The organism is Shewanella sp. KX20019, assembly GCF_016757755.1.
Taxonomy (GTDB): Bacteria; Pseudomonadota; Gammaproteobacteria; order Enterobacterales; family Shewanellaceae; genus Shewanella.
Genome location: NZ_CP068437.1, coordinates 1499458 through 1557128 on the forward strand (window position 1 = coordinate 1499458; position 57671 = coordinate 1557128).

A 57671-nucleotide genomic window follows, 5' to 3' on the forward strand; every position below is an offset into this window, starting at 1 on the left:
TGGGGAGTTAGCTGGCTGTGTACTCGATATGGCCGGAGCAGTTAAAAATACCGTTTCTATGCTTGGATTATCTGCAGAGGAGGCGATACGAATGGCTTCTATGTATCCAGCTGCATTTTTAGGAATAGACAAGAATTTTGGCTCCCTAGACGTTGGCAAGCGAGCCGACATGGTGTTGATGACTGATGAGTATAAAGTGCAGCAAACCTATATCGCTGGGCAATTAATCTACTCAGCGTTGTAATAAGGTTATGTTAATTTTCTATCTAAACCTCTGTAGCTTTGGCTATCGAGGTTTTTTGTTATCTATTGGTTAGCTGTTGAAGTTGAAATACTGCAGCTATTTGCTTAAAGAGTGTTACTCATGACAACAATAATAAATACTAAGACCCAGGGGGATTCAAATCCAAAGCAGCCTAGAATAAGACTTAAATCACTAGATGCTCTTCGTGGGTTCGATATGTTTTGGATCTTAGGAGGCGAAGCAATATTTGCGGCGCTGCTTGTATTAACAAGTTGGGGCGGCTTTCATTGGTTCAATAAGCAGATGCATCATAGCCCTTGGCATGGCTTCACATTTTACGATCTAATCTTTCCGTTGTTTATCTTCTTATCCGGTGTAGCACTTGGGTTATCACCAAAACGGTTAGATAAACTGCCAATGAATGAGCGTATGGCCCGTTATCAGCACGCAGTAAAACGGCTGCTGTTATTGCTGTTGCTAGGCGTCATCTATAACCACGGATGGGGGGGCGGCGCTCCTATGGCGACGGGTGATATTCGCTATGCCAGTGTCTTAGGGCGCATTGCCTTTGCCTGGTTCTTCTGTGCACTTTTGGTATGGCATACCAGCCTGAGAACCCAAATTATTAGCGCTGCTGCTATTTTGATAGCTTATGGATTACTACAACTTTTTCCATTGATTACCTTAGATAAATCGGGGGCTTTTAGTGCTACAGGATCGATAAATGCTGCTGTAGACAGCTTATTTTTGCCTGGAGTCACTTATCAGAACGCCGCGGTAGATCCTGAAGGTATTTTGTCGACCATTCCCGCCGTCGTTAACGGATTAATCGGTGTGTTCGTTGGTCACTTTATTGTTAAGCCCCACGTGAAAGGGGAGTGGTACAAAGTTGCTATTATGAGCTTGCTTGGGCTAGTGCTGCTAATCGTTGGTTGGTTACTATCACCTATCATTCCCGTTAATAAAACATTGTGGACCAGCAGTTTTGTACTAGTCACCTCTGGTTGGAGTTTGTTATTACTGGCACTATTTTATGCAGTTATCGATGCGATGAAGTTTAGCCGCTGGGCATTTCCGTTTATTGTGATCGGCTGTAATGCGATTGTTATCTACCTAGCAACGAGTATTGTGAATTGGAAGTATACCGCTGAGAGCTTATTTGGCGGGGTTATCAAATGGTTCCCACTTTCGGCTCAAAGCTTTATTGCTGTGATAACGTTATTGCTAGTGCAGTGGCTGGTGCTTTATTGGATGTATCAACGCTCCATTTTCATCAAGGTTTAAGTCTCTGTAGTTTCTCTGACCAATGCAGGTGAGCTGCTCTTAGATAGTGCGATAAAGCTCGACGAATTAAAATCGCTAAATGATACAAATGACAGCGTTGTCTTTTTGGTCGCAATGTTTTAACATCAATGAAACAAAAGCTTTGGGTATAGCTGATAAAAACAGATTTAAATCTGTTGTTAGCAAGTCAATATAATGAAGGATGGGGTAGCAGGTCAGTCTGTTATCATAAAATTAATTACTATAAGAAGCAGGTTTAAATACATGACAGCAACGACTCAGGCTCAGGTTAGCCCTAAGAGCAGTTTTCTGCCTATGACCATTATAGGTGTGCTCTTTTTTATCTTTGGATTTGTGACATGGCTTAACGGCTCTTTGATCCCCTTCCTTAAAATCATCTGTGAACTCAATGAATTCCAAGCGTTATTTGTCACGTTTGCTTTTTATATTGCTTATACCGTGATGGCATTACCTATGTCATCGATACTGAAAAAAACGGGTTATAAAAACGGCATGGCAATCGGCCTTGCTATCATGGTTGTGGGTTCCTTGTTGTTTATACCTGCAGCCCAGAGTGCCAACTTTATTCTATTTTTAGGTGCGCTGTTTGTATTAGGTACCGGATTAACTATCTTACAAACCGCTTCTAACCCTTATGTTGTGCATATTGGTCCTAAAGAAAGTGCTGCGATGCGTATTAGCATCATGGGCTTGATTAACAAGGGCGCCGGCGTCATCGTGCCGATTTTGTTCACTGCATTAGTTTTATCTGGTTTTGAGAACTTTACCGCTGAGCATTTAGCAGCGTTAACTGAAGTTGAGCGAACAGCTCAAATCAATGAACTGTCATCAAGACTGGTCACTCCCTATATTTATATGGCGGTAGCGCTGACATTTTTGATCGGATTAGTTAAGTTTTCATCACTGCCTGAATTAGAGTTTGAAGCGGCAGATGATCATCAAACCAAAGGCAGCATTACTCATTTCCCACAAGTTATCCTAGGTGCAGTTGCGCTGTTTGCTTATGTCGGTGTTGAGGTGATTGCGGGTGATACTATTGGATTGTATGGCGCCAGTCTTGGAGTGAATAACTTCGCTTCATTAACGTCATACACTATGGTGTTCATGGTGCTGGGTTACATTATTGGCGTAACATGTATTCCGCGATTCATCAGTCAGGAAAAGGCTTTGTTAGGTTCAGCAATAGCGGGCATTTTGTGTGTTATTGGCGCTACAACTAGCTCTGCAGAGAGCACGCTTATTGCCGACATTCTATGGGGCTGGAGTGGCATACCTGTTATCCCTAATACCGTGACTTTCGTTGCTATGATGGGACTTGCTCATGCATTAGTGTGGCCATCGATTTGGCCGTTAGCGCTCGAAGGTTTAGGAAAGTATACCGCGCAAGGTTCAGCGCTGTTAATTATGGGGATCTCGGGTGGCGCGATCCTGCCATTGATATTCGGTAAGGTGGCTCACTTTGCTGAGAATACTCAGTTAGCTTACTGGGTATGTCTGCCTTGTTACCTGTTCATCTTATTCTACGCCCTCAAAGGCCATAAGATGCGCAGCTGGTAGCCGGTAATTAGTAGTTCATCGCTGCGATATCAATTTAAGGGGCCATATAGGCTCCTTTTTTGTGGGTTGCGTATTAGGTTAAGCAATGGTTAGCACAAGAGCAGGGCGAGGGAGTCGTGATGTTAGCTGCTCATTTTTGTATACTGAAAGGACTGTTTTTACTCATTCATGTGGGGGATAAGTGGGCGGGTGTAAAGAACCTTAAGCTGCTTTCGATGCTACTCACCTTGATTGAGCCTTAGCAAGTCGCCGTGAATATATCCCTATAGGCTCTGCTAAATCATCCATGATTTAGAAGCTTGCACAGCCCAACTCAGGTGAGTAGCCAGTAGACCCTTTGTAGTCGCTAACTCATTACTGGACAGAAACGTGCTAGTTAACGTCTAACATCTGAGCCAGATTCGTCATTCCGCGACTGAATGGCCGTTGATAGTTCCAACAACAATGGCATTTCCTACGTCCGTGTAGATCAGGTTCAGGAGGTGGAGCAATGCAGGGAGCAATTGCCGAGTGAAGCTTCTGGGCTGGATCCCAGTGCCTTTAAGTCTGAAATTATCAGGCCATATTGAAATTGCAGACCATGCGCCCTGTGTCCTAGCAAGCCGCCACAAGTACGTCCAAGTAGGCTCTGCTAAATCATCCATGATTTAGAAGCTTGCACGCCCCACAGCACACGCTCTGCCAGCAAGTTCAATGTAGCGCCTGACACGATTCTGGACATAAACGAGTTACCTTCTAGCAAAGGTGGTTCCAATTGTCTGCGGCAGGCGTATGTGCAGACGCTGCTGAGGCACGCAGCAAGTTCGTCCCTGAAGGCTCTACGGTTTCATCCCTGAAACCGAAGGCCTCTGCCTCATCTACACTGGTTTCGAAAAGCGCGATCATCTAGCATTCGCGTATTAAATTCTGCAGTTAGAAATCGTAACTTTCAGTAAACGCCTTTGCTTAAAGGCATATAACCTAAATTGCAGAATATAATCTCCCCCGTTGGAAGTTTCGTTTCTCAGAAATTTCGCCGGGGCGCTGAGGGATTGTCAAGGGGCGCAAGCGCTTTGCCCCTTGGCTCGGGTGTGGGCGAAGCGCCACGACCTTTCTTTTTATGAAAATGAAAGCGAAGCTTGATAAACCTAACCAACTTTGGGGCAAAAGGGAGTTACCTTTAAGCCAAAATGGTTCCAATTGCCTGCGGCAGGCGTATGTGCAGACGCAGCTGAGACTCGCCGGGAACTCTTTATAAAAGAAAGGGTCCCTGAGTGCTCTACGATGGCGTCCATGCCATCGACGGCCTCAGCCTCATCTACACTGGTTTCGAAAAGCGCAAACTCTCAGCATCTGCGTTTTAAATTTAAAACCATATAAGTCACTAACCCGCATAGCCAGCAGAACACGCCAATCTCCCCCGTTAGAATTTTGTTTTTTAAATTTCGCCGGGGCGCTGTGGGATTGACTCTTATTGAGTTAAGAGCGGGCGCAAACGCTTTACTCCTTGGCTCTACTCTTGATTACAAGAATGGGACAAGCGCCACGACCTATCTTTTTATGAAAATGAAAGCGTAGCTTGATAAAACTAATAGCTTACTAAAGCGTTTTGGGGAAAAAGTAAGTTAGCATCAACCAAAGAGGGGGGCAAAGCTGGTTCGATTTGAAACCGATAGATACAAAAAAGCCACTCTAATGAGTGGCTTTTTTGTTTTTATGGTGCCGGCACCAAGAGTCGAACTCGGGACCTACTGATTACAAGTCAGTTGCTCTACCAACTGAGCTATGCCGGCTTATCTTGCTAACAAGTTAACTGTCTACACAGAAAAACTCATTATAAAATGTTGGTGCCCGAACCCGGAATCGAACCAGGGACACGAGGATTTTCAATCCTCTGCTCTACCGACTGAGCTATTCGGGCAACTAAGCTATATAAATATAAGCGTTAGATTTGCTACTTCAAACTAAGCTTTGAAAGCCCGTGTCGTTTGGAGTGCGCGTATATTATAGCGATGCTCTACATCACGCAAGTGCTTTTTTCGATAACAGGCTAACAAATAGCCGTATAAACAAATTAATCGTGATAAAGCATTATCTAGCTGTTTTATACGTATAGAAAAAAACCATGTTGGGGCTGGTGGTGATTTAACAACGCTAGATATTTTGATTGAGGGGATTTGGATAGAGCGGAAGTAGATAAATTCAGATACAAAAAAGCCACTCTAATGAGTGGCTTTTTTGTTTTTATGGTGCCGGCACCAAGAGTCGAACTCGGGACCTACTGATTACAAGTCAGTTGCTCTACCAACTGAGCTATGCCGGCTTATCTTGCTAACAAGTTAACTGCCTACACAGAAAAACTCATTATAAAATGTTGGTGCCCGAACCCGGAATCGAACCAGGGACACGAGGATTTTCAATCCTCTGCTCTACCGACTGAGCTATTCGGGCAACTAAGCTATATAAATATAAGCGTTAGATTTGCTACTTCAAACTAAGCTTTGAAAGCCTGTGTCGTTTGGAGTGCGCGTATAATATAGCGCTGATATTTATCCTGCAAGTGCTTTTTGTTTTTAGCGTGACTGTTCGCTTAGTTTGTGTGCAGTTGCAAAAAAATGAACAATCATTGCCATTACAAACGCTATCTTAAAGGCTGTTTAAACCTCGCTAATGATGACAGGTTTGCTAGGTTTCATTGAACTGCAATGCTAAATGATGCAACTAAAGCTAGTTTCGTTCTAAAAAATAGAATGTAAAGAGCAATATTTGCTGATTTTATATCCGAAAATAGAATGTATGATGATCCCATCTTATGAATTCAGGGGGCGTGATGCTCTTAAATACCAAAAAGTCTTACGGCCTAGTGGCCATCTTTTTTCATTGGCTCTCCGCATTAGCTGTTATTGGTCTGTTTGCCGTTGGGTTTTGGATGGTGGATTTAACTTATTACAGTGAATGGTACAAAACAGCGCCGTATCTACATAAAAGTGTCGGGTTAATACTGTTACTGCTAACGCTTAGCAGAATATTGTGGCGATTTTTTACCCCCAAACCAACAAGTCTGGCAAGCCATAAAGGCTGGGAGAAAACTGCAGGTCATATGACTCACAATATTCTGTACCTGCTGTTACTGGTCATTATGCTCAGCGGTTTCTTAATCTCTACGGCTGATGGCCGAGGAATATGGGTATTTGATTGGTTTGAAATACCCAGCTTTGGCGCATTTATTGACGACCAAGCGGATATTGCCGGTGTGATCCACCAATACGTGGCTTACAGTTTAATCGGTTTAGTGCTAATTCATGCATTAGGTGCATTGAAGCATCACTTTATCGACAAAGATTCAACACTACTCAGAATTATCAAAATTCAAAACGACTAATATGAAAATGGAGAACTTAACGATGAAAAAGGGTTTATTAGCTACAGCATTGGCTACGACTTTGATGATGGCAAGCTCAGCGCAGGCGGCAGATTATGTCATCGACACCGAAGGTGCTCATGCCTCTATAGAGTTTAGAGTAAGCCATTTAGGTTATAGCTTTGTTGCCGGTCGTTTTAATACGTTTGAAGGTGACTTTTCATTTGATAAAAAGGATGTTGCTGATGCAAAAGTCAACGTGACCATTAATACCAGCAGTATTGATTCAAATCACGCAGAGCGAGATAAGCATTTGCGTAGTCCTGACTTTTTAAATACAGCTAAATTCCCAACTGCGAATTTTGAGTCAACATCGGTTGATGATAAAGGCGATGGTAATTTTGTGTTGAACGGCAATTTCACTTTAAACGGGGTGACCAAGCCTTTAGCAATAGATGCGAAAGTGATAGGAGAGGGAAGTGATCCTTGGGGTGGTTATCGCGCAGGATTTACCGGAAGTACTGAATTTGCGCTAAAAGATTACAATATCAAAATGGATCTGGGCCCTGCTTCTTCTCACGTTAGCTTAAACCTCGTGGTGGAAGGTGTGCGTAAGTAGTGATCTAGCTAGCTCAACAGCAATAAAAAAGCGCCTCTCGGCGCTTTTTTATTGTCAGCTATTCGTCGTCTTTTTCAGGGACATAACCTTCGATTTCGACATCTTTTCCTTCAAAGAGAAAGTTTACCATCTGCTCCTCTAGAAATTTCCGGTCGTCGACATTCATCATGTTGAGTTTTTTTTCATTGATAAGCATTGTTTGCTTTGATTGCCAAAGCGTCCAAGCTTCTTTACTCACATTGTCGAAAATACGCTTGCCTAAATCACCTGGGTAGAGCTGAAATCCCAAACCTTCAGCCTCTTTTTTCAAATATACGCAATTTACTGTGCGAGCCATGATTACTCCTTATTTAATACAGAACCTAAACTCGCTAGAATCCGCTCAGTCGCTGAGGCTAAACCAACTTTAGGTGGATGAGGTAAGTTATACCAGACCGTGGAGTCTTGTTCCATGATCTGGTTATCGCTAATTTTGTTTATTGATACTAAAACAGGCTGAATATCGAGGTGGAAATGGCTAAAGGTGTGTCTAAACCCTATCAACTCTTGTTGATGACTAATATCGTAAGCTTGATTGCTTAAGTGCTCGTCTAATTCAGCTTTAGTTGAAAACTGAGCAAAGCACCAAAGCCCGCCCCAAATGCCACTCGGCGGGCGTTTGTGTAGATGAACACTATTGTCTAGCTCTAATACCAGTAGCCATGCTGACTTTTCTGGAATTACCTTTTTTGGTTTTTTGCCCGGATAATCCAGTTGACGGCCTGTTAGCTGACCCCGGCAGTCAATTGCGACTGGGCAAACGGGGCAATTTGGTTTCGAACGGGTGCATACCGTTGCGCCGATATCCATCATCGCTTGATTATACTTTTGAATATCTACGCTGGGAGTTAGTTGCTGCGTTAACTGCCAAAGTTTATCTTCAACTGGCTTTTTCCCAGGCCAGCCTTCGATAGCGCCGTGCCTTGCAAGCACTCTTTTTACATTGCCATCAAGAATGGAGTGATTTAACCCCAACGATAAAGACAAAATGGCTCCGGCTGTTGAGCGACCAATACCGGGCAGTGCCAATACATCGTCAAAGTCGACCGGGAAAATACCATTATGCTGTTCAACTATTTGCTGAGATGCCTTGTGTAGGTTACGTGCTCTGGCGTAATACCCTAAGCCTGTCCAGTGATGCAGTACTTCATCTTGTTCGGCTGACGCCAAAGCATCGATATCTGGAAAGCGAGACATAAATTTTTCAAAGTAGGGAATAACCGTAGCAACTTGAGTTTGTTGCAACATGATCTCTGATATCCATACTTTATATGGGGTTTTATTGTGTTGCCAAGGGAGCTGTTTACGGCCATGGAGATCGTACCAACTAATAATTCGGTCTGAAAAGAGTGTGGGAGATTTCATCGGCGCAGTGTAACCACCTGTCGATATTTAAACAAGTTGCAGCTGTTCATAGATGATGAATTTAGTTTTGTTTCGATAGGCACGCTTTCAATCCAAATAGTGCTAAATAGGTCCTCCAATTGAGTATTTTTCGTAAAAGAGGCACTGTAACTCGCACAAACTGAGATTATTGGTATAATTTTGCCTCAATAGGGCTTGCGCTAAAGGTCTAACTTTGGATAATGCCTTTCTTTTTAATTAATAGCTGTCTTAAGCGAGGGCGAAAATGAGCGACGTAACAACCGCTGAATTCAATGAAGAGGGTAAATACCTTCGCAAAGTAAGAAGCTTTGTATTAAGAGAAGGCCGCCTAACGAAAGGCCAGGCAACTGCGTTGGAACAGCAGTGGCCAGCAATGGGTTTAGATTATACGCCCGAGCCTATCGATTTAGTCGAGGTTTTTGGTCGTGAAGCTGACACTGTGCTTGAGATTGGTTTTGGGATGGGCGCTTCATTAGTTGAAATGGCTAAAGCGGCTCCAGAATTGAACTTTATCGGCATTGAAGTACATAAGCCTGGTGTGGGGTCTTGTTTATCTGTTGCGGCAGAAGCTGGGGTCACTAACCTTCGCGTGTATCATCATGATGCACTTGAAGTGCTGGGAAACAGCATTGCCGAAGCCAGTTTGGCAAGGGTGCAATTATTCTTCCCAGATCCATGGCATAAGAAGCGTCATCACAAGCGTAGAATCGTGCAGGCTCCTTTCGCTGAACTTATCCGTAGCAAACTTAAAGTGGGCGGGGTGTTCCATCTGGCAACAGATTGGGAAAATTACAGCGAGCACATGTTAGAAGTCATGAAGAGTGCGCCAGGGTATAAAAACCAATCAGCGACAGGTGATGTTGTTGAGCGCCCTGAACATCGTCCACTAACAAAATTTGAAGCACGTGGTCACCGTTTAGGTCATGGCGTTTGGGATCTAATGTTTGAACGTGTTTAAGCGTTATCGATCTAGTGAGTTTCCGTTAGTTTAAATTAGTTTTGTTTATCACAATTGAGGAGTTCCACCATGGCAGCTAATCGTAGTCGTCGTTTACGTAAAAAGTTACGCGTTGATGAGTTTCAAGAGTTTGGATTCGATACCAATTGGACGTTCGATGAGTCTGTAACGGAAGAGCAGATTGATGCCATTGTTGATCAGTTTATCGATGAGATAATCGAACCTAGAGACCTTGGTTTCCATGGTGGCGGACACAAAGAGTGGGAAGGTATCATTGCTACTCAAGATATCGGTAAATGTACAGATGAAGATAGAGCTGCAGTTAAAACCTTCTTCGAAGGCCAACCTGTTGCTAATGTTGAAATCGGCGAGCTATACGATATCTGGTGGAGCTAATGCCTGAATTGGCATTACTTGAGGAGGTCGTAGAGAAAGTACGGCCTCTTTTAGGTAAAGGTAAAGTAGCAGACTACATTCCTGCACTTGCTGAGGTAAATACTCATAAATTGGGTATCGCCGTGACAACCAGAGATGGTGTCACTATTGGGGCTGGAGATTATCTCGAGCCCTTTTCAATTCAAAGTATTTCAAAAGTATTTAGCCTAACATTAGCGTTAATGCACTATGAAGAGCTTGAGATTTGGTCTCGTGTCGGCAAAGAGCCATCAGGACAATCTTTCAACTCACTAGTACAAGTTGAGTTGGAAAAAGGGCTACCACGAAACCCATTTATTAATGCGGGTGCCTTGGTTATCGCAGACCTTTTGCAAGGTAGGTTAGGCGCGCCAAAACAGCGAATGTTAGAGATAGTTCGTGAAATCAGTGATAACAACAGAGTGGGTTACGACAAAGTCGTTGCTAATTCAGAGTATCAACATAGCGCGCGCAATGCCGCAATTGCTTATTTGATGAAGTCGTTCGGTAACTTCAATAATGATGTTAATACTGTTCTTAAAAGTTATTTTCATTATTGCTCTTTGAGAATGAGTTGTGCTGATCTGTCTAAGGCAATGTTATACCTTGCTAACCGTGGAAAGACCCTCGCAGGTAAGCAACTTATTACGCCGGTGCAAACGCGGCAACTAAATGCTTTGTTAGCCACTTCGGGTTTATACGACGGGGCAGGCGAGTTTGCTTATCGGGTTGGTATGCCTGGAAAAAGTGGCGTAGGTGGTGGCATTATAGCCGTCATTCCAGGTGACATGTCAGTGTGCGTATGGTCACCGGAACTTGACGCTAATGGTAACTCACTTGCTGGAACCGCTGCGCTAGAAGCGCTTTGTCAATCGCTTGGGCGTTCAATCTTTTAATCCCCCGCCTCGCTCATGTGATATTTAGCCAATAGTTGGTAATATTGGCTAACTACCTCTGATGTTAACTATCTTCACATCGTTATTTTTAGCCTAGTAATCCCTATATAACAATCTCTTACCTTACTTGGCACGCTACGTGCTTTATCCTAGCTATAACATGATATTAAAATAGCGATAAAGGATTAAAGCAATGAAAAGACTTCTTACCTCAGTTGGTGTTTCCGCTGTACTACTGTCAGCGTCTAGCTTGCAAATAGTGAATGCTCATGAAGACTCAGATAAGCATTTTAACAACGAATGTGAAGTATCGTTAAATTACGATGTTACCGTTGAACCGAAAAAGTTAACTGTTAGTGACGTCGGTAAAGAGCAATACCGAATTGAAATGAATGAGCTTTTTGTCAATGGCGAACAAGTATCGCTAAACAAACAACAGCAAGCACTAGTTAACCAATACGCCGATGAGGTTTCAGCTCAAGTACCAGAAGTTATTGAGCTTGTGAATGACGCGGTTGCAATGGCATCGACGGCAGTGAGTATGGCATTGACCCCTCTATTAGGTGATGCTACTGGCGCTAAGATTGATGAGATGATGGATGGTTTACAAGAACGAATTGAAGATGTGGCTTACCAGAATGGTGACACCTTTTATCTTGGCGCGACAGAATCTTCTCTTGAAAATGCATTTGGCGAAGAGTTTGAAAAAGAGATGGAGCAGTTAGTACAAAACTCTATTGGCACCATGATGATGACGCTGGGTAGTCAAATGATGTCTGGTGAAGGTGATTCGTTTGAACAAAAAATGGAGTCATTTTCAACAAAGATGGACTCAATCGGCGACGATATAGAGTTGCAAATGGAAGAGCAAGCACAGGATCTGGAGGTTCGTGGGGAAAAGCTCTGTGAAAACTTTAAATCTTTAGTGAAATTGGAGAAAGAGTTACACACTCAAATTCCAGAGTTAGCAAAATACTCTTTAATAGCGACAGCAGACCAAACACTGCGTGAGTAAGCATTTATACCCATCTTCAATTAAGTAGGATGGGTATATGGTCATTTAGATGTGAACATACCTTGTATAGATATCCTTGTGTTGCCGCGTAAAATTGCAACAACCCCTGCATCCCACCTTTATGCAGGGGTTTTCGTTCGATTTCTTCCCATTAAAGAGTAATGATTCTAATGCAGGGCTTGAGTGATGACGTTTAGCTGACTAAGCGAAGCTCACAACGTCTCCTTGTTGTAAAATTGCCTAATAAGCGGCGGCAAAAACAACCGTGATAGAAAACAGCCTTAGTACAAAAGTACCTATATCCATCCCATTGAATCCTGCACTTTCAGGTAAGTTGGGTATATATGATCAGTTCTAAACATTTTTTTGGTATACTCCTCAAAATAAAAGCAAAATTCATTATTTTGTTAAATAACAAAACTCTACTCTAGCGTACATATATTCACTTAAGATATTGTTGTATAACAAATTGTTATTATGACGGTTATCTTAGCGATGGAAGTACTATTACTCTCGTAAACACCTTAAGGCGATTTACATGTTAGAACTTTTAGAACCAATCGCGATTTTTACTCATGTAGCTCGAGCGGGCAGTTTTAGCTCTGCGGCACGAAAGTTAGGCATATCTAAGTCAAAAGTGAGTACTCAGGTCGCAGATCTTGAGCACAAGCTTGGTGTCCAACTTATTCAGCGTACCACTCGTAGTTTAAGCCTAACAGAGGCTGGTCACCTGCTCTATGCGCAAGGCGAAGAGCTGCTAAGAGATGCAGACCAAGCTGTTGCCAGCGTACATAACCTAAATGATGCAACTCGTGGTGTATTGAAAGTGGGTATTTCACAATCTTTTGGTACGATGCACATCATTCCAGCCTTACCAGCTTTTATGGCAAAACACCCGGAGCTAGAGCTGCAAGTGAGTTTGCTTGATCACAAGGTTGATGTTGTAAGCGAAGGGTTAGATCTGTTGCTGACAATGTCAGAGCAGTTGCCTCTTGGCATGGTTGCTAGGCCGCTTATGAAATGTCAGTTCTTGCTGGCAGCGTCGCCATCTTATATTGAACAACATGGTATGCCAAATAGTCCTGAACAGCTGGTTGATCACAACTGCCTTGTTTATCAAGGTGAATGGCATGAGCATAGTGTTTGGCAGTTTAGGCAAGGCGATGATTATTGTGAGATAGGCGTATCGGGCAACTTTAGAGTCGATAATGCACCTGCGCTAAAAACAGCTGCAGTGAGTGGTTTAGGTGTGGTTTATCTTGCCAGTTATTTATTGGAAGATGAAATTGCTCAAGGCACGCTAGTACCTATTCTTGATGAGTGGCAATTGACCAATCATCTGCCTTTACAAGCTGTATATCCAAGACGTAAACACCTAGCACCAAAGGTCAGCGCATTCATCGATTTCATTAAAGATCATATCGGTAGCCCACCTTATTGGGACGATCCATATAAAGAATTGTATGCAAAACGTAAGTAAAAATGGGAAACATTGTTTCTTATTTAGAACAATATTTTTTCTTGTCGTTAACGTGCCTATTAAAGTTTATTGAAATCAGCAGTTTAGATTGGTATGCGTGTTGTTTAGTTTATGCGAATTTAGCCGTGGCTAATGCTGGTTTTTGACGTTTAGGTTGCAGTTTGTTCTCAATTTAATACAATTGCAGCCAGTTGATTCAAAATGATTTGAGTCCTATAGCAGAGTTGAGAATGACCCCTCTTTATTGCGCTATACAGATCAGCTTAACGCAGTTTTGATTCAACGCTAGCAGAAGTTTACGAACTAAAATAATGCTAGCCTTCAAACCATCATCCTAGTTTTGGTTTACCCCGGCTTTTACCGGGGTATTTTTCTGTTAACGGCTTCAAATCTATCAGTGCCCTACAATTCAAGTTATTTGCTAATATAAGCAGAAGTTTGAAAGCAGATAGATGATGCTTATCAGGCTAGATGAGATAAAAAAGCCACTATAATTAGTGGCTTTTTTTGCGTCAGTTGATTAGTCATACCAATTGCATTACGGATCAACTAGGCCAAGTAGGTTTAGCTACTTTTCTCTATCCACAGCACTATTTCAGACTCAAGCACATCAAGTGGAACCGGACCGTTTTGCAATACGACGGTATGGAAATCTCTTATATCGAACTTATCACCCAGCGCTGTTTGTGCTTTTGCTCTTAGTTCGAGCAGCTTTAACATGCCGACTTTATAGGCTGTTGCTTGTGATGGCATCACGATATGCCTTTCTACCATTTTAATGGCGTCAGACTCTGCGTTGGGTGTATTGGAAACATAGTAGTTTATCGAGTCTTCACGCGACCACTTTTTAGCATGAATACCAGTATCAACTACCAGGCGACATGCGCGCCACAATTCCATGGCTAAGCGGCCAAAATCAGAATAGGGATCAGCATACATGCCCATCTCTTTAGGGAAGTACTCGCTATACAAACCCCACCCTTCAATGTAAGCGGTATAACCGCCATATTTACGGAACTTCGGCACCCCCTCAAGCTCTTGAGCGATAGCTATCTGCATATGATGACCAGGTGTTCCCTCATGATAAGCGAGAGCCTCCATTTGGTATTTTGGCATCGCTTTCATGTCATAAAGGTTTGCGTAGTAGGTGCCAGGGCGGCTGCCATCTGGTGACGGATTGTTATAAAAGGCTTTACCGGCTGACTTTTCTCTAAATGCTTCGACCTGTTTAACGATCATTGGTGCTTTTGGCTTTACTTTAAACACTTCATCAAGCCGGCTACTCATGGTATCAATGAGTGAAATAGCTTCTTGTAAGTACGCCTCACGGCCTTGGTCTGTATCAGTATAATAGAACTGCTGGTCATCACGCATGAAGGCAAAGAACTCTTGAAAGCTACCTTCAAAATTGACCTTTTTCATAATGCTACGCATTTCGGTGTGAATACGAGCAACTTCAGAAAGGCCCAGTTTATGAATGTCATTGGCGCTCATATCTGTGGTGGTGGTCCGTGCTAAAGCATTGTTATAGTAGCTTTCACCGTCGGGGAACTTCCACGCACCATCGCGAGTATCCGCTTTGGTTTCAAGCTTAGTCATGTAGCTGATAAGTTTGTCGTACGCCGGCTTAACCTCATCGACCAATGCTGTTTTTGCAGCAAAGAGCAGTTGCTGCTGCTCATCGGAGCTTATCGACAGAGTATCTACTTTACGTTTAAAGTCGGCCCATAGAGCACTGTCTTCGCCTTCATCAAAAGGTGCACCTTTGACGATGTTTTTACTATCGGAGATGACATACGGAAATACAAATTTAGGGGCGATAATACCTTTCTCTGCACGCACCTCTAATGCTATTTGTAGTTGTTCAAGACGCTTTGATACGCCATTTAAACGGCTAATGTAAGCTTTAGCATCTTTTACATCGCTGATCTGATGTTGGTTTATTAACAAGGAAGCAACCTGTGAGTGGCCACCATACATCTGATTTACAGGATAGCTATGGTAACGCCATTGATCGTCTTTTATCTCTTGTTCAAGCTTTTGTGTTAGTAGCTGATAGCTTAGCGTTGTCTGCCTATCAAGCTTATCAACTTTGAGTTTTTTTAGCTGGGACAAATGTTTCTTGGTGCGCAGCAACTGAGCATCTGTTGCTGCGTCGCTCATCTCGTCCCATTTATCGTAATCTGTTTTGATCCCTAAATGGGTTTGCGATATAGGGCTAGCTAATACGTTTTCCATAAAAATGCTTTCGAACAGTACGTTAGCTTTTTCAGATTCGCTATTGGCTTTTTGAGCGACGCTTTCACTTGGACTCAAGTAATTAGCAGCGGTTGGCGCTGCATAAACCGAGGAGTTAAAGCAGAAAGAAAGGGACAGGGCGATGAAACTGATTTTTGTTTTTATTGGCATTTTTAGACTTCCTTAGAATTATGATTGTTATCCTAAAGAAGGCTAAAGTTAATGTTTTGATATATATGTTAGTAAATGTTTCTGTGAAACCAATTTGTTTAGTTATAGCTAATTTATTCAAAGGTTTATAGGAATTGTGACAATAAGTCATTCACAAACATATGGCCTTTGGGCGTCAACTGCCAATGTTCGCTACTTTGGGTCATTAATCCTTTGCCACAAGCCAGCTCTACTCCTGCAGTTAATACTGTTCGATCTAAGCCTGTGCGTTGTTCAAATTCAAGTTTAGGGATGGGCGTCATCAGTCTTAAGCGATTCATCAAGTACTCGAGCGGCCTATCTTCCTCTGCCACGATAGTCACATCAGAGGTGTAATCATTTGCAGCAAGATAGCCTTTAGGGTGTTTAATCTTAACCGTACGCAGAATTTGATTCTCAGCTAACTGAGTAACTTTTCCGTGGGCGCCACAGCCAATGCCTAAATAGTCGCCAAACTGCCAGTAGTTAAGGTTATGCTGGCATTGGAAGCCCTCTTTCGAATAAGCTGATATTTCGTATTGTATGTACCCAAGCTCTGCCAGCCTTTTTTGCCCTTGCTGGTAAATTTCCCATAGCTTTTCATCATCAGGCAGCTGAGGTGGCTTGGAATGAAACAGGGTATTCGGCTCGATAGTTAGTTGATACCAAGACAGATGCGGCGGCGCCAATTCCGCAGCGGTTTCTATATCGGCTAATGCCTCATCAAAGCTTTGATTAGGTAGGCCGTGCATTAGATCTAAATTGAAACTCTGATAGCCTGATGCTTTTGCTTTTTGTGCAGCGACTTGTGCTTCTGTCTTATCATGGATGCGACCGAGTAAATTTAGCTTGTCACTGGAAAAGCTCTGCACTCCAATAGATAAACGAGTGACCCCGGCTTGGCGGTAGGCAATAAAATCATCATGCTCTAAGGTACCTGGGTTTGCTTCCATGGTGATCTCGATATTGTCTTTAAACTTAATAAGCTTATCAACTTCAACGAGAAGACGTTGTATTTGCGCCGCATCAAACAAAGAGGGTGTGCCGCCACCAATAAAAATAGTGTGTAGCTGCCGACCTTGGACATAATGAAGATCTTGTTTCAAGTCGGCGATAAGCGCGTCTACATATTCAGTTTGTGGTAACGCGCCATGTTGACCGTGAGAGTTAAAATCACAGTAGGGACATTTCTGTACACACCAAGGAATATGAATGTATAGGCTTAATGGTGGCAGGATTAACATTAGCTAAAAATACCTTGTTGTTTCATCGCATCAATGAGTAAAACCAGTGCTTTGCCGCGATGGCTTAACTGGTTCTTTTCATCACTGCTCAGTTCGGCTGCACTACATTGATGCTCTGCAGGGATAAAAATAGGGTCATAACCATGGCCGTTGTCACCTAGTGGTTCAAAGCCGATAGTGCCCTCCCAAGATGCTTGGCAAATAATGGGGGTTGGGTCCTTTGCATGACGCATGTAGACCAATACACACTGAAAACGAGCACTGCGTTGTGACTGGTTATCTAGTGCGTTAAGTAGTTTGGTGTAATTTTGCTGATCTTGGGCACCTTCGCCAGCATAACGCGCCGAATAGATCCCTGGAGCTCCTTGCAGAAAATCAACTTCTAAACCTGAGTCGTCGGCGATAGCGGCATGGCCAGTAATCTCTGCCGCATGGCGCGCTTTAATAATCGCATTTTCAACAAAAGTGGTACCAGTTTCAGCGACTTCAGAGACGTTGAAATTACTTTGGGCGAGGATCTCTACACCGTAATCAGCCATTAGTTCGGAAAATTCTTTGAGCTTACCTTTATTACCGCTAGCAAGGACGATTTGATTCATGGGAGACCTTTAAGGTGTCTGAAAATATGGCCGCAATAATAGCGAACCGAACGGTTAATTGCCATAAGGCTAGCGCCATTTTCAATCTTCACTTAGCCAAACCTTAAATGTGAGGCGAATGGCTTAATCTTTTGAGTTGTTATGGAGGCTAATTAGGGATATCGCGACGACATTGCAGTGCTATTTCAAGGATGGGGGATCTCTCCCCCGGACAAACTACTACTCTACATAGAACTTTTGCTTAAATTTAAGCTGTGTATTGAGTTTTGAGCCATGTTTTAAGGCTATGTTAAAGTTAATCTCTTGATCATCGCGATAGGGTACTTCTGCAATATAGTAGATAGAGTCGCCTTCACGTATTTCTCTAAATTTTAACTCAACGCGCGCATCAAGTAGGTTGTTGGCTATTCCGGTAATTTCAATTGCAACCGCAGGATTACCCTCTACGCTAGTATCTAACACCGAAATATTTAAGATCCCCGTATAACTACTGCGTTTAATACCGTAAGACTTGGCAATGCTGGGCGTTAAAAAGGTACTGCTAAGGGCTACATAATGAATATCGTAGTTACCGACTTTTTGTTTTTGCTCAGCAAATGCGCTACTGATGAGACATAAACTGAGCAATAAAATGGCTGTTAGAGAGCGGAACATATTGGCTTTCCTTAGGTGATAGCTTTGATATGAGTATAGAGCTTAAGTGCGATAAACGCCTCAAACTTCTTATAACTATACGGTTACAAAAGGTTTTGTATTGTTGCGGGTATGAGCTTAGGATCGCGGATTAACACTTGTTTGTGTCGTCCCATTTGGCCTTTAACAATGGTTATATCCCCCTTAGGGACTTTGAATGCTTTAGCGAGGTATTTGGTCAGGTGTGCGTTGGCCTTTCCGTCAACAGGGGGAGCGGTAATCGCTATTTTTAGCTCTTCACCATGAAGTCCAATAATTTGGTCACGACTTGCTTTGGGTTGAATATAAAGTTGAAGCAGCAGGTTTCCCTGCTGCATGCTTACTGCAACCACTATACGCTTGCCCAGTACGGCACATATTGCGCCAGCAAAATATTAAGGAAGTTCAGAATAATCATCACCACTAGCAAAGATAGGTCTAACCCACCCATTTGCGGTAGCATGCGACGAATGGGTGACAAAAGAGGTTCAGTCAGTTGGGTCATCACCATCTCTATTGGGTTTTGACCTTGGCTTACCCAACTCAATATCGCGCGTAGGATTAACATCCAAAATAGTAAAACACCCGCTTCCTTAAATACCGATACTAAAGAGACAAGTAAAATACTCGGGGCATCTATCGCAGCGCCAGCCATTAAGCTTAGCAGGACAAATTTCACGATCACGACTGTAATTGCCAGCACAAATGACGCACTGTCAAAATTGCCGAACGACGGGATCACGCGTCTTAATGGGCCAACGATGGGGTGAGTCGCTTTAACAATAAACTGGCTAAAGGGGTTATAAAAGTCGGCGCGGGCAAGTTGTAGCCACAGCCGTAAAATGACCACCATTAAGTATAAATCGAATACTGTACTTACTAGAAAACTAAATGCATTCATCTGTTTACTCTACTTATCACGTTAAATAAAAGGAATTAATACTGTTTTGCCATCTCTTGAGCCCGTGTAACACAATTGGTCATTGCACTGTCAACGAGCCCTCTTAAATTACCCTCTTCAAAAGTGGCCACAGCTTGCGCTGTCGTGCCCCCCTTTGAAGTTACATTCTGTCGCAGTTGCGCCAAACTTAAGTCGGGGTTTTGTTTGGCCATTAATGCCGCGCCTAATGCTGCTTGTTGCGCCATATCTCTTGCTCTAGCCTCAGATATGCCACCTTTTACTGCACTTTCAACCATAGATTCTAAAAATAGAAAGAAGTATGCCGGTGAACTTCCTGCAAGCGCTATCACTTGATTTAAGTCATCTTCTTTGTCTACCCAAACAACCTCTCCACCGGTAGCCATGAGCGTTTCGCACAAGGTTTTATATTCAGTCGATATATTATCGCCAGCAAACAACCCCGTTAAGCCTACACCGATCTGAGTGGGGGTATTAGGCATAGTGCGTATTAATTTGATCTCTTGCTTAAAAAAGTCACTATAACGTTTAGCAGTTACCCCAGCAGCAATAGTAATAATCAATTTAGTGGAAAGATCTAGACCACTGAGTTGCTCGCCAACGTGCTGCATTAAATGTGGCTTTACACCCAAAATAATGACGTCGGCAGTTGCTGCTGCGTCAATATTATCGTTAGTAACTCTAATACCTAAATCGTTGCTAAGTGCATCTAGCTTTGCTTGGCTTGGGTTTGAAGCGGTAATGTTCTGAGGAGGATAACCACTTTTAACTAAACCACTGACGATACTGCGAGTCATGTTACCAGCACCAATAAAGCACACTTTTTCTTGTGACATTGAGTTCTCTTTTTATTCTTGTTAGTACGACACATTAAACAAACGCTATGGTAAACAATTTCCAAAGGTTAGTAGCTTTAATATTTGGGTTAGATAACTCAAATCCAAGCTGCGTTTACATTAAAGAAAATTTATTTATCTTAGCCTGTTTGATTTTAACCTTTTAGGGATAATCACGGGCACCAAAAATAGCACTGCCAATCCTAACCATCGTAGAGCCATGGGCTACAGCGAGCTCCAGATCGTTACTCATACCGACTGACAACGTATCTACGCTAGGGTATTGCTGTTGCAATAACAAATACAGTTTCTGCAATGCCACTAGTTCAGATGTCGCAGTGATATTGTCGACATTGGCAGACGGTATCGCCATTAATCCACGTAGGTTCAAATTAGGTAAGGCGTTGATCAGCTTTGCAAGGGCAAATACATCTGCTCCTCTAACACCCGACTTACTTAGCTCTTGACTGATATTGACCTGAATACAGACATTTAACGCTGGCATATTCTCAGGTCGTTGTTCATTTAACCTAATCGCTATTTTTTCTCGCGCAACGGTATGCATCCAGTCAAATAAGCTGGCGACCACTTTTGTTTTATTAGATTGCAACGGGCCGATGAAGTGCCACTCGATATCGGGATAATCGCCGCTTAGGCTATTGACCTTCGCTTCCCCTTCCTGAACGTAGTTTTCGCCAAAACGTCTTTGCCCTGCAGCATAGGCCGCTACTATTTGGCTATTGGGTTTGGTTTTGCTCACGGCCAACAGTTGCACATCTGTTGGATTTCGTGATGAATTTTGAGCCGCTTGGCTGATCCTGTGCTGGGCGAGTGCTAGTCTGTCTGTTATTGTTGTCATGTTAACTATTTTTGGTTGAATGGATATCCCAAACTATGGAAATCACAGAATTACTTGCCTTTAGTGTAAAGCACAATGCATCAGATCTACACCTTTCTGCGGGGGTTTCTCCTATGATCCGTGTTGATGGTGAAGTTAGGAAGATCAACCTTCCAGCTTTAGACCATCAAGGTGTACATAGTCTTGTGTACGATATAATGAATGATAAGCAGCGAAAAGATTATGAAGAGCATCTTGAGATCGATTTCTCGTTTGAAGTGCCGGGTCTTGCCCGCTTTCGTGTTAATGCGTTTAACCAATCCCGTGGTTCAGCAGCGGTATTTCGTACCATCCCCAGTGATATCTTGAGCCTTGAGCAACTTGGCGCGCCAGAAATCTTTAAAAAAATAGCTAGTTTCCCGCGAGGACTGGTATTGGTCACTGGCCCGACTGGCTCAGGTAAGAGTACGACGCTAGCTGCGATGGTTGATTATGTGAATGAAAATCGCCATGACCACATATTGACGATTGAAGACCCAATAGAATTTGTACATCAAAACAAGCAATGCCTGATTAACCAACGTGAAGTTCATCGCCATACTCATAGTTTTAATGCCGCACTACGCAGTGCGCTACGTGAAGACCCCGATGTTATTCTTGTCGGTGAGATGCGCGATCTTGAAACGATCAGATTGGCGATGACGGCTGCTGAAACGGGTCATCTTGTGTTTGGTACCTTGCATACAACTTCTGCGGCTAAAACGATTGACCGTGTGGTTGATGTGTTCCCCGAGGGGGAAAAAGGCATGGTGCGGACAATGTTATCTGAATCACTGCAAGCCGTTATTTCTCAGACCTTGATTAAAAAGGTCGGTGGTGGTCGTGTGGCTGCTCATGAGATTATGATGGGGACGCCAGCGATCCGTAACTTGATCCGCGAAGATAAAGTCGCGCAAATGTACTCCGCAATTCAAACGGGTATGGCGCACGGCATGCAAACACTGGATCAATGTCTGCAGAACTTGGTTAATCGCGGTCAAATTACCCGTGAAGACGCCATGCTTAAAAGCTCAAATAAGCAAACCAATTTTTAAACGGATAAATACTTATGGATGTTCGTCCCTTTTTAAAGGCTATGACAGATCGTAAAGCCTCAGACCTCTTCATTACTGCAGGCTTTCCACCTAGTGCAAAAATTGATGGTGAGTTACGGCCGTTGAGTGAGAGCACATTTAGTCCCGCGCAGGCATTAGATTTTGTTGAATCATTAATGACAGATGTACAAAAAGAGGAGTTTCACCAATCTCGCGAATGTAACTTCGCTTTTGCCGCTAAAGATCTTGGCCGATTTCGTGTTAGTGCTTTTTGGCAAAGAGAAGCTCCAGGCTGCGTAATGCGTCGTATTGAGACGAAAATCCCAGATGTCGATGAGTTAATGTTGCCGCCTATTCTAAAAGACTTAGTGATGAGTAAGCGTGGCTTAGTGATCATGGTTGGCGGTACGGGTACCGGTAAATCTACCTCATTAGCGGCACTCGTTGGTTATCGAAACGCACATGCACGCGGGCATATCTTAACCATTGAAGATCCGGTTGAATTTGTTCACGATCACCGCAAAAGTATTATCACTCAGCGTGAAGTGGGCGTCGATACTGAATCTTTTGATGCGGCGCTTAAAAGCTCACTGCGCCAGGCACCAGATGTTATTTTGATTGGTGAGATCCGTAGCCAAGAGACCATGGAGTTCGCATTGTCTTTTGCCGAAACCGGTCATCTTTGTATGGCAACATTGCATGCTAACAATGCTAACCAAGCACTTGATCGTATTATGCATTTGGTACCAGAAAGTAAACATCATCAATTGTTATTTGATCTGTCGCTAAATTTACGAGGCATTGTAGCCCAGCAGCTGGTGCCTAAAAGCGACGGTTCTGGCCGAAGAGCCGCAATTGAAGTGTTGATTAATACGCCTCGAGTGGCCAGTTTGATCGCTAAAAATGAATTGCACTCGTTAAAGGAGACCATGTCCAAGTCTAATGAGCAGGGCATGCAGACGTTCGATCAGGCATTGTTAAGGCTCTATGCTGATGGTGAAATTAGCTACGCAGATGCACTGCACCATGCCGATTCACCGAATGACTTACGATTAATGATTAAGTTGCAAAGTTCAGATACAACGAGTTCAAGTTCTATGGATGGGGTAACACTCAACTTGGATTAGTTGCAATAATTTAGAATTGAGGTTTTTGGGCATAGTGAGTCGTTGCCTAAAATTAAGCTGGCAATATTCTTGTATTGTCAGCTTTTTTTACAAAATCTTTAAGTTGGCTAGCACCTAGTCGTCATTCAGTATGGTAATGCTTTTTTTATTAAGGGTTTTCTCTGTCGCTGATGAACATAGTCATAATGCAAGTTTAAGGAGTTCTCTTGGGAAGATTTTCAGGGTTAACCAAGGATGTAGGTCATAAAAAACGCGGTAAAACAGGTGTATTGTTAGTTAACCTTGGCACACCTGATGAGCCCACTGCTTCAGCTGTAAGACGTTATTTAGCAGAGTTTTTAGCGGACCCTCGAGTTGTAGAGATCCCTCGATTAGTTTGGATGATTATTCTGCATGGGATTATTTTACGAGTAAGACCTGCTAAATCAGCCGCTTTATACCAACAAGTTTGGAGTGAAAATGGCTCACCCTTAATGGATATCACTCAACGCCAAAGCAAAAAATTATCTCAATATTTAGCACAAGCGGGTGAAGATGTCTCGGTGCAGTTTTGCATGCGCTATGGTCAACCTTCAGTCGCGACGACGTTACAAAAAATGCATGAGGATGGCGTCGATAAGCTGGTAGTGCTGCCGCTATATCCGCAATATGCGGCACCAACAACCGCATCTGCTTTTGATGCTATCGCTAAAGAGCTGACAACTTGGCGCTATTTGCCAGCATTGCACTTCATCAATACTTATCATGATAATCCCGATTTCATTGATGCTCTGGCTGCTTCTATCTGCAAAGATTTTGAGCTCAATGGTCAGCCGCAAAAGCTAGTCTTGTCATACCATGGAATGCCAGAGCGCAATCTTCACCTTGGTGATCCCTATTACTGTTTTTGTATGGTCACCACCAAGTTGTTAGTCGATAAGCTCGGCTTGACTGAAGAGCAGTATATTACGACATTCCAGTCGCGTTTTGGCAAGGCTAAATGGCTCACGCCATATACTGACGCCACTATGGGATCTTTACCTGCTAAAGGCGTTACCGATATCGCTGTAGTGTGTCCAGCTTTTAGTGCTGATTGCCTTGAAACATTAGAGGAGATCGCTGGTGAGAATAAACTGATATTTAAGGACGCGGGTGGGGAGCAGTTTAGATATATTGCAGCGCTAAATGATAATGACGACCATATTAAAATGATGGCTAATATCGTTAAACCCTACCTTTAGCGTGCAACAGGTTAACGGCGGCAAGCTCGATTGAGTACTTGCCGATGCTGTTCTTTGTGGCGTGATGGGTTAGGTTCAGGCTGGCTTATAAGCTATCTATTTGGCTGGCCAGATATTGTTGATAGGTATCTTCCCCCCAAGCAACAAGCTTGCCCTGCTTAAACAAAAGAGGAGTACACTCCTCTTTTGTTGTTTCACCATCAGACTCTTTGTGTTGAGTGCGGTAAAACAAAATCTGCAGATCCTGCTCATTAGAGATTTTAGCTTCACTAAAGTCAGCTTTACCAAACATCATTTTAACTTCACCGATACTCTGTCCGATGCTAATCTCTGTCATCTTAGCTCTATTGTAAGCCTGTCTATCTTCCCAATCCATCTCATCTGGGGTTGGCTCATAAGACACCATAATGATTGCAACAAAAGCAATGTAGGCAACAAAAATAGATCCAACGATTACGGGGACTCTGGATTTCATCTGAACTCGGTTTCCTTGAGAAGCAATTCCAATAACTTGATACGATACTATGCAAATTAATTGGGGTAAATGCTAGTGAGGTAACTTTTTGCTTACAGTTGTAAGGTTTTGTTAACTTATTTTTGGCAGCCTAAACTGCTTTAAGTTTGCATTGAGTGGCATATCCAATTGAAGCTGCACCAGTTTATAGCTTAATCTGGCCATTTTTTTTCCATCTTCAAGTTTTTTGGCTTGTTTAGAGCCAACTTGTTCAATTGAACTATAAATATTGGCCAGTGAACGAAATATTTTTAGTAACTCAACGGCAGATTTGGGGCCTATTCCCGGTACACCAGGAATTTTATTACCACTGTCACCAGCAAGCGCCAGATAATCAATGAATTGTTTGTGTTCGACACCGAGCTTTTTTTCCATCGCTTCAATTGTCATGTATGTTTGATTGAAGTGATCCCATTGCTTGATATGGGGGTGGTTTAATTGGCAAAAGCCTTTATCTGTCGACACAATAATCGCTTCGCCGCCAATATTAACGAGCTTGGTTGCTAGGGTCGCAATAACATCATCAGCCTCAGACTCGGCATTAAGCGAGGCAATGTTATGCTCAGCAAGATAAGCTTTTATATCGGCCAGACCATTCGCTAATGCTTCAGGCATAGGCTTGCGGCCCTTTTTGTAATCTTGATATAGCGCTTTGCGCCATGATAGCGCACTGCCATCCCATACAATCGCTACATGAGAAGGCTGGTGATACTTCACTAGCTTTTGACAGGCACCATTCACTCGCTCTTTTAAGCCGTTTATATCTGACTCATTGGGTTGAGCGGCGTGGATCCGCCGCACTAAGTTCATACCATCTAAAATTAAAAATTTATTCATTTCATTATTTTATAACAGGGAATATAAGCACTTCCCGGTAACTTCATTCGTTGTTGTAAGACAAAAGCGTTAAGAAGATCATCCATTAACGCCATGAGTTTTGGATCCCCTTTAAGCTGAAAAGGACCGTTTTCGTCAATTCTCTTAATTGTTTCCATTTTTACATTGCCAGCCACAATACCTGAAAAGGCCTTTCGTAAATTAGCGGCCAGTTCTGCTTTGTTTAATTGATCGTGTAGATCTAGATTACTCATCATCTCATGAGTTGGTTCAAAAGGTAGCTGAAACTCGGGCTCGATTTTCAATGACCATTGATATTGATAGGAGTCGCCATTATCCTTGCGGAAGGTCTTGATCTTTAGCATGGCTTCTTTCTGAATACGAGCCACCTTTGATGGATCGTCAATGACGATTTGATACTTGCTCTGTGCTTCAGGGCCCAGCGTTGCGGCAATAAATTCATCAATACGTAAGAAATACTCCTCACTCTCCTTGGGTCCAGTTAGCACCAAAGGGAAGGGAATATCTCGATTATGTTTATTCAGCAATATGCCCAGTAAATAGAGCAGCTCCTCTGCCGTACCCGCTCCGCCAGGGAAGATGATTATTCCGTGTCCTAGCCTGACAAAGGCTTCTAGTCGTTTCTCTATATCCGGCAGGATAACGAGTTCATTAACTATCTGATTTGGCGGTTCAGCGGCAATAATACTGGGCTCAGTAAGGCCTATATATCGCGCATGGTTTACTCTTTGCTTAGCATGACCAATGGCAGCACCTTTCATTGGCCCTTCCATAGCGCCTGGGCCACAACCAGTACAAATATCTAACTTACGCAGGCCGAGTTCATAGCCCACCTCTCGAGTATATTGATACTCAATGGGGTTGATGCTGTGTCCGCCCCAGCAAACAATAATATTGGGGTCGAGCATCGGCATTGTTCGAGCATTACGTAATATGTCGAAGACAACGTTAGTGATATGACTGGCATTGGTTAAGTTGATGTGCTTTAGGTTGTCATAGCGATCATAGATATAGACGATATCGCGTAGCACTGAAAATAGGTGCTCTTGTATACCTGAGATGATTTCGCCGTCGACAAAGGCTGCTAGAGGCGGGTTGGTAAGCTCGATCTTAATGCCACGCTCTCGCCTTAGGACATTAATATTAAAATCTTTGAATTGATTGAAAAGACTCTCGGCATTGTCACTCTGCAAGCCAGAAGCTAACACAGCAAGGGAACAACTGCGGTAGAGCTGATAAAGCTCACTATTGGCGTTCTGTTTGAGTCTGTCAACTTCGAGTTGTGAAAGCTGATCTAAGCTTCCTCTGGGACTAATTTTCACTATCATAGCAGCTCCTTAGCAGTGATAGTTTAACTGTCCCTCAAAGATAAATGGCGGTGAAAATGATGCTCGCCGAGGACAGCTTATGAGTCGATGATGACCCTATCTCTGCTTTCATGTTTGGCTTTATACAGTGCGGCGTCAGCTCGTTCAAAAGTTTCGCTAATGAGCTCATTTTCAATAATTTGTGCAGCACCTATAGATACTGTAACTGTAATTCTCTGATTTTTAAACTTAAAGGGAATGTTTTTTACTTTTTCTCTGACTCGATTGAGCAAAGGTTTAATATCATTATCACCAATGTCAGGCAGTAAAAATACAAACTCTTCGCCTCCATAACGAGCAACAAACTCAGTCTCTCTTAAAGAGTTTTTTAGCGCCATAGCTATTACTTGTAGTGTTTTATCACCTGTGCTGTGGCCAAAACTATCGTTGATTGATTTGAAGTGATCAATATCTGCAACTGCTACCCAGAGTGGTTGTTGAGTACGTTTGAAATTACGATACTCAATGTCCATACGTTCTTCGAGTGCAGCTCGGTTGGGCAGTTGGGTTAGTGAATCGAGTAGGTTAAGCTTCTGTTGCTCAAATAAGCGTTCTTTATAAGTTTCAGTTTCTTTACCCAATTCGTTAAGCTCGCTACGCAGCGCCTCAACAGATTGTCTTAATTGGATCTGCTCTCTATTCTCTAGCGCCTCTTTACGGCTAAGCGCGGTTCGCAGTGCTAATAACTGTTCTGTTACTTGGGTCTTCAGGTGGTTTATATCGTCAATTTCAGCTACTGATTCGCCAACATTGTCAACTTGGTTATTAATCTCGCCGTTAAGTCTTTTGGCAACTTGGAAGCTTTTTACCGAATGTGTGTAGGAGTCAGTGACGACCTCTCGAACATTGGTTAATGCACCATTGAGTATGTATAAAAACTCTTGTGATGCAGTTTTTTCTTTAGCGATATTATCGAGCAATAGGCTAAGAACTATTTGATAAGCGTTTAATAAAGTATCGAGTTCAAAATCTGAAGTTAATGATAATTTTAACGCAGAGATTTGTTCCCGTTGCTCTTTTCTAAACTCTATTTCCGATAGCATCTGTGCCAGCTCGTGGGCAGATTGGCGATGCCGTGGCAATACTTCAAATTTATCGCCAAGACGGAGCTGCTCGCTAAGGATCTCATCGTAAAAATCTACAATTTTTTCTACTTTAGGAATGTAATCCCAATAAGTATGAAAAGGCTTTGTGAGCTCTTTTTTGAAGTAAGAGATCTCTTTTTTGAGTTTTGTTGGTAGAGATTCGATGCGTTGAATTTCGCTGACAATATTAGATAACGAGCCACGACTCTCTTCGAGTTGCTGCATGACTTGGTTATACTGCTGCTTTAATATATCTTCAACTTCAGTCAGATCGGTGATGGCACTGTCAATTTGGCTAAAACGACTCAATTTGTGTCGAAGTTTAGCGAGCTTATTGTCTAATTCAAGGTTTTGGCCTTTGCACGCCAAGCTTAACTGAGCAATAAATTGCAGAAGGAGCTGCAGCTTTTTGTTTTGGTCTTCACTCATATCATCAAGGGCTTGCCTTGCTGAGTAAAGCTTTTGCTGTAATACGCTTAGCTGAGGCGTGTTGGCGACGGCGTCCTTCATTTATTTAGATGTTCCTTTATGAACCGTACGTACTAAAGATAATATGACTTTAGTGCTACTTTAACAGTAGTTTGCCTAAAGCGAAATGAACATTAGTTCTAGATGAGATCCAGTTTAGTCGTTAACTTAATTCTGCAGTCAAATCGACATTCTGATGACTCTTCCACCTTGGCCAAACAATATCACCCTTAACGCCGTTGGTCTCTATTTTGATGATGCCTCGAATGATGCTTTTCTCTATATTGAGATATAGCGGTGGTTCAAAGATTCCTGATGATGCAAAATTAAGCGGTTTTAATGTGACATAATAATCTTGCTGGTGGCCTAAGGTCATCGCCGCCGAAAGCATCATCTGTAATGTGCCGAAGTGTTGCTCTGCTGAAAGCTTAAGTGCGGTGTCTGCGAGCAGGGGAAGACTCAGTAGCCCCATATGCAGGCGAGTATTACCAAAGTTGTCTATTAATGAACCTCTTATGTTGTTCAGCAGTGTATCGGGGGAGATTTTGATGTCAAAACTTAATAGGAAAAGCCCTGGACGTATGATGTAGGTTTGGCAGCTTAAACACTCAGATAGCGAGCGCAGCTGTTGCTTGTTCATTTTTGAATTACATTCATACCCTTGAGCCAGATCAGAGTTAAGCTGATCTGTTAAAGAGACTAAGGCTAATGTCTTAAATGTATTTGGGGTATTAATGAAGTCTCGAACAAAGGCTGAATGGTTTGCAGTTTGAGTCAAAGAGTCTAGGCCACTACTTTGTTCTAAATTAATACACTTTTCGCGTAATTTATTCTTAATTCGCCACAGGTAAAGTGCAAGAGTCGCGGTTAAAGCGAACGCCAACAAACAGATAATCAACATTAAGCGATTAATTGATAGAAGCGCCTCTTTTTGCTCTAAATCAATATATTTTTGGTTTAGATCAAGTTTTGCTTTTTGCAGTTGAAACTGTGTCTTGGTTTGCTCTTCATCATCAACCTTGCTTCCATCTTTAGCGCTTAAATTAAGCACTTTTAGAATGTCTTGATAAGCTTGATCAAACTTCCCTAAATGTTTTGACGCGGTTGAACTGAACGTAAGTGCTTCAATAAGCTCATTGTTAAGCTTCATCTTCTCTGCAATTTTGGCTGCTGAGTTGGCGTATTTTAATGCGGCTCCCCAATCAGAAATACTACTATTTACCTCGGCAAGCAGAAGGTGATTGTAAACGAGATAGTGGTTACTATTACGGGCAATGAAAATGTCACTTGCACCTAGTAGGTGTAAAATTGATATTTGGTTATCGCCAATGTGAAAATAGGCTTCACCGAGATTATGTAAGGTTAGCGCCTGTGCTATATAGTTTCCGAGTTTTACATCGATTTGCTGCGCATTTAAGTGGTAATCAATTGCTTTGTACCATTGACCTTGCTCGGCATAGATCATCGCAATGACCGTCATACAGTTGGAAACATAATACTCATTACCGAGACGCTGGAACTGGTCTGACGCGCTGTTGGCATAGCGTAACGCATCATCCCAAGATTTTAAATCTCGGTAAACTCGTGCGAGTTGCAGCTTAATATGCGCATCTTGAGAGGGGGTTTTATTACTTTCTGAATGTTTTATTGCTTCCGAATAGTGCGATAGGGATTTTCCATATTGCTCTCTTTTATAGTAATACTTTCCCAATATCGATTCAGCATGAGCAATCATGTACGGCGATGTGGTTTCAATGGCTATAGCTTTTGCTTGTTGCAGGTGTTCCAGTACTGGCTCGTTTTCACGTAGCATCATATGTAGCATGCCGAGGTCGATGTGCAGCGTAAAACGCAATGTTTGCTCTTTGGGACCATCGGATTGTGAAAGCGTGTTGAGCGCTTTTTGGTATAACGCGATAGCCGATTTAAAATCTTGCTTACCCTTGCCATTATATCGACCGTTAAGCATCTGAGCATAGCTACGGCCAAATTGGCTGTCATCCAACAAGGCTAATTGATCTATCAATTGCTTAGCAATGGTATAGCGGTCGGCATTTTTTGATGACAAGTCTAATGACAATCTGGCTAATAGTTGAAGTTCAAATATAGCCTCTTCAAAGGAGATGCCTTTTCTCATCGCATAGTTATCTAGCTCTGCTTTACTACGAAAATTTGGAGGCGTGGGGAAGTGTTTTTGGATAGATTGGCGTAAATTATTGGGGAACTCTCTAAATTCAAGTTCTGTTTCGATAGCATCTCTGCCAGTGGCAGCTGCGAAGTGGCTTACAAAAAAGGACAACGTAATTACAACTAGAGTCAACAGACTGCGCATGGGAAGGCAATTCCTTGCTCTAAGCTTATGCTCAAGAGCTATTTATTTTTGTTATTTTAATTGGTGTAATCAAGCCAAATGTTATACTTTTCGACTCAATGAAAACAATAATAACAGAAGGAAGCCAGAGTGAAACCAGTAGTTCCCCTAATCTTAACTTTTAGTGCGTTAATTTCTCCAGTTGTGGTCGCAGACGTTGATTACTCAATCGATTTATTAAATCCGCAGCATCATTTAGCTAAAGTTGAAGTGAGCTTTCCAGAAACAAAATCAGCAACTTTAGTCGTTAATCTTCCTGTTTGGCGGACTGGCAAGTATGAGGTGCTCCCTCTTGCTGATTCGGTGAGGCTTTTCACTGCTAAAAATGCCGTGGGCGATATCCTTCCATGGGCTAGAACGGCCAGTGGCGAGTGGACTGTCGCACTTGATAAACCAACAAAGGTTACCGTTTCTTACCAGCTATATGCCAATAAGCTTGGGCAGCGAGTGAATCATATTGATGCTAGCCATGCTTTTCTCGATGCCAGTGGTACTTTTGTTTACAGTCCAGAATTTAGAAGCGAGCCGATTAATGTCAATCTTGCCGTCCCTAATGATTGGAATAGCTACTCTGGAATGGACCGTGGCTCAGAACCCCATAGTTTCAACGCCGCTAACTACGACATCTTAGTTGACTCACCGATTGAAACGGGGATCAGTGAACATCGAGAATTTGAGGCTGATGGCAAGCAGTATGAGCTTGTTATTTGGGGAGAGGGGAATTACGACATCGACAAGATGGTTGATGATTTAACTAAGCTAAGCGGCCAGGCTGAGGTTCTCTGGGATGGTTATCCTTTTGAACGTTATGTCTATATGGTGCATGCAACCAGTGGTGCCCGTGGTGCAACTGAGCATTTAAACTCAACGATTATTCAACGCCCACGTTTTAGTTATCGTGATCGTAAAGACTATCTTGGTTTTATAAAGACAGCTTCACACGAGTTTATTCATACTTGGAATGTCAAAGCTTATCGTCCGGAAGGGTTAGTGCCTTATGACTATCAAGAAGAGGGAATTACTCAACTGCTGTGGATAGCAGAAGGCTCTACGAGTTACTTTCAAAGCCAATTGTTGCTTCGTGCTGGCGTGATGACCACCAAGGAGTTCTTTGAAGATTTAGCCAAGCGTATTGCACAAAGCGAGAAAACACCGGGCCGTGAGGTTCAGTCCGTTGCAAGTGCGAGTGCCAACCAATGGGCGAGCACTGGCGGTGATTATGCGGTAAATCATAGTACTAATATCTACTCTGAGGGTTACCTAACTTCGTTTACGCTGGATTTCTCCTTGCTTAAAGAAACACAATTGAAGCGCTCATACCGCGATGTGCACCGTGAGCTTTATCAATCGCACCGCATTCCTGCAGGCTATAACATTGCCGATGTGAAAACTATTTTAGAAAAGGTCTCGGGGACGAGTTATGAAAAATGGTGGCAAGAGCATGTTAATTCTCCGGTCAGTTTAGATTTCAAGACTATGTTAGCGCAAGCTGGCTTAGCAGTGGGTTTTGGTGACGAGGCTAAGTCTGAACCTTTTGTTGGGGTTACACTTGAGTCTAAAAGCTTAGTGCTGTCACGCGTGCAGCGTAATGGACCAGCATGGAATGCTGGTATTGTGCTTGGCGATGAAATTGTGGCTATCAACGGTTTAAAAGTGACTGCTGCTGGGTTTAATTCGCGTATTAAAGACTTTAAAGCGGGCGGGAAGATAAACATCACTCTGTTTAGTAATGATAGGCTAAAACAGGTTGAATTGACTCTTGGTGAGCAAAAAAGTGGTAAGTTGGCGATAAGTAGCGTTGATAACCCCAACCGTTCTCAGAAGGCCTTCTTAAAAGCGTGGTTAGGCATTGACTGGCCATTCGATAAAGAGGGCAAATTAGAGTCCGCCGAGTAATTGGACTGAGTTTAAAATCAAAAAGGCGCCTTAGGCGCCTTTTTGTTATCGAAAAAATCATTAACGATTAGGTTAAATACTGTCTTCTAGGCCACCAAGTGCGTCGACCACTGAGTTAACTAGGGCAATTAACTCGCTACCCATTAAAGCAAAATCGGCATCTAAACGCGCCATAGGATCTTCGTCACCGACATCGTCATTACCCGCTCTAAACTCTTCAGAGAATTTAAGACGCTTAATAGCAGCATCAGATTGAAGCAGAAAAGCGATTGATTGGCCAAAATGCAGTGCTAGCTTGTGGACTTGCTTACCGACTTCGATATGCGCTAATACTTCATTTTCAGTTAAGTCTTGTTGCTTAAAGCGAACAATTCCACCTTCATCTGAATCGCTCTTTAGCTCTGCTTCATCTTGCATCTCAAAAGCAGCAGGTGTTTTGCCCTCTTTTAACCATTCCGTTAGCTGGGTTTCAATTGGCGTTTTAAAACTAATTGGAATGATAGGTAAAGTGCCAATTGCCTTACGCAGCAACGCCATAAGTTCTTCTGACTTTGCGGCACTTGAACTGTCGACTAAAATCATCTGGATCTCAGGCAGTATAAGTGCGCGAATTTGACTGCGGCGAGAAAAGGCTCTTGGTAAAAGAGTAATGATGATCTCATCTTTTAATGCATCTTTCTCTTTCTTGGCCATTTTGCGACCATCTTCAGCCTCCAGCAAGGCCACTTTATCTTCTAATGCTTCTTTAATCACTTGAGCAGGTAAGATTTTTTCCTCTTTAGTCGCACAGATAAGGTGTCTGTCTGCAGCTGTATGGACCAAAGAGTCGCCATGTTTACCAAGGGCTTTAGAAAAACCAAACTTACTAATATCTTGGCTTGAGCAAGGAGAGAAGGTGAAGTCTTCCAGTGATTTTTCCATTGATTCTGTATCAACAGAGAAAGGCTTGTTAAAGCGGTATACAGTTAGATTTTTAAACCACATAGATAATTGCTCAGTCAAAATTAAAGCCGCAGTGTAAGCCATTGTCAGGTTCGGGTAAACCGCCGAGTCATGTTCTTATGCGGCTGCATTGTCACATTTAACCAAACTGTCATATTTCATATTTCATTGCCGAAAGCCTGATTCCTTGGGGCTTTGCTTATCCAGGAAATCATGGGTTCAACATTTTCAGTCTGCTTTAGCGTTAACTGAAATAAAAATGCAACAAACTTTCTTCATTATGGCGCCGTCCAAACCAATAACCAAGACGAATAAACGTCGAAAGGATTTAATGATGAACGTTTTTTGTAAAACTCTACTAGCTTCTGCTCTTGCTACTGCAACTCTAGCTTCTGCCCACGCAGCAGACCCACTAACAGTTTACGGTAAGCTAAATGTTACTGCGCAGTCTAATGATGTAAATGATGAAGCAACAACAACGATTCAATCTAATGCTTCTCGTTTTGGTGTTAAAGGTGCTTTCGAACTGAGCAGTGACCTTGAAGCTTTCTATACTGTCGAATATGAAGTTGATACTGGTGATGCAGACAAAGAAAACTTTAAAGCGCGTAATCAGTTTGTCGGTCTTAGAGGTAACTTTGGTGCATTTTCAGTTGGTCGTAATGACACCATGCTTAAAGCTTCTCAAGGTAAAGTTGACCAGTTTAATGACCTTTCAGGTGATTTGAAAAACTTGTTCAAAGGTGAAAATCGTATAGAGCAAACAGCGACTTATATCACGCCGTCATTTAGTGGCTTTAAAGTGGGAGTGACTTACGCTGCTGAAGGCGCTAGTTCGCAGTATGCGCAAGATGGCTTTAGTATTGCTGCCATGTACGGCGATGCAAAACTTAAAAAATCTCCTATTTATGCCTCTGTCGCCTATGATGCTGATGTAAAAGGTTATGAGGTTGTACGTGCAACTGTACAGGGTAAAATCGCAGGTCTTAAGCTAGGTGGTATGTACCAGCAGCAGGAAGAGACTTACGAGAAAGATGGTACTGCAACAGTTGGTGGCGAAAGCAAAACGGGTTACCTATTTAGTGCTGCATACACAATTGATGCAGTGGTATTAAAAGCGCAGTACCAAGATATGGAAGACAAAGGAGATTCTTGGTCAGTAGGCGGTGATTACAAGCTGGGCAAGCCTACTAAATTATTTGCTTTTTACACAAACCGTTCATTTGAAGAAGTTGAAAATGATGACAAATACTTCGGTGTTGGTCTAGAACATAAGTTCTAAATCATAACTAAGTATCTAAAAAGGAGGCGCTTGCCTCCTTTTTGCGTAATAGAGCGAGGGTAATTAGCTCTGCTTTATGACAGCAATTTAGTTTATTATAGAAAAATGCCACGTCATTTAATATTAATGTAATAAAACTGACCAATAATAGCCTCATAGAAATTCACTGAAGAAGATCGATTATGACTGCAAGGATATTGATAGTTGAAGACGAGTTGGCAATTCGAGAGATGCTAACTTTCGTGTTAGAGCAACATGGCTTTACGACGACTGCCGCAGAGGACTACGACTCCGCGTTAGATATGTTATCTGAACCCTATCCCGACCTTGTGTTGCTTGATTGGATGTTCCCAGGTGGCAGCGGTATTCAACTCGCTAAGCGATTACGCCAAGATGAGTTTACCCGCCATATTCCAATTATCATGTTGACTGCACGTGGCGAAGAGGAGGATAAAGTGAGAGGCCTTGAAGTGGGTGCCGATGACTTTGTTACTAAACCTTTTTCACCCAAAGAGTTAGTTGCTCGCATTAAAGCCGTAATGCGCCGTGCTGCACCAACCTGTCTTGAAGATCCTATTGATGTGCAGGGGTTGCAGTTAGACCCTGTTAGTCATCGTGTCACAGTTGGTGAGCAAGTGTTAGACATGGGCCCGACTGAGTTTCGCTTACTGCATTTCTTTATGACGCACCCAGAGCGCGTATACAGTCGTGAGCAGCTACTTGATAACGTTTGGGGTACCAACGTCTATGTTGAAGATAGAACGGTTGATGTGCATATCAGGCGTTTACGCAAAGCGGTAACAGAATCTGGACACGATCGTCTTATTCAAACTGTTCGTGGCGCAGGCTATCGTTTCTCAACGAGACTTTAGTTAAACATCTCATAGGCACAAGATAGCTTTTACGATATCTTGTGCTCAGTTCTTCCATATGGTCGGTCTATGTTTGATTCATATTCTGGGTATCGTCTAATTTCTCGATTGGTGATCTATCTGCTGCTTTGTTTAGCGGTGGGATTATTGATTGGTGAAGTCTTTTGGATACTTTTACTCGGTAGTGTCTGTTTATTGCTGTGGCATTACCGTCAGCTCTCACGACTTAACTATTGGCTGTGGCATGATCGCCGCCTAACGCCGCCGAACGGCAGCGGAAGTTGGGAAGGGGTATTTAACGGTATCTATCGCTTACAGGGGAAAAACCGTAAGCGGGTATCGCAACTCGCGTTCCTACTTGGCCGTTTCAGGCAGGGCGCTGAAGCGTTACCTGATGCTGCTGTAGTGCTCGATTCTGAACACAATATTCTCTGGTGTAACAAACTTGCGCAGCTGTTATTGGGCTTTGTTTGGCCACAAGATAATGGCCAGCGAATCGACAACCTTATTCGCCATCCTGACTTTTCTAACTACTTAAAAAATGCCGAATACCAAGAGCCTTTAGAGCTGGCTGCTCCATTGTCTGAAGGGCGTTTGTTAGAGATTCGAATCATGGGTTATGGCTCTGGTCAGTTACTGTTGATAGCACGCGATATTACTCGTGTTCGTCAGTTAGAAGGGATGCGCAAAGAGTTTGTCGCTAATGTCTCGCATGAGCTTAAGACCCCGTTAACAGTGCTGCAAGGCTATTTAGAGATGATGCAATCAATGGAGGAGCCAGATTCCCCCAATGTGAGAGCACTGGATCAGATGCAGCAGCAAACTTCGAGGATGCGCTCTATGGTTGAGCAGCTACTGGCATTATCTAGAATAGAAGATGCAGGCGATGTAAACCTTGAAGTTAAAGTTAATATGTCGTCAATGATGGACATACTTCGTGATGAGGCGCTCGCGCTGGCGCAAGAGCAATACGAAATAATGCTGTATTGCGAGCCCGGCCTTGATATGTATGGTAATGAAATCCAGCTTCGAAGTGCTTGTACAAACCTTATCTCTAATGCAATTCGCTATACCGAGCCCGGTGGAAAGATTGATATTAGCTGGCGAAAGATAGCTACTGGCGGCCAATTTAGTGTGCGTGATAGTGGCGAAGGTATTGCACCGCAGCATATTGGCCGTTTAACAGAGCGTTTCTATCGGGTTGATAGTGCGCGCTCAAGGCAAAGTGGTGGTACTGGCCTGGGGCTGGCGATCACCAAACATGCGCTAAACCATCATCAAAGTGAGTTAATGGTATCGAGCCAGCTAGGTAAGGGCAGTACCTTTAGTTTTGTTATTCCGCCGAACCTTATTGAGTATACGGTCCCGGAACCTCTCTCACCCGTTGAGTGACGCACTTGAGAGTGACATTAGATGACATAAAAACAGGCGCTTAGCCTGTTTTTTCATATTACTGACATTAATTTATCAAATTGAGAGGTTTTGTCATCGAAGTGTCACCTTGTAGTAATAGACTTGTCATCATAGAAGTTAATACTGACAGCGTTTTAAGAAACCAAGATATTTAAACACTGGAGCAAAGAATGAAATTGAAACAACTTGTCGGCGCAGTAAGTTTAACTGCCGCGACTGTATTTTCTGCAGCATCAATGGCTGCAATCGACCAGTCTTTACCAACGTATGAAAAAACAAGTGGTGTGTCTGGTAACTTATCGTCTGTTGGTTCAGATACACTGGCTAACATGATGACGCTATGGGCTGAAGACTTTAAACAGCTATACCCTAACGTGAATATTCAAATACAAGCGGCTGGTTCATCTACTGCGCCACCAGCATTGACTGAAGGTACTTCACAGTTCGGCCCAATGAGCCGTAAGATGAAGCCAAATGAAGTGGAAGCATTCGAAAAACATTACGGCTACCAGCCAACAGCTATTCGCGTTGCAATCGATGCGTTAGCAGTGTTTGTGCATAAAGATAATCCAATCAAAGGCATGAGCATGGAGCAGATTGACGGTATCTTCTCTTCGACGAATAAGTGTGGCGGTGATGATGTTAAACGTTGGGGTGATGTTGGCCTAACGGGTAGCTGGTCAGGACGTGACGTGCAGCTGTATGGCCGTAACTCAGTATCGGGTACTTACGGTTACTTTAAAAAGAAAGCACTGTGTAAAGGTGATTTTAAAGCTAACGTAAATGAGCAGCCAGGTTCTGCATCTGTGGTTCAGTCTGTATCTCAATCGCTGAACGCCATTGGATACTCAGGAATTGGTTATAAGACAGCGGGTGTAAAAGCGGTTGCCATCTCTAAGAAAGGCACCAATTACATCGCAGCTTCAGCTGAAAATGCGGCAAGCGGTAAGTACCCACTTTCACGTTACCTCTATGTTTATGTGAACAAGCATCCAAACAAGGCACTTTCGCCAATGGATCGTGAATTCATCCGCTATGTACTGTCAAAGCAAGGACAGCAAATCGTAGAGAAAGACGGTTATGTTGCACTTCCACGTAGCGTTATTGCAAAAGATTTAGAGAAAGCCGGTATCCGTCTTTAAGCTTAAATCGAGCAAGATAAACTAAAAAAGGCCTCAACAGAGGCCTTTTTTGATCGTTATAAATAACGGCTGTGATGACTAATTCTTTTTTGTTAGTCCAGCTAACCAAGTTTGAAACTCGGCATCCATCGTTGTTCCCCATTGAGTCACTAATGCCTGATATCTTGGGTAGTCACCTTTACGGGTAAAGGTTAGCATCTCATCGATTTTGTCTTTATGTTTTTCAAGCATAAAGCGCACAGCTAAATAACCCCAACGATACACTCTATCGCCGCCACCATTGTTCTCATAACTAGTGTTAAACAGTTCGCTCAAAAGCATATTTTTGTCGCCAATGACCTTAATCGCCTTTGGATTGTCATCGCCAAGTGAGATGTACTCCGCTACACCTTCGCTCCACCAAACGGTGTGAGGATATAAAGGCGCTGGTTTTGCACAATATTCAGGGGCGCTATGTGAGTCATGTAGTGATGCACAAAAATCACCATAAAGGTTAAAACGGCCATCTAGATAATGCACATACTCATGGGCAAGGTTCCAAATTTGGCCCTTTTTCTCATAGGCAACAAATTCAGCTTGATTATCCGCCTCCCAAGGAAGCCCCTCTAGGTACATGCCACCATTATCGCTTGGTACATCAAAGTGTGCGGTTACATTAGCTGTATAGTCTTCCCGGGAATGGTAAACGTTTGCCCGCATACTGTGGTTATTATCGTTGGACACAGGTTGGTTTAATGTGCCGAACAACAGGTGAAACTTAGCTTCCTGCTTCTGTAATAATTTGCATGCTGACTCAATTTGCGGCGTAGTAAGCGCTTGAGAGCGGATAATTATTGTGTCGCTACAAGCATGATTTTGGCTCAGTACGGTGCCAAGATCTCGGGTTGACTCTGCAGCGGCAAGTAGCGGTGTCATCAATAAAGGACTGAGCAGTAAAGCGATGGTTCGGTGTTTATTTCTCATGAAGGGTTTCTCTCGTTTTTATATTTGCATACAATATCCTTAAGTGTTCCATTTAAAGTTATTCAAGTCAATTTCATCTACCTCGATGATTTATGGCTAAAATACCCCCCAGAGATTCAGTGACTAAAAAGGATATGCCGTGTTAAAGCAGTGGGATAATAGCCGTGACTACCATTCATACGCCAATACAGAGCAGGTGTGTGTTAAACATTTATCATTGATGTTAGATGTGGATTTTGTATCTAAACAATTGACTGGGCTGGTGGAACTTAACCTTAGCTATTTAGATAGTGATACTCGAGAGTTGATGCTCGACCTGCGTGACATCACCGTCTTTAGCGTGTCTACTGGTACAGATCAACAGTTAGAATACGCCATCGACAAAGAGGATGAGATCTTAGGTCAACGACTCTGCGTTAAATTAGACTCGTCTGTCAAGAGTGTCAAAATTCATTACGCTACATCACCAGAAGCACAAGGATTGCAGTGGCTAACACCGGCTCAAACGAGCGGTAAACAACTGCCATTCCTTTTCAGTCAATCTCAGCCCATTAATGCCCGCAGCTGGATCCCTCTACAAGATACCCCCAAGGCTAGAATTACCTTTGATGCGGTGATCAATGCCCCTAAAGGCATGCGCGCAGTAATGAGTGCCATGAATGATGCCACAGCTGCGCTTGACGGTCATTTTAGCTTCACCATGGAAAAAGCGATGCCGACTCATCTGCTTGCCATCGCCGTCGGAGATCTGGCATTTGGCCGATTAGGAGCGCGTACAGGCGTCTATGCTGAGCCTGAGGTTGTTGACTCTGCGGTTGCAGAGTTTGAAGACACCGAAAGCATGGTTGAAGTGGCCGAATCCCTGCTGGGCCCTTATCCATGGGGTCGTTATGACATGATTGTTTTACCACCAAGTTTCCCATTTGGTGGTATGGAAAATCCTCGATTGGCCTTTATGACACCGACGTTAATCGCGGGTGATAAAAGTCTAGTGTCTACCGTTGCACATGAGTTAGCACACTCCTGGACCGGGAATCTTGTCAGTAACGCCACTTGGCGTGACTTATGGCTAAACGAGGGGTTCACTACTTATTTTACTAACCGTATTGTTGAAAAGGTGTTTGGCAAGGAGTTAGCTGAGCTTGAAGTGGTACTTGAATACGGTCGACTGAAAGAAGCCATAGAGTCGACTGCGCTGCAGGCACAAACTTTGCCTGCTAATATGCAAGATCAAGATCCCAACGAAGCGTTCAACCGCTTCACTTATGACAAAGCATCTATGTTTGTGCACGACCTAGAAAAAAGGCTTGGGCGTGAGTCTTTTGATAGATTCCTCTATGCGTATGTGCAAGCGTTTGCTTTCGAAGCAATAACCACCGAAACCTTCGTTGAGTACGCAAAAAAGACCTTATTAGTTGATCATGCCGACTCCATTTCTGAAGCTGAATTATTGGGCTGGATCTACGGTGAAGGCATGCCTGAATGTTTTACTGAACCGACTTCAAATAGCCTCGACAAAGTGAATGCTGCGCTAACAGCATTCGCATCTGGTTGTGGTGCTAATGAGCTAAATATCGATGGTTGGTTAGTACACCATTGGCAGTACTTTCTGACCAATCTTCCATTGGTAATTGAGCATGAGCAGCTGAGCGATCTCGATAATGTCTTTGCATTGACAGTATCGACAAATGCTGAAATCGCATGTGATTGGTACAAGGTAGCCATTCGCAATGGCTATGGTGCGGTATTACCAGCGGTGAGTGACTACTTGGTTAAAATTGGCCGAGGTAAGTTTGTTAAACCTCTCTATGCTGAATTACTGAAAGCGGGATTTACTGCTGAGATTAAAAACATCTACGCGCTGGCTCGAGATGGTTACCATCCGTCGATCGTGGTGATGTTAGACAATCAGCTTAAGGATGTATTAAAGTCCCACTGAATCCTGCATCTTTAAGTAGGATAGCTATAAACAGGAAAAAAAATGGCAACCCAAATAGGTTGCCATAAAAATTACGTTTCTTAAGAGTTAAACAGGCTAGTGCGCTAGCGTAGCGGTTAACTCCAATGACAAACCTCAACAGGAGTGCCCAAGGGAATGATGATGAACAATGAAACTATAGACTCTAAGTGATGAGCGAAGAGAATAGGTGTTAAGCCAATGGTGAAATTCACTTAACCAGAATCAGTTCATATAGTCAGAGTGCTTAAATTCAAGTTAGTTCCCAAAAAAGTTAATTTCTTCTAAATTTATTTTTTATGTCATCTATTTTATTGTGCCGCTGAGCAATTATTGTTTATAAGCCAGTATTTATTCGCCATTTATAGCATGGAGTCTTCTGTGGCTATGGAGTCGTTAAGCGCTTAGAGGCTGAGCATATCGATAATCTGTCGCCAAAAAAAATGGCAACCCAAATAGGTTGCCATAAAAATTACGCTTCTTAAGAGTTAAACAGGCTAGTGCGCTAGCGTAGCGGTTAACTCCAATGACAAACCTCAACAGGAGTGTCCAAGGGAATGATGATGAACAATGAAACTATAGACTCTAAGTGATGAGCGAAGAGAATAGGTGTTAAGCCAACGATGAAATTCACTTAACCAGAATCGGTTCATATAGTCAGAGTGCTTAAATTCAAGTTAGTTCCCAAAAAAGTTAATTTCATTCAAATTTATTTTTTATGTCATCTATTTTATTGTGCCGCTGAGCAATTATTGTAAATAAGCCAGTATTTATTCGCCATTTATAGCATGGAGTCTTCTGTGGTTATGGAATCGTTAAGCGCTTAGAAGCTGAGCATATCGATAATTTGTCGCCAAAAAAAAATGGCAACCCAAATAGGTTGCCATAAAAATTACGCTTCTTAAGAGTTAAACAGGCTAGTGCGCTAGCGTAGCGGTTAACTCCAATGACAAACCTCAACAGGAGTGTCCAAGGGAATGATGATGAACAATGAAACTATAGACTCTAAGTGATGAGCGAAGAGAATAGGTGTTAAGCCAACGATGAAATTCACTTAACCAGAATCGGTTCATATAGTCAGAGTGCTTAAATTCAAGTTAGTTCCCAAAAAAGTTAATTTCATTCAAATTTATTTTTTATGTCATCTATTTTATTGTGCCGCTGAGCAATTATTGTAAATAAGCCAGTATTTATTCGCCATTTATAGCATGGAGTCTTCTGTGGTTATGGAATCGTTAAGCGCTTAGAAGCTGAGCATATCGATAATTTGTCGCCAAAAAAAAATGGCAACCCAAATAGGTTGCCATAAAAATTACGCTTCTTAAGAGTTAAACAGGCTAGTGCGCTAGCGTAGCGGTTAACTCCAATGACAAACCTCAACAGGAGTGTCCAAGGGAATGATGATGAACAATGAAACTATAGACTCTAAGTGATGAGCGAAGAGAATAGGTGTTAAGCCAACGGTAAAATTCACTTAACCAGAATCGGTTCATATAGTCAGAGTGCGCTATTTCAATTTAGTTCCCAATAAAGATCATTTTATTTGCTGCTTTTGCAATTCCCATTGAATTTGATTGTTTGTGATAATTTAAGATAAAAAAAGGGCAACCCAATGGGTTGCCTGACTGACCTACTTAGAGATCAAGGGGACTGCGCTAGAAGTCCCAGGGAGAATGATGAACATGAAAAACAAATTCAATGCTCGTAAAGTTAGAGGGTAGCGTTTCATTAAAGTTCAAAAATTAGCCAAATAAATTTTTATTTTTTCAATAGAGCAATTACCCCACTGTTTTTAATCGCTTTTATTTAAAGTAGCTCTAAGATGTTTTTTTCAATAGCCATTGGTTTCGTCGTCGAAGCAAAGCGGTGCTCAACTTTACCCTGTTTGTTAATGAGGAACTTTGTGAAATTCCACTTTATCCGCTCGGAACCCAATAGGCCTTTTGCTGCAGTTTTTAGGTGACGATATAAAGGTATTGTATTTTCCCCATTGACCTCTATTTTTTCAAATAAAGGGAAACTGACCCCAAAATTGCGTTCGCAGAACAAACTAATCTCTTCGCTGCTCCCTTTCTCTTGAGCACCAAACTGGTTGCAGGGGAATCCGAGGATCGTTAAACCTTGTGATTGATACTTCTTGTATAGCTGTTCGAGTTCCTGGTACTGCGGAGTGAAGCCACATTCGCTCGCGGTATTCACGATTAAAACCACTCTTCCCTTGTAGTCTTCGAGCGAGATCTCTTGCCCCTGAATATTAATTACCGAAAAGTCGTAAATTGAAGGTGTCATAGAGTGCTCCTTTTATCGATACTTTACTTACTACATTAATTGCTAGCAATACAGTTGTGCGCAAGTTATTTGTCATGTGGAATACTAACACAAACTAAAAGTATAGAGTTCAGGTTTATGTGGCCGCATTAAAGTAAAAAGCACTATCTAAATAGTGCTTTAAATTACCTTAAGTGTGATTAGCCCGACTAAATCTAGTTTACTCTAGGAGTCGCTCGGTACAAATGACTCAGGGAAATGGCGTGTCGTGGTTTCATCAACGACAACTGAAACTTCCTGCTCGGCTGAATCGATGAAAAACGGTGCAGTTCCATCCTGAGGATCACGAATATTTGCTGCTTCAGGATCATCATTTTGTGCAAGGCAGGTATAACCTAAGCTATACGTGTCGGCGACGACAAAACCGAATTCATAATCATAACCTAAAGTGTTCCCTTCACTGTCTTCAATAGGGTTAACTCTAGCGGAAGTTATCGGGGCTACTTGAGTGAGCACATTAGCACCGGTTCTAAAGTCAGCCATATCTTCTAATGCCGTTGCGCTTGGGTAGAGGTACACAGCAGGAGAAAAATCTGAACCACCAGCATTCGTTTCGCAATTAATCATGGTTTCAGGGCTTATTTGCCCTGTGATTGCACCAACGTCGGCGCTATTTAGCAATTGAACTGAAGTTGGTTTTAACGTCCAATACTCCTTATTGCCATGAGGTCCTTGAAGGCCTTGCGATAAGTTGAATTCAGCCACAAATGCGTTGTTACCTGCCGCAATTGTAAATGCTTTATTGAAAAACAGTCGGCCAGTATTGTCTTCATCTGCTCCAACACCACCGCATGAACCGTTACTATTTGTTACTAACCCTTCGACAACACCACCAACGTATTCGCCATTATCGTCTTTAGTTGCACCAGAAAGAACATATGAGCTATCGGTATCAGAGATCTCGTTATTTTGCATATAGATACACATTTGGTACTCACCAACAACGACAGACTGGCCACTGACCAGTGTTTCTACATCTTGCCCTTGTACGCCTAGTAAGTCGACGTGTTGTAAACCATCTTCACCGACCGTAACGTCGAAGGAAATCGAGCCTTCGCTATTCTTCAATACAACTTGCTTAAAAGCGATATTAACAATGTTCGCATCGGCAGGGTTATCTGAGACACCGAGAGTAAACTTACCAAATTCGGTCTCTGGTGATGGATCTGAATCAGAACCACAGCCTGATAGCATTATGCCTGCAGTGATAGCGATACTTAAAGTTGTGAGTTTTAGTTGTTTCATACTTGCTCCAAATCATACCACTCAGGATATATATTATAGTTGTGATAAATACTTTAGTAATGTGTATATCAGGTATACCAAAGCCTGTAGGCCAGATAAAAATAGGCTTTGTCGACCAATACCGTGCGATAAGTATAAGGGAGAAAAGGTAACTTTGTCGCACTAGGGCAAACGCTTTACTCATAAAGTTTTCTGTTATTTATACTTCAGTTTTAAATCAAGTATTTGCATTATTCAATGCCAGTTATTCTAAGAAGACCCTCTGATACCTGTGTGGCGTTAATGTTGCTGTTATTGGCCCTTGGTTGGCTTTTGGTTGAACTTTATTGAAATGCGAACTGAGCACAACGGTTTAGGTAAAAATCGAGATGAGTTTTGTGTATGCTCCTCGCAAGTAAAACTAAGTGTCGGGACGATGAATGAAAATTAAAGCTTTAGTGGGGGCGGTTTCGCTGTGTTTAGTCAGTGTTTCAGCGCAGGCGACAGATTTCAGCCTGGGGTTAAATGATGACACCTTTTCAACAGAGCTACAGGTTGACCTGAATAAAGATGTTAATGCATCTGCACAATATATCTATTCAGATAAAGGCGGGCAGATGTTATCGGGTGCGATGCATGTCGCCCATGATGCGGGGATACACCATATTGAGATTGGTGGAAAGTTTTCTCAGCTATGGTCTAAAAAAAGTCAAAACGGTAATTATGTTGGTATCGGCGGACGCTATGCAATGCATTTAGGATCGAATATTTCGGTTCACGGTTCGGGTTATTACTCTCCATCAGTTCTGTCATTTGGTGATATCGATGGTTCATGGGAAGTTGATGGTAAAGTTCAATATCAGCTTAATCCGGCCATTGCGCTATTTGTCGGTTATAGGAATATACGCCTACAGTACGATGACGCAGAAAATACAACATTTGAATCTGGCTTCTATTTAGGTGGCAGAGCAACATTCTAGTGTTGCAGTTTAATTAGTGCTGCCAATCGTGTGCTTATACCCACCCTACTTAATCCTGCATCTTTAGGTAGGTGGGTATTTAATGTCGGCGATTGATTGCATATCTTTTCTTACTTCCCATTCTCCAAAGAATATCCTCGCGATAACAAAGTGCGTTTAAAATTGTTGATAAAACCCTGTTTCATGTAGACTTAAGTCAAAATATTGTCAAATGCGTGAGTCTTGTCACGTTGATGTTGATGCGATGTGGCTTTAAGAAACGGATTTATCTCCCATGCACGTAAAAATAATAACAATCACTTTGTTTATATTATCTCTCTTTGGCAGTAATGAAAGCGTTCATGCAAGTGCCATTTTAGATCAAACATTTCTTTTTGAAGCTTCAGCTGATGACAGTATTCCGCAAGACTTTATGGCGATTATGCCTTGGATAAAATCAAATCCGCAGCAGAGTAAGGTCTCATTGGCGGGTGGAGATTACTGGATGGCGAGCGCTTTTGTTGTCTCTTCAGATGAAGGGAGATGGAGTGTTAATGTTAAAAACGCCATTATTGAATCTGTAGATTATTGGATTATTGGCGAAGATGGTTCAAAGCAGTATTTCCACAGCGGTTATTATGCGCCTTATGAGTTCTTGTTCGACTATGCGCGAAAAGTTGAGCTCAAGAAGAACACAAACTATTGGCTAGTAACCCGAATAAACAGCCGTTATTACTCTTCTCAGCCCAAACTACAGGTACAATCCTACGAGCAGCATCGCCTTTCTTCTGACTTAAGTGCCATGTTTGTCGTGCTATGTATGGGCGCGCTCGCCTCAATTGCTTTTTATAATCTACTAATCTACGCATCCATAAAAGACAAAGCGTTTCTATATTATGGGTTTTATGTTTTAACTTACGCTATAGGTTGGGCGTTAACATTCCATATCCCAGCGCACCTTTTTGGGTTTCATGGCTTGCAGTTGCACCATCTGTTTTTTATCGGTCTACCCATTTTTAATATTCTTTTTTACAAACATTTTTTGCAACTACCTGAATTGTCGCCAAAATTATGGCAATTGAGTAAATATCTAATGTGGGCATGTATTATTGCACTGCCAGCAAGTATTTATTTGATTTCATATACAGCTATTATTGCCTCCATCTTGATAATGCTCTGGATAGCATTGGCAATTACTTGCGGTAATGTATGCTTATTAAAAGGGTTTTATCCGGCACGATATTTTATCGTCGCATTCACCTGCTTGCTGCTACCAGCAGTATTAATCCTCCCTGGAAATATGGGGTTAACACCAGACTTTTTTGACAACGCCGAGTTAGCGACATTGATCGGCGGCACAGCCGATGCTTTGCTGTTATCACTAGCACTGGCAAATAAAATTCGCATGTTGTCGGACGAGAAAGAGCGTTATATCGAAACGTTGGATATCGCATGGAAAAATGCCCGTGTCGATGTACTAACCGCAACAGCTAACCGTTTTGCATTTGATGAGTTTATGCGTCAAGATCAACCCATTGGGCCTACCGCCAACTCAGAGTGCTACTTAGTGCTGATCACGATTGAGGGGTTGTCGCAGGTAAACAAAAAGGTGGGTCTTGGAGAGGGTGATAAGCTAATTTGTTTTGTGGCTAAGCAATTGGACAAACTGATTAACAAACGGAGTCAGAAAAGTATTTACCGAGTCGGGGTCAATGATTTTGTGCTCTTTATCGACAAAGACGATATCGCAGAGATAGAGCTGACTACGACCCAGATAGAAGCTCAATTTAGTCAAGAAGGCTTTACTGATGCAAGCCTTCATGTTGGTCGCTGCCTAAATACCGAGGTATTGAATAATCATGAATGGCTGCGTAATGCCGATCAAAATTTGTATGCCAATAAAAGCGTTAAGCGGCGTCAATTATACGCGCAGCGGTTAAGCCGCACGCTTGATTTAGAGTCGTGATGCTCAATCTTATACGGTAATTGGTATGGGTTAGCTTTTTCGGCTCATTTTAACCACGAACATACCATCGGTGTCTGCATCTTGTGGCCATACTGTTAGCATATCCGTAGTTTGCCCGGTAAATGGGTGGCTGAGTTGTTGCAATATAAACTGCGGTTGCTGAGCGAGAAATGCATTTACAACCTGTTCGTTTTCTACTGGTGATAATGAGCACGTGGCATACACTAACTGACCGCCTAACTTTACTGCTTTGGCACTGCGTATCAGGATATCCAGTTGCAGTGCTTGCTTGTCTGTAACGACGCTAACATCGTCTAACCAGCGCATATCTGGATTACGACGCCATGTTCCTGTGCAGCTGCAAGGTGCATCAACCAGCACACCGTCAAAGTGTTCTGCAGACACAGGTAGCGTGTCGCCTTGCCAAGCTGAAGTCGATATTTTATTAAAGCCTGCACGTTGTGCCCGCTTCATCAGCTCTGTTAATGGCTTTTTGCGAATATCAGAGGCGATGATTGTGCCGCTACCATTATCATCTTGATTGAACATCAAAGAGCGGAGTTGCAGTGTTTTTCCACCTGCACCGCTGCAGGTGTCCCACCACTGTTCATCGGCTTTTGGAGCACATATTTGGCCAATGACTTGCGAGCCAAGATCTTGGATCTCTAAATGGCCCTGTAGGTAAGCTTTTATCGCATTAAGGTTAATGCTCTTATGCCCTAGATTGACGCTGTCACTGAAAAACTCACAAGTGTTGGCGTCGATATTATCGCTTTGCAGTTCAGTAGATAATTGCTGCGCAGAGCGCTTTTGCGCACGCCCCCAAATAGGAGGGCGAGAACTCATGGCTTCGATAAGCGCAAGCTCATGCTTAGTGTCTATATTGGTCACATCCCAAAACCACTGGGGTAACAGGTCTTGCTCTTGAAACACAATGGCAGCAAAACATTGTTGAACAAATTGGCATTTATCTGACACCGTCGGCATAGGTTGAGTGCTAGCGTTAATCTTGAATGTAGCAGACTGATTGGCAAAGCCTTGCCATGCTTCGCTAAATTGGCTCCAGCTGTGGCCCTCTAACTCTGCTACGACCGCTAGCACTGCAAACCAACTCTCATCTTGCTCAGTGCTTACATGAACCTTTTTAAGCCAGCCCCACCAACGGAACAGCGCAAATAAGCTCTCTCTAATCACTCGTCGGTCTTTAGAGCCATGTTTTTTATTGGCCCTAAAGTATTCGCCTACGATACGATCGGCGGGCATTTTCTGCTGAAACACGCTGTTAAATAGCTGATGTATTGTGTTGCTGTAACTCAATGCGCGTTTTTGAGCGCTGGTTTCAGCATGAAATGCATTAACAGGAGATGTGGATGATTGGACCATGTAAATATGCCTGACGCGTGAGCCTTAAAAGGCTCAGATAAAAAGTGGCGCAATTGTAGCAGAGTCTGCGGTTAAGCGCTTCTGTGAAGCTTGACTGAATCCCCAGATCTTATTGCTGCTTTAGGGTTTTAGTAATCCAAATCCAGAGCAAAGCACAGGTAACGCATCAGTTGCTGACATTGTTCAAACTCTGCCGCGCAAAAGTCGGTAAATTGTGCTGAGGTAACTTGCTCTATATCAATAGGCTTAATGGCGATAAAATCTTTTCGTTTAAGCTCCTCTAGCATCGGGTGGGTTTTATCAAACCCTTTGGGCGGTCTAATGAGTTGGCTACCCTCCATGTTAAAGCCATTTTCGGTAAGTGCTCTTAAGGCTTTTTTATACCCGTTAGGATTCTCGTCGATACAGCTGCGGATCGCATTGAGTGCTTTGGATTCAGGATGCCAAATGCCAGCTCCTAGAAAGCAGCCATCGTTGGCGATATGCAAGTAAAGACCCGGTGCATGGACATCTTTACCTTGGAAGTGACGGAACTGAATACCGACATTCGTTTTATAAGGTGTTTTGTCTTTACTAAAGCGGCTATCTCGTTGAGGGCGCATCATGCTGCCGCCGACTTTTTTCGGGACTGCGGTTAATCTAGGTGACAGTGCTAAGATGGCGGGCTGCATGGTTTCAATAAACTGCAGTGCCGGGGTTCGCACTTGATCTTCATATCTTGACTGGTTGGCCTTAAACCATTCTCTCTCATTGTTGACCGATAATTCATTTAAGAAATCAAAACTTGCATGAGTAAACATTACTGCGCTCTCAAAGAAACTTAATTGCTGATTAACATAGCAAACTAGCGCTGCAATTTATATCCGCTAGTTAAATATGTTGTAGGGGGCTTTGATTAAGTCGATCTCAGTTTGAAATTGCCGAGCAAGTCTCTATTGAATAAGCCTCTTTTAAAGTCTTCATCTGTGTAAGCTTTTCTTGGTTATCAACCACTGCTATCCTAGCAATAGATTTGTATGCTGCAATTGTTCGATATTTAAAGGAAGATTATGAAAATTTGGGTTGATGCCGACGCCTGCCCAGGGGTAACTAAAGAAACACTTTTTCGCGCTGCCGATCGCGCCGAAATTGAAACGACACTGATCGCAAATCATAACGTTAGAATTCCACCTTCACGCTTTATCAAAATGGTTACTGTTTCTTCAGGCTTTGATGTTGCTGATGATGAAATTGTTAGACGACTGCAAGCGGGTGACTTAGTTATTACTGCCGATATCCCCTTAGCGGCTGAAGCGATAGAGAAAGGTGCACTTGCGCTAAATCCTCGTGGCGAGCTTTATACAGAGCAGAATATTAAGTCGATTTTAAATATGCGAGATTTTATGGATACGATGCGAGCGAGTGGCGTGCAAACTGGAGGCCCAGATGCTATGGGCCAAAGTGAGCGACAAGCTTTTGCAAATCAATTAGATCGCCTTATTACCAAGTTTAAACAGCAAAAGTAGTTGCTCTGAAGTCGAGCTGATGAGTCGTTAAGCGAAATAGCGACAACTGCAAAGATCATCAGCTTTAAAAAGTTTAGGCTGTTATGTTCATCGATGGCATGGTGCCAATCAGTTTATGTCATTGTTTATCTCGTTCAATATCTTCCATTTTCAATTCTTCATCATCACAACAAATCAAACACAGGGTAACTGCCCTAGCATCAGTTCGATGACTCCCACTATATTGATAGTGATGAAGAGTGTTATTACTGCTGAGAGTGCGGAGGTTAAACGGGTGATGTTGGGGTAATTTAGTAAAATTGACTATCCTTGTAATGATTAAGTTAATTATTTAACTGCCTTTTTGCTGTTTGTTAGTTAACATAGCTAAAATGCAGCCTAAGTACGCTAAAACTGCTTTTCGAAAGGCAGTTACTGACTAGGTTAACGTTATGCGATGGTTAATATTAGGCTTGGTACTGTGCTTGTGCTTTACCAGCAGTGCCTTTGGGCGCGACTGGTTAGATAGTGATGCTGATGGTGTCCCCGATCTTAAAGATGCCTGCACAGGCACTATAGCAGGCAATAAAGTGGATGCCAGCGGCTGCGCTAAAACAATATTAAAGCCAGAAAGAGCAACTGAACTGACTACAGGGCTTTGCTTTAAAACACTGAATGATGATTACCCAGTTAACTGTACACCGTTGTCATCTATTGTTGTTAATTTCGATTTTGCTAAATCGGAGTTGTTATTTAGTCAAAGGCAAGTGCTGCAGCAAGTTGCCGCATGGTTACGTAGGGTTCCAGTAAGGTTGTTGCTTCTGGGGCATACCGATACTGTCGGCAGTGAGCAATATAATCAGATCTTGTCACTGTCGAGGGCTGTTAGCGTGAAGCAGGTTTTAACTGATGAGTTTAATTTAGGTGCTCATCGCTTTGATGTGAAGGGTGCAGGAAGTCAGAAGCCCATTGCCGATAATCAGAGCAGCAATGGTCGAGCGCTAAATAGAAGAGTCCAGTTTTTCGTTATTTTTTAAAATAAACTTATATAAGTTAAGGGAGTATATACATGGATAACTTGCAAGGTCTGATGGATCAAGCACCAGAGCTGATTGTCACTTATGGTATGAAAATTCTATTCGCAATCATTATTTTTGTGATTGGTAAATTTTTATCTGGGGTAGCAAAGAAGCTTACGACAAAACTACTTAAGAAGCGCAAAGTAGATGAAACGGTGACTTCGTTTGTCGGAAATATTGCTTGGTCATTGGTATTTGTATTTACCATAGTGGCGACATTAGGACAAATTGGCGTACAAACAGCCTCTCTTGTTGCTGTTATTGGTGCCGCTGGTTTAGCCGTTGGTTTAGCGCTACAGGGTTCATTATCTAACTTTGCAGCAGGCGTATTGATGGTGTTATTCCGTCCTTGCCGTGTGGGTGACTATGTTGAAGCAGCAGGTATTGCAGGTACAGTAAGCGAAATCACCATTTTTTCAACTAAGCTACTTAGCCCAGATAATAAAGTGATAATTGCACCAAACTCAGCAATGATGGACGGTACTATTGTCAACTATTCTGCAATGGAGACACGTCGTTTAGACTTGGTCATCGGTGTTTCTTATGATGCAAACCTTGCTGAAACCAAGAAGGTATTAACCTCAATACTCGACAATAGCCAGTATGTGCTTAACGATCCTGCTTATACCGTTGCGGTAGCTGAGCTCGCTGATTCTTCGGTGAATTTTGTGGTTCGCCCATGGGTGAAAGGCAGTGATTACTGGCCTGCTCATTTTGAAATTTTGGAGCAGATCAAGCTCGCACTAGATGAAGCTGGTATTGGTATTCCTTACCCACAAATGGATCTCTATGTGAAAGAGGCTCCAACAAGCTAACTCTCTAATTGGCTAACCGTCTAATAGGGTAAATAAAAGGTCAGCATATGCTGACCTTTTATTCATTTAATATCAAAGATATGCTAACTAATGAATATTGTCTGACTGATACTGGTAATCAAATTTTGGCATTGACCAATGGTAACGAATAGCAAGCATTCTAAAGCTAAAGCCGAAGGTGAGGGCAACAGACAAGCTTAGCCATTCTGCAACACCATTTAGCTTCATTGCTACATAGAGAGTTGCAGTGAGCAAAGCAACGAGTGCATAGAGTTCTTTCTTAAAAATAAGCGGTACTTGATTACACAAAATATCACGGATCACACCGCCAAAAACGCCAGTAACCACACCCATCACAATCGCTATCTCTGCACTGTAACCAAGCATCAAGGTTTTTTGTGCGCCAACAATGGAAAACACCGCTAGACCAACAGCGTCAATGGCTAGAAACAATCTCGATAAGTAGCGCATCAAGGGGGCGATCATCACTGTTAGTAGAGAGGCTGCAGCGATAGCGAGCAAATAGTGTGCGTTTTCGACCCATATAATAGGGTAGTTGCCGAGCAGCATATCGCGTAGCGTGCCACCACCAATCGCGGTAACACAACCAATAATGACCACACCAAAAAGATCCATCTGTTTTTTACCGGCGGCTAGGGCACCTGTCATCGCTTCAGCCAAGATGCCGATGAGCCATAAAGCACTGATTACTTTTACTTCTAACATAAGATGTTCTAGCTAATAAAAAGGAAGCGAATATTGCCCGTATTTCACGATAAAAGACAATGATAAATATTATTTTTTAGCATTATAAAAACTAATGGATTCTTATTTGATTTTTCCGATATGCGGCGTGTTAGGTGGTATTTACGAATAGTTTTAATAACTGAGCTAAATTAATGATGGCTCATTATGCAGCTTTGGTTATTTCCGGCGTGTGTGAGGTCGCTTTGAATTATTAAACTCTCTAGTGACTTGGCGCTGGTAGAAGCCTTGCTGTCGCAGTATTATTAGCTCATAAAGTCCAAAATAATGTCGATAATGGGGTAAGTAATGATAGATTTTCGCAGTGACACTGTGACTAAACCTACAGCTGCGATGCGCGCAGCTATTGGCGTCGCTGAAGTCGGAGATGATGTATATGGTGACGATCCAAGCGTTAATTACCTTGAAGATATGGCCGCTGAAATGTTTGGTTTTGATGGCGCCTTATTTACCTCATCAGGGACTCAAGCTAACTTATTAGCATTGATGAGCCATTGTGAACGCGGAGATGAATATATTTGCGGCCAGCAAGCGCATAACTACAAGTTTGAAGGTGGTGGAGCTGCAGTGCTAGGGAGTATTCAGCCGCAACCACTGAACAACCAAGCGGATGGCAGTATTTTATTGTCGGATATTGAAGCGGCGATTAAGCCAGATGATGTTCATTTCGCTCGAACTCGATTATTGAGTTTAGAAAACACCATTGGTGGTAAAGTTGTGCCTCAAAGCTATTTGGCTGAGGCGCAGTCTTTAGCATTTGAAAAAGGGCTTAAAATTCACCTCGATGGAGCACGTGTTGCTAACGCTGCAGTTGCTCAAAACTTGCCGATGACAGCGATTACTCAGTACTTTGATTCAGTTTCTATCTGTTTATCGAAAGGTTTATGTGCGCCAGTCGGCTCAATACTACTGGCTGATGAACGTCTTATTAACAAGGCGCGCCGCTGGCGAAAAATGCTCGGTGGCGGTATGCGCCAAGCGGGGATATTAGCGGCAGCGGCGCAGTTGGCATTGACAGACCAAGTAGAGCGCTTGGCTGAAGATCATGATAACGCGGCTTATTTGGCATCGCAGTTGTCTGCGATTGACTGTTTCGATGTCGATATGTCACTAGTACAAACCAATATGGTGTTCGCCAAAGTGGCCGCTGAGTTGGATATCAATCATGTCGCTCAGCAGCTTAAGAAAAAAGGCATATTGATAAGTGCGGGTAAGACGCTGCGACTAGTGACTCATGCGGATATATCGCGTACTGACATTAATTGCTTCATCCGTGAACTTAAGACTATTTTGAAGAGCTAAGCCGAGTTTTATATATTGATTAAGAATTTGCTGCTTAAGCTGGTTGCTCGTTAAACTAAAAAGCCCTTATTGCGCTATATAAAGTGATAAGGGCTTTTTATATTTATACCTATTTTAGATATTACTGAGCATTAATGCTGGTGGCCGCTTTCTCCATTTTGGATCTGATTGCCCTGACTATCATAAAATCCGCTGCTGCCATGTTGTATATACCCATCCTACCTGAAGGTGCATGATTCAGTGGGAGTTTAATGGGCTTTAATCAAGGCATTGATTACCACTAATGGTTGTTCCCTTAGTAAAATCAATAACACAGAGTAAAGCCCATTAAAACCCATCGCAGAAGGCGTTTTGCAAGCCCACTTCGTTGTTGCACTAACTTAAAAGGGAATAACCATTTCTACGTTAATGCGCCTAGAATTGAACTGGCACAACGCCTCTGAAACGAGCATCTTCAAGTTGGATGGGTATAAACCCCTGATGGATCATTTTTGCGATAAAGGGATCTGACTCATTGTCGCCGACATCGGCAAAATCGATATCTTGATAGCCCGCTGTCATCCCATTAAACACATTTTCTGTAAGCGGTTTTACCTCTACTAATTCATATTGGATGCTGCCGCTATTATTGGTTAGCTTGAATGATTTAGGTAGCTGCAACTGGTTGAGCCAACTGATTGTAAGTTGATGATTTTTTTGTGTACCTTGATACAGCTGCTCGGCCATGCAGAGATCAGTACCAGTCTCTGCGACTTCACTTGAGCTTGAAGGCAGCTGTTGCATGTCGGCTATTGTTGCCGGTGAGATAAGGTGATTAAGCTGATTGAAGTCGAAATGCATATTCAAAGAAAGTAGATCGCCTTTGCGATAGCTGACGGAACGACGCTCGCTTGGAAAGTAACGCACGTATTCGCCGCGAGTATTCCACAGCTCAAAGGTTTGTGGGTTATGCTGATAGATGACTTGTTGATGGTTTCTGAGCAGGGTGATCTCTTTAGTGACACCATGGTCATTGGACACCGCGTAGCGTGCACTTAGGTGTGATGAGTCTAGTGATTGGCATTGTGCGGCATTGGCTGCTGGACTGTTAATTAACAGTGCGATTAATCCGCCAGCCATAACAAGCGCTGAAGTATAAGAGAACGGCTTTAAATTTGATTGCTTGTGCATGGTCACTCCTGAGAAGGGCTGAATGTTGATTGTTGTTTGTCTAATTTGAGTTTTCAGTTACTAACCTAGCACCTCTAATGCTCGAGCCTACCTGAAAGCCGAGAAGGTCCTAGGTACTAGGACGTTCGCCAGCTCACTACTAGGAAGGACTACGTCCTGCTCGGAAATCAACAGAGAACACCCTTTGGCTTTTGATATTGATTTTATGCTTTGCTAGAACCTCTAATACTCGAGCCTAGAACCTAGCATCTAGATAGTTGAATAAGCCACTGAGAGATCTCAGTGGCTTTCAATCATCAACGGCGGTTATGGTTGGGCTGACTGAGCTTTCTCAACCAAGCTTGCTGCATGGTTCATCACATGGAATATGTGGTTTTGCTCAACAGTTCCTTGGATAAGGTGTGAACCTGGACCACTGGCAAAGATACCAACATCTTCACCCGCATGAGTTTCACTGCCCAGTGGTACAAGCGCTTCTTGATGAAAACCAGCGCTTTGAGTATCAACATAATTTAAGTCAAAACGGCCCGCTGCAGCAGCATAGCCATAACGCTCATCGCCTCCGGTTGCTAAGCTCGCATAACCTAAGCCATTGGCATAGCCGACAGTGGTATACGGTAAGCCATTTGAATCAGTAGAGTTAGTCACAACAGGTTGCCCATCAGCGCCATTGCCCTTAACTAACCCTAGGATGGGGTTACCACGAGTAGGGTAGCCTGCAATGGTGAATACATGGCTGTGATCGGCGGTAACAATTAACAAGGTATCTTTTTCCGATGTTTTCTCCATTGCTACGCGGACAGCTTCCGACATTGCAATCGTATCGTGTAATGCACGAGCAGCATTACCCGCATGGTGTGCGTGGTCGATTCGTCCTGCTTCAATAATCAGTACAAAACCTTTGTCATTTTTCTTCAAAATATCAATCGATTTAGCCGTCATTTCAGCAAGTGACGGTTCGCCAGTTGCGCCAGCTGTAGTGCGGTCATAGTCATATTCCATGTGTGATGAATTAAATAGGCCTAACGCGTGGTCTGTGTTGCTTGGGTCGAGAGCTAAGAAAGACTCTCTATCAGCAACATAAGCAGCATTAGGGTATTTATTTAACCATTCGTCAGTTAGGTCGCGGTTATCTAATCGCTTACCTGATTTGCCTTCAGGGTCAGTCATGGTGCTCGGAATAAATGCACGACGTCCGCCGCCCATCACCACGTTAAGTCCGCTGCCAAAGTTAAAGTCGATTAACTGTGATGCAATATCCTTACAACCATTGGTAATGGCCTCTGCAGGCAAGTCAGCATCGCTCTCCCAGTTGCGCTCCGGAGCGTGAGCATAAGTAGCAGCGGGTGTTGCATGGGTAATACGCGCTGTAGAAACTACACCTGTCGATAAGCCTGCCATGGCGGCCAGTTCAAGTGACGTCACTAGGTTTTGCCCTTGAGTTGAGGCGCAATCACCTCGTGATACCCCTTCACCTTGTGAAAGTACTCCGACGTCAGTTTTTACCCCAGTGACCATTGCTGTCATGGTTCCTGCTGAATCAGGAGTCTGCCCGTCGACATTGTAAGTTTTAGCCAGGCCTAAGTAAGGAAGAGTTTCAAATGAGAGCGAGTTCTCTTCACCGGTTTGCCCTTTTAACTGACCCGCTAAAATACGCGCTGCAGTAACGGTTGATACGCCCATGCCATCACCGACAAATAGAATGATGTTTTTGGCGGCGCCCGCTTCATTATTGACAGTTAGTTCTTCCGCTTTTGCCACTCTAGCTTGGCCATCGATATACCACTGGTTAACCGCTGTCCAATCTTGGCCGTTGTTGCCATTGCCACCATTACTG

The 57671-nt window shown here is 42.8% G+C and carries 50 protein-coding genes and 4 tRNA genes (2 of these 54 only partly in view); 26 read left to right on the plus strand and 28 right to left on the minus strand.

Annotated elements, in window-relative coordinates:
- The 4 genes from nagA to JK628_RS23445 form a co-directional block, all read left to right on the plus strand.
- Positions 1-244, plus strand: the final stretch of a protein-coding gene (nagA, locus tag JK628_RS06560) for an N-acetylglucosamine-6-phosphate deacetylase (RefSeq protein ID WP_202288664.1). It extends 893 nt beyond the left edge of the window; 244 of the gene's 1137 nt are visible here — the last part of the coding sequence; its start codon lies off the left edge, out of view; its stop codon occupies positions 242-244.
- Between the two features lie 120 nt (positions 245-364).
- On the plus strand, positions 365-1528 hold the full coding sequence (nagX, locus tag JK628_RS06565; RefSeq protein ID WP_202288665.1) for a transmembrane glucosamine N-acetyltransferase NagX: 1164 nt from the start codon (positions 365-367) through the stop codon (positions 1526-1528).
- 264 nt (positions 1529-1792) lie between these two features.
- Positions 1793-3106 carry a sugar MFS transporter gene (locus tag JK628_RS06570; RefSeq protein ID WP_202288666.1) on the plus strand — a complete coding sequence of 438 codons (1314 nt, stop codon included), beginning with the start codon at positions 1793-1795 and terminating at the stop codon, positions 3104-3106.
- Positions 3107-3225: 119 nt separating this feature from the next.
- Positions 3226-3348 carry a hypothetical protein gene (locus JK628_RS23445; protein WP_272931647.1) on the plus strand — a complete coding sequence of 41 codons (123 nt, stop codon included), beginning with the start codon at positions 3226-3228 and terminating at the stop codon, positions 3346-3348.
- Positions 3349-4802: 1454 nt separating this feature from the next.
- Here the strand turns inward: JK628_RS23445 and JK628_RS06575 are convergent.
- The 4 genes from JK628_RS06575 to JK628_RS06590 all read right to left on the minus strand — a co-directional run bounded on the left by JK628_RS06575 (position 4803) and on the right by JK628_RS06590 (position 5536).
- Positions 4803-4878 (minus strand) — tRNA-Thr (locus JK628_RS06575).
- Between the two features lie 52 nt (positions 4879-4930).
- Positions 4931-5006 (minus strand) — tRNA-Phe (locus JK628_RS06580).
- Between the two features lie 326 nt (positions 5007-5332).
- Positions 5333-5408: transfer RNA gene (locus tag JK628_RS06585), tRNA-Thr, on the minus strand.
- A 52-nt stretch (positions 5409-5460) separates the two neighbouring features.
- Positions 5461-5536: transfer RNA gene (locus tag JK628_RS06590), tRNA-Phe, on the minus strand.
- Positions 5537-5915: 379 nt separating this feature from the next.
- Between JK628_RS06590 and JK628_RS06595 the strand changes: the two genes are divergently transcribed.
- Together JK628_RS06595 and JK628_RS06600 are read left to right on the plus strand one after the other, a co-directional pair.
- The gene (locus JK628_RS06595; RefSeq protein WP_202288667.1) at positions 5916-6467 is read left to right on the plus strand and encodes a cytochrome b; all 552 of its coding nucleotides are present in this window, start codon (positions 5916-5918) and stop codon (positions 6465-6467) included.
- Between the two features lie 22 nt (positions 6468-6489).
- Entirely contained in the window at positions 6490-7065 is a 576-nt protein-coding gene (locus tag JK628_RS06600; protein ID WP_202288668.1) for a YceI family protein, read from the plus strand.
- A gap of 58 nt (positions 7066-7123) precedes the next feature.
- On the opposite strand, the gene JK628_RS06605 is transcribed toward JK628_RS06600, so the two are convergent.
- Together JK628_RS06605 and mutY are read right to left on the minus strand one after the other, a co-directional pair.
- A complete protein-coding gene (locus JK628_RS06605) occupies positions 7124-7402 on the minus strand; it encodes an oxidative damage protection protein (protein ID WP_202288669.1) in 279 nt (92 codons plus the stop codon).
- A gap of 2 nt (positions 7403-7404) precedes the next feature.
- Positions 7405-8469 (minus strand): A/G-specific adenine glycosylase, encoded by a 1065-nt coding sequence (mutY, locus tag JK628_RS06610; RefSeq protein ID WP_202288670.1) that lies wholly within the window; start codon positions 8467-8469, stop codon positions 7405-7407.
- Positions 8470-8734: 265 nt separating this feature from the next.
- On the opposite strand from mutY, the gene trmB reads away from it, so the two are divergent.
- From trmB to JK628_RS06635, 5 genes are all read left to right on the plus strand, one after another.
- The gene (trmB, locus tag JK628_RS06615) at positions 8735-9448 is read left to right on the plus strand and encodes a tRNA (guanosine(46)-N7)-methyltransferase TrmB (protein ID WP_202288671.1); all 714 of its coding nucleotides are present in this window, start codon (positions 8735-8737) and stop codon (positions 9446-9448) included.
- 69 nt (positions 9449-9517) lie between these two features.
- Positions 9518-9844, plus strand: coding sequence for a YggL family protein (locus JK628_RS06620; RefSeq protein WP_202288673.1), 327 nt, complete (start codon positions 9518-9520; stop codon positions 9842-9844).
- Positions 9844-10758 carry a glutaminase B gene (gene glsB / locus JK628_RS06625; protein ID WP_202288674.1) on the plus strand — a complete coding sequence of 305 codons (915 nt, stop codon included), beginning with the start codon at positions 9844-9846 and terminating at the stop codon, positions 10756-10758. Before JK628_RS06620 ends, glsB begins: the two co-directional genes overlap by 1 nt.
- Before the next feature lie 193 nt (positions 10759-10951).
- Positions 10952-11773, plus strand: a complete 822-nt coding sequence (locus JK628_RS06630) for a YggN family protein (RefSeq protein ID WP_202288675.1) — start codon at positions 10952-10954, stop codon at positions 11771-11773.
- 538 nt (positions 11774-12311) lie between these two features.
- Positions 12312-13253, plus strand: coding sequence for a LysR family transcriptional regulator (locus JK628_RS06635; protein WP_202288677.1), 942 nt, complete (start codon positions 12312-12314; stop codon positions 13251-13253).
- Positions 13254-13817: 564 nt separating this feature from the next.
- Here the strand turns inward: JK628_RS06635 and JK628_RS06640 are convergent.
- From JK628_RS06640 to JK628_RS06675, 8 genes are all read right to left on the minus strand, one after another.
- On the minus strand, positions 13818-15662 hold the full coding sequence (locus JK628_RS06640) for a DUF885 domain-containing protein (protein ID WP_202288678.1): 1845 nt from the start codon (positions 15660-15662) through the stop codon (positions 13818-13820).
- 125 nt (positions 15663-15787) lie between these two features.
- Positions 15788-16924, minus strand: a complete 1137-nt coding sequence (hemW, locus tag JK628_RS06645) for a radical SAM family heme chaperone HemW (protein ID WP_202288679.1) — start codon at positions 16922-16924, stop codon at positions 15788-15790.
- A complete protein-coding gene (gene rdgB, locus JK628_RS06650) occupies positions 16924-17523 on the minus strand; it encodes an RdgB/HAM1 family non-canonical purine NTP pyrophosphatase (protein ID WP_202288680.1) in 600 nt (199 codons plus the stop codon). Before rdgB ends, hemW begins: the two co-directional genes overlap by 1 nt.
- A gap of 219 nt (positions 17524-17742) precedes the next feature.
- Positions 17743-18177, minus strand: coding sequence for a DUF4426 domain-containing protein (locus JK628_RS06655; RefSeq protein WP_202288681.1), 435 nt, complete (start codon positions 18175-18177; stop codon positions 17743-17745).
- Between the two features lie 83 nt (positions 18178-18260).
- Positions 18261-18548 (minus strand): DUF167 family protein YggU, encoded by a 288-nt coding sequence (gene yggU / locus JK628_RS06660; RefSeq protein WP_202288682.1) that lies wholly within the window; start codon positions 18546-18548, stop codon positions 18261-18263.
- The gene (locus tag JK628_RS06665; protein ID WP_202288683.1) at positions 18548-19096 is read right to left on the minus strand and encodes a YggT family protein; all 549 of its coding nucleotides are present in this window, start codon (positions 19094-19096) and stop codon (positions 18548-18550) included. The genes yggU and JK628_RS06665 overlap by 1 nt, the downstream gene beginning before the upstream one ends.
- Positions 19097-19131: 35 nt before the next feature.
- Positions 19132-19950: a pyrroline-5-carboxylate reductase gene (gene proC / locus JK628_RS06670; protein WP_202288684.1), complete on the minus strand. Its 819-nt coding sequence runs from the start codon at positions 19948-19950 to the stop codon at positions 19132-19134.
- A gap of 163 nt (positions 19951-20113) precedes the next feature.
- Complete coding sequence (locus tag JK628_RS06675) at positions 20114-20809, minus strand: YggS family pyridoxal phosphate-dependent enzyme (RefSeq protein WP_202288686.1); 696 nt, start codon at positions 20807-20809, stop codon at positions 20114-20116.
- Between the two features lie 35 nt (positions 20810-20844).
- On the opposite strand from JK628_RS06675, the gene JK628_RS06680 reads away from it, so the two are divergent.
- The 3 genes from JK628_RS06680 to hemH all read left to right on the plus strand — a co-directional run bounded on the left by JK628_RS06680 (position 20845) and on the right by hemH (position 24229).
- Positions 20845-21882 (plus strand): type IV pilus twitching motility protein PilT, encoded by a 1038-nt coding sequence (locus JK628_RS06680; RefSeq protein ID WP_202288687.1) that lies wholly within the window; start codon positions 20845-20847, stop codon positions 21880-21882.
- 14 nt (positions 21883-21896) lie between these two features.
- Positions 21897-23009 carry a PilT/PilU family type 4a pilus ATPase gene (locus JK628_RS06685; protein ID WP_202288688.1) on the plus strand — a complete coding sequence of 371 codons (1113 nt, stop codon included), beginning with the start codon at positions 21897-21899 and terminating at the stop codon, positions 23007-23009.
- A 206-nt stretch (positions 23010-23215) separates the two neighbouring features.
- Positions 23216-24229 (plus strand): ferrochelatase, encoded by a 1014-nt coding sequence (hemH, locus tag JK628_RS06690; RefSeq protein ID WP_202288689.1) that lies wholly within the window; start codon positions 23216-23218, stop codon positions 24227-24229.
- 85 nt (positions 24230-24314) lie between these two features.
- On the opposite strand, the gene JK628_RS06695 is transcribed toward hemH, so the two are convergent.
- From JK628_RS06695 to JK628_RS06715, 5 genes are all read right to left on the minus strand, one after another.
- On the minus strand, positions 24315-24704 hold the full coding sequence (locus tag JK628_RS06695) for a DUF3192 domain-containing protein (protein ID WP_202288690.1): 390 nt from the start codon (positions 24702-24704) through the stop codon (positions 24315-24317).
- Positions 24705-24815: 111 nt separating this feature from the next.
- Positions 24816-25580 (minus strand): flap endonuclease Xni, encoded by a 765-nt coding sequence (gene xni, locus JK628_RS06700; RefSeq protein ID WP_202288691.1) that lies wholly within the window; start codon positions 25578-25580, stop codon positions 24816-24818.
- Positions 25577-26929: a nucleotide 5'-monophosphate nucleosidase PpnN gene (gene ppnN, locus JK628_RS06705; protein ID WP_202288692.1), complete on the minus strand. Its 1353-nt coding sequence runs from the start codon at positions 26927-26929 to the stop codon at positions 25577-25579. The genes xni and ppnN overlap by 4 nt, the downstream gene beginning before the upstream one ends.
- 77 nt (positions 26930-27006) lie before the next feature.
- Positions 27007-28563 (minus strand): GGDEF domain-containing protein, encoded by a 1557-nt coding sequence (locus JK628_RS06710; RefSeq protein WP_202288694.1) that lies wholly within the window; start codon positions 28561-28563, stop codon positions 27007-27009.
- A gap of 121 nt (positions 28564-28684) precedes the next feature.
- Positions 28685-30853, minus strand: a complete 2169-nt coding sequence (locus JK628_RS06715) for a tetratricopeptide repeat protein (RefSeq protein WP_202288696.1) — start codon at positions 30851-30853, stop codon at positions 28685-28687.
- 129 nt (positions 30854-30982) lie between these two features.
- Between JK628_RS06715 and JK628_RS06720 the strand changes: the two genes are divergently transcribed.
- The gene (locus JK628_RS06720) at positions 30983-32788 is read left to right on the plus strand and encodes a M61 family metallopeptidase (protein WP_202288698.1); all 1806 of its coding nucleotides are present in this window, start codon (positions 30983-30985) and stop codon (positions 32786-32788) included.
- Positions 32789-32860: 72 nt separating this feature from the next.
- Here the strand turns inward: JK628_RS06720 and rdgC are convergent, their stop codons facing one another.
- Positions 32861-33772, minus strand: a complete 912-nt coding sequence (gene rdgC / locus JK628_RS06725) for a recombination-associated protein RdgC (RefSeq protein ID WP_202288700.1) — start codon at positions 33770-33772, stop codon at positions 32861-32863.
- Between the two features lie 289 nt (positions 33773-34061).
- On the opposite strand from rdgC, the gene JK628_RS06730 reads away from it, so the two are divergent.
- The 4 genes from JK628_RS06730 to JK628_RS06745 all read left to right on the plus strand — a co-directional run bounded on the left by JK628_RS06730 (position 34062) and on the right by JK628_RS06745 (position 38439).
- The gene (locus JK628_RS06730) at positions 34062-35012 is read left to right on the plus strand and encodes a porin (protein WP_202288702.1); all 951 of its coding nucleotides are present in this window, start codon (positions 34062-34064) and stop codon (positions 35010-35012) included.
- A 182-nt stretch (positions 35013-35194) separates the two neighbouring features.
- Positions 35195-35884 (plus strand): phosphate regulon transcriptional regulator PhoB, encoded by a 690-nt coding sequence (gene phoB, locus JK628_RS06735; protein WP_202288704.1) that lies wholly within the window; start codon positions 35195-35197, stop codon positions 35882-35884.
- Between the two features lie 69 nt (positions 35885-35953).
- A complete protein-coding gene (phoR, locus tag JK628_RS06740) occupies positions 35954-37276 on the plus strand; it encodes a phosphate regulon sensor histidine kinase PhoR (protein WP_202288706.1) in 1323 nt (440 codons plus the stop codon).
- 191 nt (positions 37277-37467) lie between these two features.
- Entirely contained in the window at positions 37468-38439 is a 972-nt protein-coding gene (locus tag JK628_RS06745; RefSeq protein WP_202288708.1) for a PstS family phosphate ABC transporter substrate-binding protein, read from the plus strand.
- 78 nt (positions 38440-38517) lie between these two features.
- On the opposite strand, the gene JK628_RS06750 is transcribed toward JK628_RS06745, so the two are convergent.
- Positions 38518-39354 carry a collagenase gene (locus tag JK628_RS06750; protein ID WP_237524218.1) on the minus strand — a complete coding sequence of 279 codons (837 nt, stop codon included), beginning with the start codon at positions 39352-39354 and terminating at the stop codon, positions 38518-38520.
- Between the two features lie 187 nt (positions 39355-39541).
- Here JK628_RS06750 and JK628_RS06755 point away from each other — a divergent pair, with 187 nt between their 5' ends.
- A complete protein-coding gene (locus JK628_RS06755; protein WP_237524160.1) occupies positions 39542-41341 on the plus strand; it encodes a M1 family metallopeptidase in 1800 nt (599 codons plus the stop codon).
- 1824 nt (positions 41342-43165) lie between these two features.
- On the opposite strand, the gene JK628_RS06760 is transcribed toward JK628_RS06755, so the two are convergent.
- Positions 43166-43648 carry a glutathione peroxidase gene (locus tag JK628_RS06760; protein WP_202288710.1) on the minus strand — a complete coding sequence of 161 codons (483 nt, stop codon included), beginning with the start codon at positions 43646-43648 and terminating at the stop codon, positions 43166-43168.
- A gap of 204 nt (positions 43649-43852) precedes the next feature.
- Positions 43853-44932: a DUF4382 domain-containing protein gene (locus JK628_RS06765; RefSeq protein ID WP_202288711.1), complete on the minus strand. Its 1080-nt coding sequence runs from the start codon at positions 44930-44932 to the stop codon at positions 43853-43855.
- 419 nt (positions 44933-45351) lie between these two features.
- On the opposite strand from JK628_RS06765, the gene JK628_RS06770 reads away from it, so the two are divergent.
- Both JK628_RS06770 and JK628_RS06775 read left to right on the plus strand, forming a co-directional pair.
- On the plus strand, positions 45352-45891 hold the full coding sequence (locus tag JK628_RS06770; protein ID WP_202288712.1) for a YfaZ family outer membrane protein: 540 nt from the start codon (positions 45352-45354) through the stop codon (positions 45889-45891).
- A gap of 274 nt (positions 45892-46165) precedes the next feature.
- Entirely contained in the window at positions 46166-47836 is a 1671-nt protein-coding gene (locus JK628_RS06775; RefSeq protein ID WP_202288713.1) for a 7TM diverse intracellular signaling domain-containing protein, read from the plus strand.
- 30 nt (positions 47837-47866) lie between these two features.
- Here the strand turns inward: JK628_RS06775 and JK628_RS06780 are convergent, their stop codons facing one another.
- Positions 47867-49219, minus strand: a complete 1353-nt coding sequence (locus tag JK628_RS06780) for an RsmB/NOP family class I SAM-dependent RNA methyltransferase (RefSeq protein WP_202288714.1) — start codon at positions 49217-49219, stop codon at positions 47867-47869.
- Positions 49220-49347: 128 nt separating this feature from the next.
- Positions 49348-50019, minus strand: a complete 672-nt coding sequence (locus JK628_RS06785) for a DUF2461 domain-containing protein (protein ID WP_202288715.1) — start codon at positions 50017-50019, stop codon at positions 49348-49350.
- 249 nt (positions 50020-50268) lie between these two features.
- Between JK628_RS06785 and JK628_RS06790 the strand changes: the two genes are divergently transcribed.
- The 3 genes from JK628_RS06790 to JK628_RS06800 all read left to right on the plus strand — a co-directional run bounded on the left by JK628_RS06790 (position 50269) and on the right by JK628_RS06800 (position 52597).
- A complete protein-coding gene (locus tag JK628_RS06790) occupies positions 50269-50724 on the plus strand; it encodes a YaiI/YqxD family protein (RefSeq protein ID WP_202288717.1) in 456 nt (151 codons plus the stop codon).
- Positions 50725-51155: 431 nt separating this feature from the next.
- Positions 51156-51740 carry an OmpA family protein gene (locus tag JK628_RS06795; protein ID WP_202288719.1) on the plus strand — a complete coding sequence of 195 codons (585 nt, stop codon included), beginning with the start codon at positions 51156-51158 and terminating at the stop codon, positions 51738-51740.
- 32 nt (positions 51741-51772) lie between these two features.
- Positions 51773-52597: a mechanosensitive ion channel family protein gene (locus JK628_RS06800; protein ID WP_202288721.1), complete on the plus strand. Its 825-nt coding sequence runs from the start codon at positions 51773-51775 to the stop codon at positions 52595-52597.
- Positions 52598-52684: 87 nt separating this feature from the next.
- Here JK628_RS06800 and JK628_RS06805 read toward each other — a convergent pair whose 3' ends face one another.
- Positions 52685-53323: a trimeric intracellular cation channel family protein gene (locus tag JK628_RS06805; RefSeq protein WP_202288723.1), complete on the minus strand. Its 639-nt coding sequence runs from the start codon at positions 53321-53323 to the stop codon at positions 52685-52687.
- Positions 53324-53650: 327 nt separating this feature from the next.
- On the opposite strand from JK628_RS06805, the gene ltaE reads away from it, so the two are divergent.
- Positions 53651-54664, plus strand: a complete 1014-nt coding sequence (gene ltaE / locus JK628_RS06810; RefSeq protein WP_202288725.1) for a low-specificity L-threonine aldolase — start codon at positions 53651-53653, stop codon at positions 54662-54664.
- Between the two features lie 414 nt (positions 54665-55078).
- Here ltaE and JK628_RS06815 read toward each other — a convergent pair whose 3' ends face one another.
- Together JK628_RS06815 and JK628_RS06820 are read right to left on the minus strand one after the other, a co-directional pair.
- Positions 55079-55834, minus strand: a complete 756-nt coding sequence (locus tag JK628_RS06815) for a hypothetical protein (protein ID WP_202288727.1) — start codon at positions 55832-55834, stop codon at positions 55079-55081.
- A gap of 306 nt (positions 55835-56140) precedes the next feature.
- On the minus strand, positions 56141-57671 hold the 3' portion of the coding sequence (locus JK628_RS06820) for an alkaline phosphatase (protein WP_202288729.1). Its footprint extends 104 nt past the window's final position; only the last 1531 of its 1635 coding nucleotides appear in the window; its start codon lies off the right edge, out of view; it ends in the stop codon at positions 56141-56143.

Bases quoted from the DNA above. Each gene is read 5' to 3' on its own strand.
- JK628_RS06640 (WP_202288678.1), bottom strand. From the start codon at position 15,662: ATGCCAATAAAAACAAAAATCAGTTTCATCGCCCTGTCCCTTTCTTTC.
- JK628_RS06795 (WP_202288719.1), top strand. From the start codon at position 51,156: ATGCGATGGTTAATATTAGGCTTGGTACTGTGCTTGTGCTTTACCAGC.
- JK628_RS06715 (WP_202288696.1), bottom strand. From the start codon at position 30,853: ATGCGCAGTCTGTTGACTCTAGTTGTAATTACGTTGTCCTTTTTTGTA.
- glsB (WP_202288674.1), top strand. From the start codon at position 9,844: ATGCCTGAATTGGCATTACTTGAGGAGGTCGTAGAGAAAGTACGGCCT.
- ltaE (WP_202288725.1), top strand. From the start codon at position 53,651: ATGATAGATTTTCGCAGTGACACTGTGACTAAACCTACAGCTGCGATG.
- hemW (WP_202288679.1), bottom strand. From the start codon at position 16,924: ATGTTAATCCTGCCACCATTAAGCCTATACATTCATATTCCTTGGTGT.
- JK628_RS06770 (WP_202288712.1), top strand. From the start codon at position 45,352: ATGAAAATTAAAGCTTTAGTGGGGGCGGTTTCGCTGTGTTTAGTCAGT.
- proC (WP_202288684.1), bottom strand. From the start codon at position 19,950: ATGTCACAAGAAAAAGTGTGCTTTATTGGTGCTGGTAACATGACTCGC.
- rdgC (WP_202288700.1), bottom strand. From the start codon at position 33,772: ATGTGGTTTAAAAATCTAACTGTATACCGCTTTAACAAGCCTTTCTCT.
- JK628_RS06675 (WP_202288686.1), bottom strand. From the start codon at position 20,809: ATGACAACAATAACAGACAGACTAGCACTCGCCCAGCACAGGATCAGC.
- phoB (WP_202288704.1), top strand. From the start codon at position 35,195: ATGACTGCAAGGATATTGATAGTTGAAGACGAGTTGGCAATTCGAGAG.
- JK628_RS06780 (WP_202288714.1), bottom strand. From the start codon at position 49,219: ATGGTCCAATCATCCACATCTCCTGTTAATGCATTTCATGCTGAAACC.
- JK628_RS06760 (WP_202288710.1), bottom strand. From the start codon at position 43,648: ATGACACCTTCAATTTACGACTTTTCGGTAATTAATATTCAGGGGCAA.
- JK628_RS06730 (WP_202288702.1), top strand. From the start codon at position 34,062: ATGATGAACGTTTTTTGTAAAACTCTACTAGCTTCTGCTCTTGCTACT.
- JK628_RS06620 (WP_202288673.1), top strand. From the start codon at position 9,518: ATGGCAGCTAATCGTAGTCGTCGTTTACGTAAAAAGTTACGCGTTGAT.
- JK628_RS06805 (WP_202288723.1), bottom strand. From the start codon at position 53,323: ATGTTAGAAGTAAAAGTAATCAGTGCTTTATGGCTCATCGGCATCTTG.
- xni (WP_202288691.1), bottom strand. From the start codon at position 25,580: ATGAATAAATTTTTAATTTTAGATGGTATGAACTTAGTGCGGCGGATC.
- JK628_RS06570 (WP_202288666.1), top strand. From the start codon at position 1,793: ATGACAGCAACGACTCAGGCTCAGGTTAGCCCTAAGAGCAGTTTTCTG.
- nagX (WP_202288665.1), top strand. From the start codon at position 365: ATGACAACAATAATAAATACTAAGACCCAGGGGGATTCAAATCCAAAG.
- JK628_RS06695 (WP_202288690.1), bottom strand. From the start codon at position 24,704: ATGAAATCCAGAGTCCCCGTAATCGTTGGATCTATTTTTGTTGCCTAC.
- JK628_RS06710 (WP_202288694.1), bottom strand. From the start codon at position 28,563: ATGAAGGACGCCGTCGCCAACACGCCTCAGCTAAGCGTATTACAGCAA.
- phoR (WP_202288706.1), top strand. From the start codon at position 35,954: ATGTTTGATTCATATTCTGGGTATCGTCTAATTTCTCGATTGGTGATC.
- JK628_RS06635 (WP_202288677.1), top strand. From the start codon at position 12,312: ATGTTAGAACTTTTAGAACCAATCGCGATTTTTACTCATGTAGCTCGA.
- JK628_RS06750 (WP_237524218.1), bottom strand. From the start codon at position 39,354: ATGACACCGCTACTTGCCGCTGCAGAGTCAACCCGAGATCTTGGCACC.
- JK628_RS06800 (WP_202288721.1), top strand. From the start codon at position 51,773: ATGGATAACTTGCAAGGTCTGATGGATCAAGCACCAGAGCTGATTGTC.
- trmB (WP_202288671.1), top strand. From the start codon at position 8,735: ATGAGCGACGTAACAACCGCTGAATTCAATGAAGAGGGTAAATACCTT.
- JK628_RS06680 (WP_202288687.1), top strand. From the start codon at position 20,845: ATGGAAATCACAGAATTACTTGCCTTTAGTGTAAAGCACAATGCATCA.
- JK628_RS06815 (WP_202288727.1), bottom strand. From the start codon at position 55,834: ATGCACAAGCAATCAAATTTAAAGCCGTTCTCTTATACTTCAGCGCTT.
- JK628_RS06655 (WP_202288681.1), bottom strand. From the start codon at position 18,177: ATGTTCCGCTCTCTAACAGCCATTTTATTGCTCAGTTTATGTCTCATC.
- JK628_RS06765 (WP_202288711.1), bottom strand. From the start codon at position 44,932: ATGAAACAACTAAAACTCACAACTTTAAGTATCGCTATCACTGCAGGC.
- JK628_RS06790 (WP_202288717.1), top strand. From the start codon at position 50,269: ATGAAAATTTGGGTTGATGCCGACGCCTGCCCAGGGGTAACTAAAGAA.
- JK628_RS06775 (WP_202288713.1), top strand. From the start codon at position 46,166: ATGCACGTAAAAATAATAACAATCACTTTGTTTATATTATCTCTCTTT.
- JK628_RS06595 (WP_202288667.1), top strand. From the start codon at position 5,916: ATGCTCTTAAATACCAAAAAGTCTTACGGCCTAGTGGCCATCTTTTTT.
- JK628_RS06600 (WP_202288668.1), top strand. From the start codon at position 6,490: ATGAAAAAGGGTTTATTAGCTACAGCATTGGCTACGACTTTGATGATG.
- JK628_RS06745 (WP_202288708.1), top strand. From the start codon at position 37,468: ATGAAATTGAAACAACTTGTCGGCGCAGTAAGTTTAACTGCCGCGACT.
- JK628_RS06685 (WP_202288688.1), top strand. From the start codon at position 21,897: ATGGATGTTCGTCCCTTTTTAAAGGCTATGACAGATCGTAAAGCCTCA.
- mutY (WP_202288670.1), bottom strand. From the start codon at position 8,469: ATGAAATCTCCCACACTCTTTTCAGACCGAATTATTAGTTGGTACGAT.
- JK628_RS23445 (WP_272931647.1), top strand. From the start codon at position 3,226: ATGTTAGCTGCTCATTTTTGTATACTGAAAGGACTGTTTTTACTCATT.
- rdgB (WP_202288680.1), bottom strand. From the start codon at position 17,523: ATGAATCAAATCGTCCTTGCTAGCGGTAATAAAGGTAAGCTCAAAGAA.
- ppnN (WP_202288692.1), bottom strand. From the start codon at position 26,929: ATGATAGTGAAAATTAGTCCCAGAGGAAGCTTAGATCAGCTTTCACAA.
- JK628_RS06785 (WP_202288715.1), bottom strand. From the start codon at position 50,019: ATGTTTACTCATGCAAGTTTTGATTTCTTAAATGAATTATCGGTCAAC.
- JK628_RS06605 (WP_202288669.1), bottom strand. From the start codon at position 7,402: ATGGCTCGCACAGTAAATTGCGTATATTTGAAAAAAGAGGCTGAAGGT.
- JK628_RS06665 (WP_202288683.1), bottom strand. From the start codon at position 19,096: ATGAATGCATTTAGTTTTCTAGTAAGTACAGTATTCGATTTATACTTA.
- JK628_RS06630 (WP_202288675.1), top strand. From the start codon at position 10,952: ATGAAAAGACTTCTTACCTCAGTTGGTGTTTCCGCTGTACTACTGTCA.